The organism is Aestuariibius violaceus, assembly GCF_040779325.2.
Lineage (GTDB): Bacteria > Pseudomonadota > Alphaproteobacteria > Rhodobacterales > Rhodobacteraceae > Aestuariibius > Aestuariibius violaceus.
This window is the reverse complement of sequence record NZ_JBFONT020000001.1, coordinates 1323316-1380274: the sequence shown is the minus strand read 5'-3', so window position 1 is coordinate 1380274 and position 56959 is coordinate 1323316. Positions and strand designations below refer to the sequence as shown.

57 protein-coding genes (2 of these 57 running past the window's edge) are annotated in these 56959 nt (G+C 63.9%); 39 read left to right on the top strand and 18 right to left on the bottom strand.

All coding sequences use genetic code 11. From position 1 onward, the window contains the following. From AADZ90_RS06985 to AADZ90_RS06970, 4 genes are all read right to left on the bottom strand, one after another. Nucleotides 1-507, bottom strand: the 5' portion of a protein-coding gene (locus AADZ90_RS06985) for a UDP-2,3-diacylglucosamine diphosphatase (RefSeq protein ID WP_367308456.1). 294 nt of this gene lie to the left of the window's left edge; only the first 507 of its 801 coding nucleotides appear in the window; it begins with the start codon at nt 505-507; its stop codon lies beyond the left edge, outside the window. Nucleotides 508-822: 315 nt separating this feature from the next. Then, nucleotides 823-2265: a GntP family permease gene (locus AADZ90_RS06980; RefSeq protein ID WP_367308457.1), complete on the bottom strand. Its 1443-nt coding sequence runs from the start codon at nt 2263-2265 to the stop codon at nt 823-825. After that, a complete protein-coding gene (locus AADZ90_RS06975; protein WP_367308458.1) occupies nt 2262-3320 on the bottom strand; it encodes a patatin-like phospholipase family protein in 1059 nt (352 codons plus the stop codon). The genes AADZ90_RS06980 and AADZ90_RS06975 overlap by 4 nt, the downstream gene beginning before the upstream one ends. A gap of 152 nt (nt 3321-3472) precedes the next feature. After that, nucleotides 3473-4375, bottom strand: coding sequence for a LysR family transcriptional regulator (locus tag AADZ90_RS06970; protein ID WP_367308459.1), 903 nt, complete (start codon nt 4373-4375; stop codon nt 3473-3475). Between the two features lie 430 nt (nt 4376-4805). Between AADZ90_RS06970 and AADZ90_RS06965 the strand changes: the two genes are divergently transcribed. Genes AADZ90_RS06965 through AADZ90_RS06955 form a run of 3 tightly spaced genes read left to right on the top strand, consistent with a single transcriptional unit; the run spans nt 4806 to nt 5948 of the window. Then, on the top strand, nt 4806-4943 hold the full coding sequence (locus tag AADZ90_RS06965) for a hypothetical protein (RefSeq protein ID WP_367308460.1): 138 nt from the start codon (nt 4806-4808) through the stop codon (nt 4941-4943). Continuing rightward, nucleotides 4940-5236, top strand: a complete 297-nt coding sequence (locus tag AADZ90_RS06960; protein WP_367308461.1) for an efflux RND transporter permease subunit — start codon at nt 4940-4942, stop codon at nt 5234-5236. The genes AADZ90_RS06965 and AADZ90_RS06960 overlap by 4 nt, the downstream gene beginning before the upstream one ends. A 37-nt stretch (nt 5237-5273) precedes the next feature. Next, on the top strand, nt 5274-5948 hold the full coding sequence (locus AADZ90_RS06955; protein ID WP_367308462.1) for an OsmC-related (seleno)protein: 675 nt from the start codon (nt 5274-5276) through the stop codon (nt 5946-5948). A gap of 42 nt (nt 5949-5990) precedes the next feature. Here the strand turns inward: AADZ90_RS06955 and AADZ90_RS06950 are convergent, their stop codons facing one another. Continuing rightward, nucleotides 5991-7706, bottom strand: coding sequence for a cation:proton antiporter (locus AADZ90_RS06950; RefSeq protein WP_367308463.1), 1716 nt, complete (start codon nt 7704-7706; stop codon nt 5991-5993). Nucleotides 7707-8344: 638 nt separating this feature from the next. Next, complete coding sequence (locus tag AADZ90_RS06945; RefSeq protein ID WP_367308464.1) at nt 8345-9268, bottom strand: AraC family transcriptional regulator; 924 nt, start codon at nt 9266-9268, stop codon at nt 8345-8347. 183 nt (nt 9269-9451) lie between these two features. On the opposite strand from AADZ90_RS06945, the gene AADZ90_RS06940 reads away from it, so the two are divergent. Genes AADZ90_RS06940 through AADZ90_RS06930 form a run of 3 tightly spaced genes read left to right on the top strand, consistent with a single transcriptional unit; the run spans nt 9452 to nt 13313 of the window. Next, entirely contained in the window at nt 9452-9955 is a 504-nt protein-coding gene (locus tag AADZ90_RS06940) for a 2Fe-2S iron-sulfur cluster-binding protein (RefSeq protein ID WP_367308465.1), read from the top strand. Further along, on the top strand, nt 9952-10938 hold the full coding sequence (locus AADZ90_RS06935) for an FAD binding domain-containing protein (protein WP_367308466.1): 987 nt from the start codon (nt 9952-9954) through the stop codon (nt 10936-10938). The genes AADZ90_RS06940 and AADZ90_RS06935 overlap by 4 nt, the downstream gene beginning before the upstream one ends. Next, complete coding sequence (locus AADZ90_RS06930) at nt 10935-13313, top strand: xanthine dehydrogenase family protein molybdopterin-binding subunit (RefSeq protein WP_367308467.1); 2379 nt, start codon at nt 10935-10937, stop codon at nt 13311-13313. The genes AADZ90_RS06935 and AADZ90_RS06930 overlap by 4 nt, the downstream gene beginning before the upstream one ends. A gap of 302 nt (nt 13314-13615) precedes the next feature. On the opposite strand, the gene ubiG is transcribed toward AADZ90_RS06930, so the two are convergent. Together ubiG and AADZ90_RS06920 are read right to left on the bottom strand one after the other, a co-directional pair. Next, a complete protein-coding gene (gene ubiG / locus AADZ90_RS06925) occupies nt 13616-14359 on the bottom strand; it encodes a bifunctional 2-polyprenyl-6-hydroxyphenol methylase/3-demethylubiquinol 3-O-methyltransferase UbiG (protein WP_367308468.1) in 744 nt (247 codons plus the stop codon). Next, entirely contained in the window at nt 14337-15095 is a 759-nt protein-coding gene (locus tag AADZ90_RS06920; protein ID WP_367308469.1) for a methyltransferase family protein, read from the bottom strand. The genes ubiG and AADZ90_RS06920 overlap by 23 nt, the downstream gene beginning before the upstream one ends. A gap of 166 nt (nt 15096-15261) precedes the next feature. On the opposite strand from AADZ90_RS06920, the gene AADZ90_RS06915 reads away from it, so the two are divergent. Then, entirely contained in the window at nt 15262-16302 is a 1041-nt protein-coding gene (locus tag AADZ90_RS06915; protein WP_367308470.1) for an aldo/keto reductase, read from the top strand. Between the two features lie 334 nt (nt 16303-16636). Further along, entirely contained in the window at nt 16637-18880 is a 2244-nt protein-coding gene (locus tag AADZ90_RS06910) for an ankyrin repeat domain-containing protein (RefSeq protein WP_367308471.1), read from the top strand. Between the two features lie 75 nt (nt 18881-18955). Here AADZ90_RS06910 and AADZ90_RS06905 read toward each other — a convergent pair whose 3' ends face one another. The 3 genes from AADZ90_RS06905 to AADZ90_RS06895 all read right to left on the bottom strand — a co-directional run bounded on the left by AADZ90_RS06905 (nt 18956) and on the right by AADZ90_RS06895 (nt 22491). Further along, a complete protein-coding gene (locus AADZ90_RS06905) occupies nt 18956-19957 on the bottom strand; it encodes a GNAT family N-acetyltransferase (protein WP_367308472.1) in 1002 nt (333 codons plus the stop codon). 14 nt (nt 19958-19971) lie between these two features. Then, nucleotides 19972-21981 carry a M3 family metallopeptidase gene (locus tag AADZ90_RS06900; RefSeq protein ID WP_367308473.1) on the bottom strand — a complete coding sequence of 670 codons (2010 nt, stop codon included), beginning with the start codon at nt 21979-21981 and terminating at the stop codon, nt 19972-19974. Nucleotides 21982-22065: 84 nt separating this feature from the next. Then, nucleotides 22066-22491, bottom strand: coding sequence for a cupin domain-containing protein (locus AADZ90_RS06895; protein WP_367308474.1), 426 nt, complete (start codon nt 22489-22491; stop codon nt 22066-22068). 71 nt (nt 22492-22562) lie between these two features. Between AADZ90_RS06895 and AADZ90_RS06890 the strand changes: the two genes are divergently transcribed. The 25 genes from AADZ90_RS06890 (at nt 22563) to lpdA (ending at nt 45555) form a co-directional block, all read left to right on the top strand. Beyond that, nucleotides 22563-23168: a TetR/AcrR family transcriptional regulator gene (locus tag AADZ90_RS06890; RefSeq protein ID WP_367308475.1), complete on the top strand. Its 606-nt coding sequence runs from the start codon at nt 22563-22565 to the stop codon at nt 23166-23168. 80 nt (nt 23169-23248) lie between these two features. Beyond that, complete coding sequence (gene rpoZ / locus AADZ90_RS06885; RefSeq protein ID WP_367308476.1) at nt 23249-23602, top strand: DNA-directed RNA polymerase subunit omega; 354 nt, start codon at nt 23249-23251, stop codon at nt 23600-23602. An 18-nt stretch (nt 23603-23620) separates the two neighbouring features. Beyond that, a complete protein-coding gene (locus AADZ90_RS06880; RefSeq protein ID WP_367308477.1) occupies nt 23621-25813 on the top strand; it encodes a RelA/SpoT family protein in 2193 nt (730 codons plus the stop codon). Nucleotides 25814-25890: 77 nt separating this feature from the next. Next, nucleotides 25891-26547, top strand: a complete 657-nt coding sequence (locus AADZ90_RS06875) for a DUF2062 domain-containing protein (RefSeq protein WP_367308478.1) — start codon at nt 25891-25893, stop codon at nt 26545-26547. 106 nt (nt 26548-26653) lie between these two features. Continuing rightward, entirely contained in the window at nt 26654-27397 is a 744-nt protein-coding gene (locus AADZ90_RS06870) for a pyridoxine 5'-phosphate synthase (protein ID WP_367308479.1), read from the top strand. 86 nt (nt 27398-27483) lie between these two features. Then, nucleotides 27484-28446 carry a malate dehydrogenase gene (mdh, locus tag AADZ90_RS06865; protein ID WP_367308480.1) on the top strand — a complete coding sequence of 321 codons (963 nt, stop codon included), beginning with the start codon at nt 27484-27486 and terminating at the stop codon, nt 28444-28446. Nucleotides 28447-28470: 24 nt separating this feature from the next. After that, nucleotides 28471-29625, top strand: coding sequence for a hypothetical protein (locus AADZ90_RS06860; protein ID WP_367308481.1), 1155 nt, complete (start codon nt 28471-28473; stop codon nt 29623-29625). Nucleotides 29626-29769: 144 nt separating this feature from the next. Then, complete coding sequence (locus tag AADZ90_RS06855) at nt 29770-30594, top strand: putative nucleotide-diphospho-sugar transferase (protein WP_367308482.1); 825 nt, start codon at nt 29770-29772, stop codon at nt 30592-30594. A 238-nt stretch (nt 30595-30832) separates the two neighbouring features. Further along, entirely contained in the window at nt 30833-32026 is a 1194-nt protein-coding gene (gene sucC / locus AADZ90_RS06850) for an ADP-forming succinate--CoA ligase subunit beta (protein WP_367308483.1), read from the top strand. A 388-nt stretch (nt 32027-32414) separates the two neighbouring features. After that, entirely contained in the window at nt 32415-32843 is a 429-nt protein-coding gene (locus AADZ90_RS06845; RefSeq protein WP_367308484.1) for a hypothetical protein, read from the top strand. Beyond that, nucleotides 32840-33316: a hypothetical protein gene (locus AADZ90_RS06840; protein WP_367308485.1), complete on the top strand. Its 477-nt coding sequence runs from the start codon at nt 32840-32842 to the stop codon at nt 33314-33316. The genes AADZ90_RS06845 and AADZ90_RS06840 overlap by 4 nt, the downstream gene beginning before the upstream one ends. A 136-nt stretch (nt 33317-33452) precedes the next feature. Then, nucleotides 33453-33914, top strand: a complete 462-nt coding sequence (locus AADZ90_RS06835; RefSeq protein ID WP_367308486.1) for a hypothetical protein — start codon at nt 33453-33455, stop codon at nt 33912-33914. 55 nt (nt 33915-33969) lie between these two features. After that, a complete protein-coding gene (sucD, locus tag AADZ90_RS06830) occupies nt 33970-34851 on the top strand; it encodes a succinate--CoA ligase subunit alpha (RefSeq protein WP_367308487.1) in 882 nt (293 codons plus the stop codon). Between the two features lie 52 nt (nt 34852-34903). Further along, nucleotides 34904-35557 carry a hypothetical protein gene (locus tag AADZ90_RS06825; RefSeq protein ID WP_367308488.1) on the top strand — a complete coding sequence of 218 codons (654 nt, stop codon included), beginning with the start codon at nt 34904-34906 and terminating at the stop codon, nt 35555-35557. 99 nt (nt 35558-35656) lie between these two features. Next, entirely contained in the window at nt 35657-36133 is a 477-nt protein-coding gene (locus tag AADZ90_RS06820; protein ID WP_367308489.1) for a DUF805 domain-containing protein, read from the top strand. Next, a complete protein-coding gene (locus tag AADZ90_RS06815) occupies nt 36130-36771 on the top strand; it encodes a hypothetical protein (protein WP_367308490.1) in 642 nt (213 codons plus the stop codon). The genes AADZ90_RS06820 and AADZ90_RS06815 overlap by 4 nt, the downstream gene beginning before the upstream one ends. Then, complete coding sequence (locus AADZ90_RS06810) at nt 36768-39737, top strand: 2-oxoglutarate dehydrogenase E1 component (protein WP_367308491.1); 2970 nt, start codon at nt 36768-36770, stop codon at nt 39735-39737. The genes AADZ90_RS06815 and AADZ90_RS06810 overlap by 4 nt, the downstream gene beginning before the upstream one ends. Nucleotides 39738-39741: 4 nt before the next feature. Then, nucleotides 39742-41313, top strand: a complete 1572-nt coding sequence (gene odhB, locus AADZ90_RS06805) for a 2-oxoglutarate dehydrogenase complex dihydrolipoyllysine-residue succinyltransferase (protein ID WP_367308492.1) — start codon at nt 39742-39744, stop codon at nt 41311-41313. A gap of 1 nt (nt 41314) precedes the next feature. Continuing rightward, nucleotides 41315-41575 (top strand): hypothetical protein, encoded by a 261-nt coding sequence (locus AADZ90_RS06800; RefSeq protein ID WP_367308493.1) that lies wholly within the window; start codon nt 41315-41317, stop codon nt 41573-41575. A gap of 50 nt (nt 41576-41625) precedes the next feature. Then, on the top strand, nt 41626-42039 hold the full coding sequence (locus tag AADZ90_RS06795; protein ID WP_367308494.1) for a hypothetical protein: 414 nt from the start codon (nt 41626-41628) through the stop codon (nt 42037-42039). A gap of 318 nt (nt 42040-42357) precedes the next feature. Then, nucleotides 42358-42747 carry a nuclear transport factor 2 family protein gene (locus tag AADZ90_RS06790; protein ID WP_367308495.1) on the top strand — a complete coding sequence of 130 codons (390 nt, stop codon included), beginning with the start codon at nt 42358-42360 and terminating at the stop codon, nt 42745-42747. A 59-nt stretch (nt 42748-42806) separates the two neighbouring features. Then, nucleotides 42807-43190, top strand: coding sequence for an MAPEG family protein (locus AADZ90_RS06785; protein ID WP_367308496.1), 384 nt, complete (start codon nt 42807-42809; stop codon nt 43188-43190). A 5-nt stretch (nt 43191-43195) separates the two neighbouring features. Beyond that, nucleotides 43196-43735, top strand: a complete 540-nt coding sequence (locus AADZ90_RS06780; RefSeq protein WP_367308497.1) for a L,D-transpeptidase family protein — start codon at nt 43196-43198, stop codon at nt 43733-43735. Beyond that, nucleotides 43732-44133 carry an MAPEG family protein gene (locus AADZ90_RS06775; protein WP_367308498.1) on the top strand — a complete coding sequence of 134 codons (402 nt, stop codon included), beginning with the start codon at nt 43732-43734 and terminating at the stop codon, nt 44131-44133. Before AADZ90_RS06780 ends, AADZ90_RS06775 begins: the two co-directional genes overlap by 4 nt. 30 nt (nt 44134-44163) lie before the next feature. Continuing rightward, nucleotides 44164-45555 (top strand): dihydrolipoyl dehydrogenase, encoded by a 1392-nt coding sequence (gene lpdA / locus AADZ90_RS06770; RefSeq protein ID WP_367308499.1) that lies wholly within the window; start codon nt 44164-44166, stop codon nt 45553-45555. 75 nt (nt 45556-45630) lie between these two features. Here the strand turns inward: lpdA and AADZ90_RS06765 are convergent, their stop codons facing one another. From AADZ90_RS06765 to paaZ, 7 genes are all read right to left on the bottom strand, one after another. Then, nucleotides 45631-46701 (bottom strand): 2Fe-2S iron-sulfur cluster-binding protein, encoded by a 1071-nt coding sequence (locus AADZ90_RS06765; protein ID WP_367308500.1) that lies wholly within the window; start codon nt 46699-46701, stop codon nt 45631-45633. A 10-nt stretch (nt 46702-46711) separates the two neighbouring features. Further along, a complete protein-coding gene (gene paaD, locus AADZ90_RS06760) occupies nt 46712-47176 on the bottom strand; it encodes a 1,2-phenylacetyl-CoA epoxidase subunit PaaD (RefSeq protein WP_367308501.1) in 465 nt (154 codons plus the stop codon). A 9-nt stretch (nt 47177-47185) separates the two neighbouring features. Beyond that, entirely contained in the window at nt 47186-47938 is a 753-nt protein-coding gene (paaC, locus tag AADZ90_RS06755; protein WP_367308502.1) for a 1,2-phenylacetyl-CoA epoxidase subunit PaaC, read from the bottom strand. Next, nucleotides 47938-48222 carry a 1,2-phenylacetyl-CoA epoxidase subunit PaaB gene (gene paaB / locus AADZ90_RS06750; RefSeq protein WP_367308503.1) on the bottom strand — a complete coding sequence of 95 codons (285 nt, stop codon included), beginning with the start codon at nt 48220-48222 and terminating at the stop codon, nt 47938-47940. Before paaB ends, paaC begins: the two co-directional genes overlap by 1 nt. A gap of 4 nt (nt 48223-48226) precedes the next feature. Next, nucleotides 48227-49219: a 1,2-phenylacetyl-CoA epoxidase subunit PaaA gene (gene paaA, locus AADZ90_RS06745; protein ID WP_367308504.1), complete on the bottom strand. Its 993-nt coding sequence runs from the start codon at nt 49217-49219 to the stop codon at nt 48227-48229. A 152-nt stretch (nt 49220-49371) separates the two neighbouring features. Then, nucleotides 49372-50151 (bottom strand): hypothetical protein, encoded by a 780-nt coding sequence (locus tag AADZ90_RS06740; protein WP_411996957.1) that lies wholly within the window; start codon nt 50149-50151, stop codon nt 49372-49374. Continuing rightward, nucleotides 50138-52210, bottom strand: a complete 2073-nt coding sequence (paaZ, locus tag AADZ90_RS06735) for a phenylacetic acid degradation bifunctional protein PaaZ (RefSeq protein ID WP_367308506.1) — start codon at nt 52208-52210, stop codon at nt 50138-50140. Before paaZ ends, AADZ90_RS06740 begins: the two co-directional genes overlap by 14 nt. A 155-nt stretch (nt 52211-52365) precedes the next feature. On the opposite strand from paaZ, the gene paaG reads away from it, so the two are divergent. The 6 genes from paaG to AADZ90_RS06705 form a co-directional block, all read left to right on the top strand. Beyond that, complete coding sequence (gene paaG / locus AADZ90_RS06730; RefSeq protein WP_367308507.1) at nt 52366-53151, top strand: 2-(1,2-epoxy-1,2-dihydrophenyl)acetyl-CoA isomerase PaaG; 786 nt, start codon at nt 52366-52368, stop codon at nt 53149-53151. A gap of 2 nt (nt 53152-53153) precedes the next feature. After that, nucleotides 53154-53573, top strand: a complete 420-nt coding sequence (paaI, locus tag AADZ90_RS06725; RefSeq protein ID WP_367309552.1) for a hydroxyphenylacetyl-CoA thioesterase PaaI — start codon at nt 53154-53156, stop codon at nt 53571-53573. A gap of 13 nt (nt 53574-53586) precedes the next feature. Continuing rightward, nucleotides 53587-54897 (top strand): phenylacetate--CoA ligase PaaK, encoded by a 1311-nt coding sequence (gene paaK / locus AADZ90_RS06720; protein WP_367308508.1) that lies wholly within the window; start codon nt 53587-53589, stop codon nt 54895-54897. 5 nt (nt 54898-54902) lie between these two features. Beyond that, complete coding sequence (locus tag AADZ90_RS06715) at nt 54903-55502, top strand: TetR/AcrR family transcriptional regulator (protein ID WP_367308509.1); 600 nt, start codon at nt 54903-54905, stop codon at nt 55500-55502. A 120-nt stretch (nt 55503-55622) separates the two neighbouring features. Beyond that, on the top strand, nt 55623-56633 hold the full coding sequence (locus AADZ90_RS06710) for a TRAP transporter substrate-binding protein (protein WP_367308510.1): 1011 nt from the start codon (nt 55623-55625) through the stop codon (nt 56631-56633). Between the two features lie 3 nt (nt 56634-56636). Further along, nucleotides 56637-56959 carry the 5' portion of a TRAP transporter small permease gene (locus AADZ90_RS06705; protein WP_367308511.1) on the top strand. 169 nt of this gene lie beyond the right edge of the window, so 323 of the gene's 492 nt are visible here — the first part of the coding sequence; its start codon is at nt 56637-56639; its stop codon lies off the right edge, out of view.

The following is a 56959-nucleotide window of genomic DNA, read 5'->3' as shown; positions in this document are numbered from 1 at the left end:
CTGCCCCTTTGCCCACTTGGACAGGGACCAATAGCGCCGTGTCCACAACCTGCGAACCGCGTTGATCTTGGGATTAAGCCACAGCAGCAGCGCATAGAAGCGATCCCCCAGATGGGCGACCCATCGCGCATTTACAACGACCGTGTCGAACTCATCGCCGTGGGTTACCAGAAAGCGCTTGCCATCGGCGGCGACGAACTCGGCCCGTGGAACCACCTCAATCCCGCCGAAATGAGTTCCGAAGTAGTTCCGAGCGACCTCGTCATGATTGCCGGGGATGAAGATGACGCGAGTTCCCTGCCGCGCCTTGTCGAGAAGGGCAAAAATGACGTCGTTATGACTTTGCGGCCAGTGCCAGCCGCGCCGCAGCTTCCAGCCATCGAAGACATCGCCGACGAGGTAAATGGTCTGTGCATCGTGTTGGGCAAGAAAGCCCAACAGGAGCTCAGCTTGGCACCCTCGGGTGCCCAAGTGAACGTCAGAGAGGAATATGGTCCGATAACTCAAGGGCTGCCCTGGCCATTTTGAGCCGTCTACGACGTTGCTGTGACAGTAGGGTGACGCCCCGACACGAACGACAATCGGACAGTTTGGGACGATTCAACGAGAACGGCCATTTGCTCATTCTCTTGGCTGAAGACCGGGGGCGAGCTGGCGAACCAGGCACTTGAGGACCGAAGAGAAAACCTGGATCGCGCTCAAAGGCCCCAAGAGGCGGTCACAGCATTACGCAGCTGTGCCGCCGCGCAAGCTAGCCCAAGAGCTGGATTGTGCGCGGCGGATGCTTTCCTTGGATCCCAAGACGAGAACGGGAGGGCTTCTTCAAAAGGATCCGAAGAGCGTTCCAAGCACGATGACTACGACGAGAGCAACAATAGGGGCAGCGACGGCCACGATGGCGATATCGCGGTAACTCTCCCGATGTGTGAGACCGCAGATCGCCAGAAGAGTGATGACGGCGCCATTATGCGGCAGGCTATCGAGCCCGCCTGTGGCGATCGACGTCACTCGGTGCAGCAGCTCGGGCGAGATCCCCTGATCCCTCGCAAGCGCCAGATAGTCTGCGCCGAGCGCCTCAAGCGCGATGCTCATCCCGCCTGAGGCCGATCCGGTGAGACCGGCCAGGATATTTGTGGACAGCGCAAGTGACACCAGAACGCCACCACCCAGCCCCTCTACGGCGCCGCGAACCAATGCAAAGGCGGGAAGCGCTGCGACGACGGCGCCAAAGCCGACAAGGCTTGCGGTGTTGAAGATCGGCAAGACCGACGCGTTCGCACCGTCACCCAGGGATCCGGGAATATCGGCAAGGCGGGACCGGTTCAGCGCGAGGATGGCCAGGATCGCGACGGTCAGTGAGACGATGATCGCCCAGATGCCCCGCACGTCTGCGATGGTCGCCGCACCGAACTCGGGATGGGCAAGGTAGCTGGTGTCGAGCGCGGGGAGGACGTGAACGCTAAGCGTGTAGTTCAGAGCGATCACGATCACGATGGGCAAAACCCCGATCCAAACGGGCGGGCGGCCCGCCCGTGCTGCCCCTTCGATCTCGCGCAGGTCATAGCCACGCTCGGTAGCCAGCGCATGACCACCGTTGTCGAGTTGAGGCATTCCACCTGCCTCGGCGCCGTAACCTTCGCCCGCTGCGCGAGCACGGCGCTGCTGCAGGACAAGCCAACCGAGGCCAAGGCTTGCCATGGTGAATGCCGCGATGATGCCAAGACCCGGGGCGGCAAAGGGCGTCGTGCCGAAATAGGGCATCGGGATAGCATTCTGAATCGCTGGCGTCCCAGGCAAAGCGGTCATCGTGAAGGTGAATGCACCAAGTGCGATGGTCCCGGGAATCAGACGCTTGGGAATGTCAGCAAGCCGGAAGAGAGCCGCAGCCACGGGATAGATCGCAAAGGCCACGACAAAGAGCGACACACCGCCGTAAGTCAGCACCGCGCAGGATAGCACGATGGCTGGGATCGCCTGCGCCGCGCCAAGCCGGTCGACGATACCGTCTGCGATGGCGCGGGCCGAGCCGCTATCGTCCATCAGTCGGCCGAAAATTGCGCCAAGAAGGAACAGTGGAAAGAAATTGATGATGAAGCCGCCGGCCGCAGGCATGAAGACCTGGGTGTAGGTCGCAAGCCCCGGCTGCATCGAAAATGCCGCCGCCAGCAAAGCCATTACCGGACCGAGTATCAGCACGCTGATGCCGCGAAAGGCGAGCCAGATCAGTAGAGTTAGCGCTAGAAGAATACCGAGAAGGCCAATCATCCCGCCACCTCCTCCATATCCATGGGCCCGTCCATGATCCCCTCGAGCATCGGCGAGGGATCAAAGGTGGCGCGCTGCCCGATATCGGCGCCGTGACGGCGCAGGAATGCCTCCCCATGGGCCAGGCCACGGTCATGCAGATGGCTGAGATAGGCCCACTCGACGTTCAGCTTTGACGACGGTGAAAACTGCGCAAGCTCGTCATCTGCATGAACACGATGCAGACGGATATCCGGCACGTCAGGCATTGCTCTACGTGCCATCATCGCGGCTCTGAGCTCTTTCAACAGAGCACTGTTAAAAGTGATTTCATTGAGGCGGTTGTTGATGTCACGCGAAGTCGTCGGGACGTCAGGGCGCGAGAACGGATTGGTCTGGATCAGTATCAGGTCACAGGCGCGGCGCGACCGGATCAGCGGAAAGAGGGCAGGGTTACCAACGTATCCGCCATCCCAATAGGCTTCACCGTCGATCTCGACGGCCTTGAACATCGACGGCAGCGCGGCCGAGGCAAGCAGACCTTCGGCGGTCAGGTTCGGCTGGCTGAAAACGCGCGGCAGGCCCGTGCGGACATTGGTTGCGGTGATGTAGACGCGCGGGGCGGCATCGGAGTTCAGCGCAGCGAAATCGACATGCTCGGCAAGGATCGACCGCAGCGGGTGCAGATCACCGGGAGTCATCTGGTATGGCGAGACCAACCGCGACATGAGGTCGAACCATTGGTAGGCCGGACTGTCATCAAGGCTCCAGCTGCCGGTCCATCGGGAGAACGGCGTACGCCGAAGGGGCGACATCATGCCGGACCGGCTGACCGCACGCCAATAGGCGGCCAGTGCCTCGCGCGCCCGCCCCGGGCCACCTGCCGCCCAGCCTGCCGCCAGAACCGCCGCGTTCATCGCTCCAGCGCTCGTGCCGCTGATCGCAGTAATCTCAAGCTTGGGCTCATCGAGCAGGGCGTCGAGTGCGCCCCATCCGATCGCGCCATGTGAGCCGCCACCCTGCAGCGCCAACATGATCTTGCGCTTCATTTGATGGGTCTTGTCCTGGTCGGTCATGGCAACCTCTCTCTTCGGCGGCACTTACGCTGTTACTGCCGTTGCGTTGGTCGGCACAGAGATGGGTGGCGGACCGTTCGGGCGGAACTGTCGCATCGGAAATGCGACGTTCCTGTTTCGAAACGCCGCAGGAAGGGGGTTCCCCGACGCGGCTAGACGGTTCCGGTCATACGGACCAAGAGGTCGATAAAGGCGCGCACAGCAGGCACGCTGGCGCGTTTCGGAGGAAACGATGCATAGACCTCGATCGGCGGCCCCTCGTGATCGGGCAGCGCGCGACGAAAGTCGCCCGCCGCGACCCGTGGTTCGCCGAAGATCGCCGGCAGGAAGGCAACCCCTCGACCCGCGCGTAGGATGCCGAGCGCGACTGTCGGATCTTCCACCAAACAAATGGGCGGCCCGTCAAGCACGAGAGGCGCGTCGTCCGGGCCGGTCAGGATCCAATCCCGAGGGGCACCTGGCACATCGATAACGATGCGGCCAAGCGACGCCACCGCCTCGGGATCGGCAAGATCGGTAATGCGGGCGTCCGTCGCGCTGGCATAGAGCCGGAAATGCGAACCAAGGATACGGCGAGCGATCAGATAGGGTTCTTCCGGCCGCCCGAGCCTCAGCACGAGGTCGAGATCCTCGGCCAGCGGATCGGGGCCAAGGGCCGAGATCTGGACCATCGGAGTGACCTCGGGAAACTCGACGCTCATCTGAGCAAGAACGGGGCCGAGGATCTGCTGCGCCGAAAGAGCGCTTGCTGCGATGCGCAGATGGCCCTGCGGCGTCGCCTGCGCCCGGCGCAACAGGTCTTCGGCCCGGCTGCCAGCCCGTGTCGCCTCCTCGGCGGCGGGCAGCAGCAGTTCACCGGTCTGCGTGATCTTGAGCCCGGTGCTCATCCGGTCAAAGAGCGGCATCCCAACCTCATCTTCCAGCCGGGCGAGCGATCGCGACAGGCGGGCTTTCGACGTCCCGAAACGGCGCGCTGCCGCGCTGATGCTGCCAGCCTCGTGAATCATCCAGAACAGCCGGAGATCGTCGAGACTTGCGATACCGTTCAGCGGCATCGAGCTCGGAGCGGATAAAGACGCCCCTTCCATTCCCGGATGGAGATGGGCGTGAATCCCGACGGCCCCATCGCGACAAGATCGGAAAGTCTGGTGACATCAGACATATCGGTAAAAGGTCTCCTCCACGCAGTCGATAGAGTTACCAGATCGGGAGAAGGTCGCCTCTGGCACTTTCAAAGACAAGTCGGGATCGCGTCTCAACTTCCTATCCGCGGAATGCCCATCTCTTCCTAGCTGCGCGGGCAGGTCCTCCCAGACAAAGGCAGGCGTCGCCATCCTCACCTCCGCGCCTGACGCAACGAAGTACGTCGGCTCGTTTCACTTGCGGAACGAGGCTTCTCGGTTCCAGCCGTTTCCATACCAGCATGTCTGACCCAGCTTTGGAAGCACGCCATTGAGTATGTCGGAAACCGGAAGGAGCTTTGACATGATCGACGATGTCGCCTCGATCTCTCGTGCCATGCTAGTCACCCCTCTGGCCATGCGGGGCGGCCTGATCGCCGCCATCGTGATGCTGTCGACGCTCGCCGTCATGGGCTCGTCGGGCTCCCGCCGGACCGGATGAACCTCGCCACGCTCGTTATCGCGCTTGGCCTACTGGTCGATGCAGCCATCGTCGAAGCCGCCAAGCGCCGCCTGCGCCCCATTATACTGACGGCCGTCACGACGATCCTCGGCCTTCTGCCGCTCATCCTGTCGAACGACCCACTGTTCTACGGCATGGCTGTGGTCATGGCCGGCGGCCTCGTCGTCGGAACGGTCCTGACGCTTGGCTTCGTACCGGTGCTTTACTCGGTTTTCTTCAGCAGGCCCCGTCGCGCGGCCCAGACGGAAGAGGTGAAAATGGCGACCGCCTAGACAGGTAGTGAAAGCCACCTCGCGCGGGAACCGCACGATGCGCGATCAGACAAAGATCAACCCAACCAAGAAAGGAAACCTCAAGATGAACGATCTGTCCTGGACCATGAGCCCTGAAACCATCGTCCGCAGAGTCGATTCACAACCCGTGCAGGAAACGCTGCCCGACCCAAGCTTTGAGAAGGTGAAGCAGGGTGATCAGATGCGCTTCGATGCGCATGTCAATGTGGAGGCCATGCCGCAAGGCAAGCATCTGAAGAAGGTCACGATCTTCTCCAACGTGCCTAACGGCGGCACTTGGGAAGTCATCAGTGACGAGGGCACCGCCGTCGGCGGGCGGGGTACCGCACCATCGCCGCTGATGTACTTTGCCGCGGGGCTGGGCCTGTGCCTCATGAGCCACGTAGAGATGCTGGCCAAGGGCCGCGGCTTCACGATCGACAGCGCCCGGCTTGAGCAGCGCTCCACCTGGAAAACGACGCTCGACCTCGGCGCGGTGAAGCCCGAGGACGTCTCCGGCATCGCCGAGGGGATGGAGATGAACCTGATCATCGAAAGCCCGGAAAGCCCGCAGAAGATCGCTGAATTCGTGCAATATTGCCGCCGCGCCTGCATGGCGCTGCAGGCAGTAGCCAGCGCCACCCCGGTTGTGACGTCTCTCTATCTCAACGGCGAAGAAATCGGCGAGGTCGGCGGTCAAGATCCGGCGTAAGCACTTGGTGCAAAGAGACGCCCCAGTAGGTCTATCGGGGCGTCACGCGATAAGCTCCTTCTGCCCATCGGGATCTTCGGCCAGGGGCGCGGGCCGATCTGCTGTCGTCGTGATCATCCGGGCCGCAGCGAATGCGGCATCGCGATACGGCATCAGAACAAGATCGGCATGGGCCGCTGCAAGCGCCTCGGCTGTGCTGTCACGGTGGGCGGCAACCGCGACCTTGCCGGAAAAACCGAGATCTCGGACAGCCCGCAGAAGTGAAAAACGCGGATCGTCGTGGGTGAGCCCGGTGTCATGTTCCGGCACGGCCATCACCAGCCAGCGGGCCTGGCCGAGCGGCAGATGCGCCAGAAACTCCGGATCTGTGGCATCGCCGAACAGCACGTCATAGCCCTTCGCGCGGGCCGCGCGCACGGCCTCGGGGCTGAAATCGACGCCAAGCACGTTGAAGCCGCTCTCACGCAGAGCAGACGCGATCCCCAGACCGTAGCGGCCAAGGCCAAACAGAAGCACATCATGCGGCCTGATGGCTGCGGGCGCATCCTCGCGCGGGGTGTCGGTACGCCGTTCGAAGACGCCGAGGACCGGTTCGAAGACGGTGTAGAGCTGATGGGAGTAGGTGATCATGTAGGTCGAGACGGCGATGGTCACGAGACCGACCAGTGTGACGAGGCCAAGCGCCTCTTCCGTCACGTGGCCGATGGTGAGGCCCATCGCCATGAAAATAAGGGAGAACTCGCTGATCTGTGCCACGGTAAGCCCGGCAAGGAACCCGGTGCGCTTGCGGTAACCCATCGCCCCCATGATGGCGAGCACGATCAACGGGTTACCGATCAGCACGAAGAGCGACAGCAGGATCGCGGGGCCGATGCTTGCCCCCAGAACCGACAGATCGAGCGACGCGCCAAGGGCGATGAAGAAGAACAGCAGCAGGAAGTCCCGCAGGCTGGCAAGCCGTGCTGCAATCGCCTCGCGGAACGGTGTGGAGGCGAGGGAGACGCCTGCCAGAAGCCCGCCCAGTTCCTTGCCGAAACCAAGGTAGTGGCCGAGTGCAGCCAGAAGGGCGGCCCAGCCGATGGCAAAGGACACGAGAAGCTCGGGCGCGCGGGAGAGGCGTTCGACCAATGGGTTGGCGGCGTAGCGGATGAAGACGGCGACGGCGGCTAGCATTGCAAGCCCGTAGCCCAGGACGAGCAGGACGTCGGTGAGGGCTGCGTCCTCTCCTCCGCCCACGCCGATGGCCGACAGGACGATCATCGCGACGACCACCACGATGTCCTGCACGATCAGAAAACCGAGCGCGATCCGGCCGTGCAGCGCGTCGATCTCGCGCTTGTCCGACAGGAGCTTGACGATGATGATGGTGGACGAAAATGTGAGTGCCACAGCGACGTAGAAAGCCGTGCGCGGGTCGAGCCCCAGCGCTAACCCTATGAAAAACCCGAAGATTGTGGTGAACGCCACCTGCCCCAGCCCGGTGACGAGCGCGACGGGGCCGAGGGTACGCACGAGCTTGAAATCAAGCTTCAGGCCCACGAGGAAGAGCAGGACGGCGATGCCGAGTTCGGCGAGGAGGTCGATCTGTTCGTCGGAGCGGGCGATGTTCAGGACGGAGGGACCGGCGAGGATGCCGACGGCGATGAAGCTGACGATCAGGGGCTGGCGCAGCATCAGGCCGACAAACCCGGCCCCCGCGGCGAGGACCAGAAGGGCCGCGATCTCGTAGAAGAGGTAGCCTTCGATGGCTGCCGTCACGTGGGGCACCTGTGATTTGGCGTTATGGTCTGTTCGGCGTTTGGCCCTTCCGAAAGGGCTTGTTTTTATAGAGCTTTTTCGGGGCTTCGTTCGCTTTGACGAAGATCAAATACGGCCGAAGAAATTGCTGGGCGATGAGGACGGGGCGAGAGACCCGCAGGACCGCACTTCCCCGAGTGCCCCATCTCTGAACGGAAAATGAGCGGCGCGGCCGGTGGGCCGAAGGCCCGCAACCCCGAATCGGGGCGGATTGGCCCGTTAATGCAGGGAAACAAGGCACGCCTTTCGTGTCGGCATCCGGTCGGCATCCTGTCGGACATTCTGGCGACGGATGGTCCGGTAACAGACCGTTCTGCTGCAGCGCAGCGCAACGGTTTGGACAATGGACGGAAGGGCCGGGATTGTTTCCGCCGGGGATGGCGGGCGAAATCGCCCCACTTCACGCGCTGCGGTATCAACTCGGGTCTGCTTCGGAGCCCAGTGCGGACGCGTCATACTCTGTACTCTTTTCAATGATGCACGCGCCACACTCTCAAAGAAGACTTCACTCAACCTGACGTCTCCCTTCATCGTGGAAGCTGCATTCCGCAGCGCTCACGTGTCCCGCTTTTGTGCAACCAATCGGTGCGGAGAGCGGCTCAGCGGTTGTCTCCATGCGCATCTCGGGCGCGAACGAAGGCGCGCGGCGCTTGTCCCATGACCCGCTTGAAAGCAACGCCGAAAGCACTTTCGGAAGCATAGCCGACCTCTGCTGCAGCATTTGCGACCGAGACCTGGGTGCGGCTTAGGCGATCAGCTGCCATCAGCATTCGCCATTCCGTCAGGTATTCGATCGGCGTCTGGCCTGTGACCTTCCGGAAACGGACGGCGAACGACGTCCGTGATTGCGCCGCGATGGTCGCGAGTTCCTGTACCGTCCAGGATCGGCTTGGACAGTCGTGCATGGCGGCTACGGCAGGTGCAATCCGCGGATCGGACAATGCTGCGAGCCAGCCCACGCCCGCTGCTGCGCCGCTGGCGAGATGACTGCGCATAACCTGCAGCAGAAGAACATGTGACAGATGCGTGATCGACAGCGCGCTGCCGGGGCGCGGATTGCGCAGTTCGTTGGCAAGTTGATCCAGCGTCCATCGGACGGTCTCCTGTTCCGGCCCGGGCCGGACGATGATGAGAGATGGAAGGCTGCCCAGCAGGGTATCCGCCGGAGGGCCGGAGAGCAGGAACCGCGCACCGGTCATGTAAAAGTCGCCGCCGCCGCCGTAGATCGCTGTCCCGCCATGGCGAACGGGCGCATAGAGGATCTGAGCGTCCTGGCCAGAGCGCATAGGCCGGGACGACAACAGGAACGGGCGGCCCCGCGGCAGGATCGCACAATCCCCCGCGGCCAGCTGAATGGGTGCTTCGTCCTCAACGGCGATCCAGCACATGCCCTTGAGCAACGCATTGCACTTCATGCCCGCATGCGCCGCGAACTGGATCGACCAGTCGCCTGCCGCGTCGAACCCCGCTGCAACGCAGTCATGCGGACGGAGCAGCGCGATAATGTTTGAGAGCGGGTCCATGGGAAACTTTCGAACGATGGCAAGAGAATTCTGAACTCTGACACATACCTCGTTCAATCAAAGCCCATACCTTGGGCCCGAGCAAGTCAGAGCCTCAGTCGTTGTCGTCGTTACCAAGTGGGCCGGGAATACTGGATCGTTTGGGCTGACCTGCAATCAGAGCAGACCTATCAGGAGGCCTCGATGCCGATTACCGTCAATGATCAATCCCATGACCTTCCAGACGATGTCCGCGTATCGTTGCTGGATTTCCTGCGTGAGCATCTTGGCCTTACTGGAACCAAGAAAGGATGCAATCAGGGTGCCTGCGGAGCCTGCACCGTTCTGGTGGACGGCGAACGTGTGCTTGGATGTCTCGCTCTCGCCGTTCAGTACGAGGGACGCTCCGTGGCGACGATAGAGGGCCTGGCCGAAGGCGACGACCTGCATCCGTTGCAGGCGCTTTTTATCGAGAATGACGGCTTCCAGTGCGGGTATTGCACGCCGGGCCAAATCATGAGCGCCGTCGCCTTGCGGGAAGAGTTCGCGCGAGGATCACCGAGCGCCGTCTCGTCGGATATGGCCACTACGCCCGAACGAAGCCTCCTCGAGATCCGCGAACGGATGAGCGGCAATCTATGCCGCTGTGGCGCGCACAACGGCATCATCGATGCGATCACCACCTATGTCGCGGAGGATGGACGATGAGGCCTTTTATCTACGAAAAGGCAACCTCGGAGACTGACGCGATCGTCCGGCGCTCGGGTTCCAACGCGCAGTTCCTTGGCGCAGGAACCAACCTCATTGACCTCATGCGAGAACGGGTCGAGGCACCTGATGCTCTTGTGGATGTGACCGGCCTGTCTCGACAGATCGAAGAAACGCCAGACGGCGGCATCCTCATTGGCGCCGCGGCAAGCAATACCGCGCTTGCGGAAAACGCCATTGTGCGCCAACGCTATTCCGCCCTTGCCCGTGCGCTCCTGGCGGGCGCCTCGGTGCAGATCCGCAATATGGCCACCGTCGGCGGCAATATCCTGCAGCGAACGCGTTGTACCTATTTCTACGATGTCGAGGGGTCCCGATGTAACAAGCGGAATCCCGGGTCAGGGTGTGACGCGCTTGACGGGCTCAATCGGGCCCACGGCATTCTCGGTGTGTCGCAGAGCTGCATTGCGACACATCCGTCCGACATGTGCGTTGCGCTGGCCGCTTTCGATGCACGGATACATCTCGTCGGCGACACCGGACGGCGGATCGTACCCCTGACAGAGTTCCATCGCCTGCCGGGCGATACGCCCGAGATCGAGACCAATCTGGAACCTGGTGAACTGATCACCGCTGTCGACTTGCCTGCTCTGCCGCCCGGCGCAAGATCGATGTACCGCAAGGTCCGGGACCGGGCGAGCTACGCCTTCGCGTTGGTGTCGGTCGCTGGCGTCTTGCAGATCGTGGAAGGACGCATCGTTGAAGCCCGCATCGCTCTTGGCGGCGTCGCGCCCAAACCCTGGCGGATAAAGGAAGCCGAAGCCGGCCTGATCGGTGCCGCACCGGGAGAGGCGGTCTTCTCCGAAGCGGCCGACATCATCCTTTCTGGTGCCATCACCCGAACAGGCAATGCCTTCAAGCCGGAACTCGCACGTCGGACGATTGTCGCCGTCCTGCAGAACCTGTCGGGAGAAACAAGATGACCCAGCGATCCGACGACACGCACGACCGGACTGCCAAAGACACGATGAGATTTGATCGCCGCACGGTGCTTGCAGGCTCTGCCGCGACGTTAGCCAGTGCTGCCTTCGGCGGCGGTGTCATCGCGCAACCGGTTGTTTCGTTCGATGCCGAGGGCCGTCCGGTCCGTGTGCCGGGCGGTCTGGGCACCCCCCGGACCCGGCGGGACGGGCCGCTGAAAGTGCGGGGTGCGGCAAGATTTGCCGCTGAACACAGCTTTCCGGGAATGGTCTATGGCGCGCTCGCCTACTCGACGATCCCGAAGGGCAGCATCCGCACCCTGGATACGACAGCAGCAGAGGCGGTGTCGGGCGTGCTCCTTGTCATGACGCACGCGAACGCGCCAGCGATGGAGCCTCCCGAGCCGTTCTATTCCTCGCCCACCGGAATGGCGGGCAGCTCTATCCCGGTGATGCAAAGTGCCGACGTTCATTGGAATGGCCAGCCGATTGCGCTCGTGCTCGCGGACACCCAAGAGAACGCCGAACATGCTGCCGGGCTGATCAGCGCCGAATACGATGCCGCCCCGGCCGTGACGAGCTTCGATACCGCCGCGGCGAATACTGAACTCGGCTTTCACGCGGGGCGCGACCTGCGGGTCATCTTGGGGGATGCCGAGGCGGCGCTTGCCGAAGCTGCAGTGTCCGTCGATGTCGAGTTCAACACCCCCCAGCATAACCACAATCAGATCGAACCTCATGCTGTGACGGTCGCCTGGCAAGACGGCATGCTGAGGATGCATGACTGCACGCAGGGCGTTGATCTTTCGGCCATCACGATCGCGAAGGTTTTCGGCATCTCTCCTGCGAACGTTCACCTGACGGCGGAACATGTCGGTGGCGGCTTCGGCGGCAAGACGCTGTGGCAATATCATATCCTCGCCGCAGCGGCCTCGCAGCTTGCGGAAAGGCCGGTGCGCATGACCCTGTCGCGTGAGGGGGTGTATCGCGTCTGTGGAGGTCGGGCGCCGACGCGGCAGCGCGTCGCCCTCGGCGCCGATCGCGACGGGCGTTTGAGATCGCTGATCCACACCGGCACCACGATGAAGATTGCCAACAACGCGATGACAGAGTCCTTCATGGAGGCCAGCGAGCACATGTATCGGGCCGATGCGATGCATCTGGAGGTACGCTCCGGCATCCTGGACATGCTTGGCAACACGTTCATGCGGGCGCCCGGCTCGGCCACCGGGACCTTTGCGCTGGAGACCGCACTCGATGAACTTGCCGAGAGGCTCGAGATCGACCCGGTGGATCTGCGTATCCGCAACGAGCCGGAGACGAACCCCACAACCGGCATCGCGTTCTCTCAACGTGCGCTGGTCGATGCCTACCGCGACGGCGCCCGAAGGTTCGGCTGGCAGACCCGGTCGGGCCGAAGGCTGGGGCGGAGTGAGGGCGAATGGCTCGTCGGGACCGGGATGGCGGCGGCTTACTACCCTTACAAACGGTTTCCAGGCGGCGCTGCCAGGATCACGCTCCACGGCGAGGGCAAGGCGCTGGTGGAGGTCGCCGCGGCGGATATGGGAATGGGCACCTCGACGGCAACGGCGATGGTCGCCGCTGACCTGCTTGGGTTGCCTTATGAAGGCATCGAAGTCCGGCACGGCGACAACACGCTACCCGGTGCCTTGATCGCCGCCGCGTCCCAGCAGACCGCCGCAATCGGTGCATCCCTCAGGGCGGCGCGGATCGTCCTTGTGGCAGAGCTTGCCGCGCTCGTCCCGATCAATTCACCCTTGCACGGCCTGCCTGCGAACGCCCTTACCATGGCCGATGGCGCCCTCGTCGCTTTGGACGACCCAAACCGACGCACAGATCTCGCCGATGTCCTCGCACGGTCTGAACGCGGCGTGGTCTCTGCTGAAGCGGAAGCACCACCGCCCACCGAATGGACGACGGACTGGTCCATGCATTCGACCGGCGCCGTCTTCTGCGAGGTGCGGGTCAACGCGATCACCGGCGAGCTGCGCGTCTCCAGGATCACCGCGGTCTACGATTGCGGGCGGATCCTCAACGAGAAACTCGCGGCAAGCCAGTTCCGCGGCGGAATCATCATGTCGCTTGGCATGGCGATGATGGAGAATACCTATCTGGACGAGCGGAACGGCCGGATCATGAACCCAAGCCTTGCGGCGTACTACATGCCAGCCCATCTCGACGTCCCGGAGATCGACGTCGCCTGGACGGGCGTCCCCGACCCTCAGGCCCCGACAGGCGCGCGCGGGGTGGGTGAGATCGGCATGAACGGACCGGCAGCGGCCGTTGCAAATGCGATCTACGATGCCACAGGCAAACGTATCCGCGACCTGCCGATTACGCTGGATAAACTGCTTTGACCCTTGAGGTTACGCCGTTGACCAAACAGACTTGGGGAAACCTCCATCATGTCTGTTCTGCATCTAGTCCGCGACCGACCTGTTGAGCCGACGCGCAGCGAATGCCTCGTTTGGGATCGTCCGACTTTGAAACTCCGAATGGCTGCTCGGGTGAAATCCGCAGCATCGCAAGACCCGTGTCGCGGCACATGCGCATGAATGCTGCGTGAGCAATGGCCGCGACTACACAAGGCGGCTTTGTCCCGCGCTCCCGCCAGTTCACCTCGACCACGAACGGGACCTCGCGCAGCGTTTCCCTCAGGTTAATCCAACGCGTCGCTTTGCGTTCGGGGCTGCCCTCGCCCCTTCCGCGCAATGCCCATGTAGATGATCGTCTTGAGCGGCAGGCGCCCGAAGGTGGGGTCGCCTCGGCGGGTGAGGCCGCGGGGGCCAAGGCCGGTGGTCTCTCCGGGGATGAGGCCCGCCCTTTCCAGCCCGGCGCGAAGCTCGTCCGGCGTGATGAACATGTCCGGATCGTGAGTGCCCTTGGGCAGGAGGCGCAGGACATCCTCGGCTATCGTGATGACCGCAAGGCGGGAGAGCGGGTTGCGGTTGATCGTGTCGTAGAGGAAGAGGCCGCCTGGTTTGAGGGTCCGGGCGACCTCGTTCAGGACCTGCTGAAGGTCGGAGACGTGTTCGAGGACGTCGACGCAGGCGATGGCGTCGAAGGTGGCGTCGTCGTAGGGGAGCGCCTCACCGATGCCAGTGTCGTAGGTGATGGTGCGCCCGGTCTCGGCGGCGTGGGCGCGGGCGGCGGCGATGGCGTCTGCCGCCGGGTCGATGCCGGTGACATGGGCGCCGCGGTCATCCAGGGCCTCGGCCAGGAACCCGCCGGCACAGCCGAGGTCGAGGACGTGCTTGTCCTGCCAATCGATGAAGGTGTCGAAATAGGAGAGCCGCCCGGGGACCATGTTCTTGAGCGTGCGGACCCAGCGAATGTCGTCGGACCACCATTTGTCCGCCACATCGTCGTAGATCGTCAGGTCATTGCGCTGGGGTTTCGCCATCGTGCGGGGCCTTTCGCGGAAGGGGGAGCCAGTAGGGCACGCGCTTTTGGTAGGCGCGGAAGCGGTCGCCGTGGATCTTGGCGAACCGCTTCTCCTTGTGGAGGGGGGCGAGGACGCAATAGGCCGTCCAGAAGATGGCGAGGGCCAGCTGGTCGGGCGTGTAGGTCGGCATCGTCCAGAGGGTGAGCGCGAAGCCGAGGTAGATCGGCTGGCGGGTGAGGCGGTAGAGGCCGTGGGTCGGCATGTCGGGAAATTGCGGCGTGCGGCCCCGGGCCATGGCGAGCCAGCCGAGCATGCCGGATTGCAGCTGGAGGCCGCCTTGGAGGATGGCGAGGCCGAGATAGCCCCAAGCGGCGGCATAGGCGGTACACATGACCCAGAAGAGCGTGCCTTGCGCCTGCCAGAGGAGGATGCCGGAGGGGGTCCAGAACGCGAAGAGGAGGGCCAGTTGGAGCGAGGCGATGAGGGCGTAGTTGGTGGTGGCAAGACGCTCGTCCGGGCCGAGGAGGGCAAGGATCTTGCGGCCCTTGCCCGTCAGCAGCAGCGAGTGGGCCAGCGGGAACTGGGCGAGGAGCGCGAGATTGGCGAGCGCGGCCCAGGGCCAGGGGACGGCGCCCCAGCTGCGGGAAAGGCCGAAGAACAGGTGGTAGATCATCAGCCCCACGCCGATGGCGAAGGCGCCATGGCAGGCAGCACCCCAGGCGAGTGCGATGGTGATGCGGCGGCTGTCAGTCATGGGAGCGGAGATAGGGCGGGGTCGGCCGCGGTCATGGGGCGGGGTGTCTCAGGCGCTGGCAGCGCGCCTTTACGAAGCGTAAACACGTTGCACGCAACCCAAGGTATCTGCGAGACTTCAATGGGTCGTCCGGGGGACTGCCCTCTCTCAATCACGGATAATGTGCATGCGCTATAATCGCCTCGGCCATAGCGGCCTTTTCGTTTCCGAACTGTGCCTCGGCACCATGACGTTCGGCGGATCCGACGACATGTGGGGCCAGATCGGCCAGCTCCAGCAGGAGGAGGCGGACGGGCTGGTCCGCGCCGCCCTCGATGCCGGGATCAACTTCATCGACACTGCGAATGTCTATGCCTCGGGCAAGAGCGAGGAGATCCTTGGTCAGTCGCTCAGGAACCTTGGGGTCAAGCGCGAGGATGTGATCATCGCGACCAAGGTTTACGGGCAGATGGGTGACGGGCCGAACGGGCGGGGGGCGTCGCGGGTCCATATTCTGGATCAGGCGAAGGCGAGCCTCGCGCGGCTGCAACTCGACCATATCGACCTTTATCAGATCCACAGCTTCGACCCGGCGACGCCGATTGTCGAGACGATGGAGGCGCTGAATACGCTCGTGCAGCATGGGCATGTCCGCTATATCGGCCTGTCGAACTGGGCGGCGTGGCAGGTCATGAAGGCGGTCGGGATCGTGGAGGCGCGGCAGCTGGCGCCGGTGGTTTCGCTGCAGGCCTATTACACGCTGGCGGGGCGCGATCTGGAGCGGGAGATCGCTCCGATGCTGCTCTCCGAAGAGATCGGTCTGATGGTGTGGAGCCCGCTGGCGGGCGGGTTCCTGTCCGGCAAGTTCGACCGCGAGGGGAAGACCGCCGAAGGGCGCCGGGTGAATTTCGACTTCCCGCCGGTGGACAAGGAACGCGCCTATGACGTGATCGAGGTGATGCGGAGGCTCGCCGCCGAGAAGGGATGCACGGTGCCGCAGGTGGCGGTGGCGTGGCTGTTGCACCAGAAGGTGGTGACCAGCGTGATCCTGGGCGCGAAGCGGATCGATCAGCTGACCGACACGATGGGTGCGGTCGACGTTGAACTGACCGACGAGGACCGTGCGGCGCTTGATGCGGTGACCCAGCTGCCGGAGGAATACCCCGGCTGGATGCTGGAACGCCAGACGGAGCACCGGGCCAACCTGCTAGAAGCCCAGCGGCGCTGACAGCGCGCCTTTGGGGGCGCCTCGGCCCCGGCCAGGCGGCGCGCAGACGCCGCCGATGCAGAGTTCTTCGGCGCCGCCGGTGTTGTCCTCAAGTGCCAAGCGTGAGGCTTGAGGACCCGGCATTCTTGTCTTTGCCGGATGTGCAGAGATACGTTGTGCAGATTGATTGGCGGATACGGGCCTTCGGGCGCGGTATTTGAATAGGACCACGATGTATTTGACCGGCTTTTCGCCTAGGCCCTGCGGGCTTTTTCTCTCACTTCTTCTGGGCCTTGGATTTGGCGGTGGAGCCTTGGCCAACCCTTGCTCGATTGTCATTGTCAGAGACGGCGAGTTGGATTTGCTGGACCCGGGGGCGGCCATCACTCTGGCAGACCAGTGCCATGCGGCAGGGGCGGCGGTGCCGGACGATCCCTGTGATGTGCGTCTGTTCTATCGGGCGGGCGGAGCCATCGAGAACCTTACGATGACACCCGCGAGCATAGCGGCGGATCGGGAGAGGCTGCGGGCCTGCGTCCAGACGCGGCGCGCGGCGATCGAGGCGCTGGAGCAGAACCGACGCGATCTGGCGACGCCTTTACACGACGTCATCAGCAGCGGCGGAGGGGCGGACGCGGTTGCGGCGATCCTTGAGGAGACGGGTGACACCTATGTGAATGTCACCGATACCGAAGGGGTGACACCGCTCCATTCGGCGATGACGCACGGAGCGGATCCGGAAATCGTCAGTCTGCTGCTTGAGGCCGGGGCGGATCCGAATGCGGAGGCCGAGGAGTTCTGGCCCGTCTATCACTACGCCATCATAAACGATGTGCCGCGGGAGGTGCTGTCGCTGCTGATCGAAGGGGGGGCCGACCCGACGCGGGTGCTTATCAACGAAGATGCCTTCCCGAGCTATTACCAGAGGTCGGATGCGTTTTCCCTTGCGCTTGATGCCGGTTATGGCCTTGCGGATCTGAAGTGGATTTACGCGCAGGGCGACCTGGGGCGGCTCGCCTACCGGCGCCCGGTCTATTTCGACGCGATCCATTACGATAATCCAAGCGTCCTGGAATATGTGACCCAGGTTTCCGATCCGCCGGAAGACAGCATCGAAGCGACGGAGCTTCTGTTTGAGGCTGCGTATATGAATGCCCACCCGGAGGTGATCGCAAAAATCTTCGAGCTGGGAGCGGATGGGGTGCGCAGCACGCATCACTCCAACGGGCGGTCGGTTCTGCACTATGTGATCCATCATCCCCAGGATCTGCGGACGATCCGGGCGTTGATCGAGAACGGGGCCACGATGGGCGAGGGGGTTTCCATGGACAGCGCCCTTCTGGTGGCCGCGGCGCGCCACCCGGACCCTGAGCTGCTGCGGTATCTCGTCTCACTCGGGATCGACACGACGGTGCATCAGAACTTCCGGACGGCGATCTCCTTTGCCCGGCGCTCGGGGGAGAACGCGGAGGAAAAGGTCGCCGTTTTGCAGGAGCTTGGCTTTGTCGAGGAGTTCACCTGCCGGGATCGGTGCCCGGGCCTGCTGAGCGCTATCACGCGGGATCGTCCCGTCAAGGATATTCGGGCGATCCTGGAGGGCGGAGGCAACATCGGGGAGGTGAACCGCCAGGGCAATGGCGTCCTTCACCTTGCCGCCCTCAACCACGACATGCCCGAGGTGGTGATCCCGTTTCTGATCGAGGCGGGCGCGGATCCGGATCTGAAGAATGCTGCGGGCGAGACGCCTCTGGTCCGGGCGCTTGGGCTGGATGACGGTAACCCAGAAGCGGCCACGCTTCTTCTGAGATACGGGGCAGATCCCGACATCTTGGCGCCGGATGGCACCGCGCCGATCTTCATGGCGCTTGAGACGAGCGGGGATCTGGGTCTGCTCCGGGCGTTCGACGTCGCCGGTGTCGATATGGAGGTGAGGAACGCGGCGGGAGAGACGCCTGTCTTCGCCCTTCTGTCGTCGATGGCCGCGGACCAGCAGCTGTCCTTGCGGGTGCTGGTGAGCATCCCCCATGACGTCGGGTTGACGGATGCGAATGGCGACACGGCGCTGCACGTGGCGCTGAAAACGATCGAGCCGGATGTTCTGGATCCATCGGTCATCCGGTATGTCATGGACGCCGGATACGACGCTAATGCGCCAGGCGGCGACGGGGTGGTGCCGCTGCACCGCGCCATCGAGCGCGGCCACCACAGCGGGCCTGTGCTGAGCGCGCTTCTTGCAGGCAACGCGGATCCGAACCAGCCGAATGCCGGCGGGCTGACCGCCTTGCATCTGGCCGCGATGGGAGGATTTGAAGCGCCCGTCTTCGCCACCTTGCTGGAGCATGGCGCAGACCCTCAGGCGCGGACGCCGGAGGGGGTGTTGCCCGTGACGCTGTTGAAGGCGAACCGGCAGATGCGGCGGACCAGCGGCGCCGAGTACAAGGCGGCGCTTGCCGAACTGCGCCGGGGCGGTGGCGGGACCAACGTCTTCCGCGAGTGGCATCTGGCGGGTTGGACGCCCTGGATCGGTGGGGGTCTTGCGCTGATGCTGGTGCTGGGCGCTGCGCTTTGGCGCCTGACGCGGCCGGTGCGGATCATCTAGAATGGCGCGATCTGTGGCCGCCGGCCGTCGGTTTGACGATCTGCGCCAGAGGTTCTGCGGGCTTCCGGATCCCCTTCAAACCTGCCGTTTCTTGAACCAGGTGATGGCGTTTTCGTAGCCAGCGTCCTTGAGGATTGCGATCTTTGAGAGCCAGGCGGCGGGGCAAACGACCAGCGCGGCGGTGTTTCCCCGCGCCTGAAGCGCGGCTTCGGCCGGTTGTAAGAGCGAGGCCGCTGCACCGCCGTCGTTCTGGAGCCTTTCGGGGTCTGCCAGGTCACTGTGGTAGTAGTCGTCGATCACGCCGATGGCGCTGATGTCGTGCGGCGGCGGGAAGTGCAGCGGCGTGGCCGGTTGTGAGATGGCGTAGCCGGTGACGGTATCGCCTACCTCTGAGACGAACATGTCGCGATCGGGGAGGGTCAGGCTTTTCTCCATCCACGCACCGAACCGCGCATCTGCGTCGGGATGCGGTTTCCAGAATGCGTTGAGGTCGAAGAGGATCTGCCGGTTCTCCGCGCTGGACGCCACGATGGCCGGGACGTCGGCGGCATTGGCGGGGCGGACGTCCTGGAGCTCTTGCGGGGAGCGGAGCCCTGTCTTCGCGAAGTACAGGGTCAGCGGGTCGTAATCCGGCGCCGCGTAGGCCTGCTCCCAGACGCCGCCCGGCACGGAGGAGCCAAGGAGGATCCTTGCACCAGCCTCGATCAGATCTGCCTCGGCGGCCTCGAAGAGCGTTTGCAGCGTCCCGTCGGGCGCATCGTCGCGGAGGAAGCAATCCTCCATGATGAGGCCGGGGCGCCCGAACGCGCCGGCATAGATGGGGGGAACCGGCAGCAGGATCGTGTGTGTGATGCCGATGGCCTCACCGTCGGCCTCGGCCAGGAGCCACTTCTGGCGGAACGGCGGATTGTCCTGCCCCAGCGCGGCGCTGATCGTGGCTGTGATCTTGTCACGGGCTTTGGCGGCGAGTGTCCACAGGGTCGGGTTCGCCGCTTGCCTTTGCCGGGCGTCTTCGAGAAGCAGCCCGGCGGCGACATCAAGGTCGGCCGGTTCGAGATCACGGATGGTGAGCGGCACAGGATGCGCCCCCGTCATGCTGCCTTGTCGAGGCCCCTGCCCTTCAGGAGCGCGTCGACCCCCGGCAGGCGGCCACGAAAGTCGGTGTAGAGGTCTTCGGCCTCTTCGGTACCGCCTTTGGAGAGGATGTTGTCCTCCAGCGCCTTGGCCATCCCGTCGTCGAACGGGTCGCCGGTTTCCTCGAAGGCGGCGAAGGCGTCGGCATCCATCACCTCGGACCACATGTAGCTGTAGTAGCCCGAGGAATAGCCGTCGCCCGCGAAGACATGGGCGAAGTGGGGCGTGGCGTGGCGCATGGGGATGGCGTGGGGCAGGCCGATTTCCTCGAGGATCTCGGCCTGGCGCTGCATCGGGTCAGCGGGCGGCTCCCGGTCGTGGAAGCCCAAGTCGACGAGGGCCGAGGCGAGGTATTCGACGGTCTGGAAGCCCATGTCGAAGGTCGCGGCGTTGAGCAGCCGCTGGAGGAGGTCCTCGGGCATCGGCTCGTCCGTCGTCGCGTGGCGGGCGTGCTTTTGCAGGACCTCGGGCACTTCGAGCCAGTGTTCGTAGAGCTGGGAGGGAAGCTCGACGAAGTCGCGGGCGACGGAAGTGCCCGAGAGGCTTTCATAGGTCACGTCGGACAGGATGTGGTGCAGGGCGTGGCCGAATTCGTGGAACAGCGTGCGTGCATCGTCGAAGGACAGAAGCGCGGGGTCGGATTTCGCGAAATTGCAGACGTTGAGGACGATCGGGCGGATCTCCCCCTCAAAGCTCTGCTGGTCGCGGAAGGTGGTGCACCAGGCGCCGGAGCGCTTGGAGGGCCGGGCGAAGTAGTCCCCGATGAAAAGCGCCATATGGCGGCCGTCGCGGGTGATGTCCCAGGCGCGGCAATCCTCATGGTAGAGGGGCAGGTCGACGGGTTTGAACTCGAGCCCGAAGAGGCGGTTGGCGGTGTCGAACGCCGCGTCGATCATGTTGTCGAGCTTGAGATAGGGCTTGAGCGCAGCCTCATCGAGGTCGTGTTCCTTCGCGCGGCGCTTCTCGGTGTAGTAGCGCCAGTCCCAGGGTTCGAGCGGGCCGTCGAACCCGTCGGAATGGAGGAGGAGTGTCAGATGCTCCTGATCGGCGAGGGCCTGGGCCTTGGCCGGTTCCCAGACCTGCATCAACAGGTCGCGGACGGCGGCGGGGGTGCCGGCCATCTCGGTCTCCAGCTTGTAATCGGCGAAGGTGTCGTAGCCCAGAAGCTGCGCGCGTTCGTGGCGAAGCTGCAGGATTTCGGCGGCGATGGCGCGGTTATCGGTGTCGCCGCCATTGGCGCCGCGGGATGTCCAGGCGCGCCAGGCGGTTTCGCGCAGGTCACGACGATCGGAGAATTGCAGGAAGGGCACGATGAGCGACCGGGAGAGGGTGATGACGGGGCCGTCCTCCCCGCCTGCGGCGCGGGCCGCGTCGCGGACGAAGTCGGGGAGGCCCTGCATCTGGTCCTCTTTGAGCGGCAGGGTCCAGCTGCGTTCGTCGGCGAGGAGGTTCTGGGTGAACTGGGTGCCGAGGGTGGCCAACCGGCTCTTGATCTCTTTCAGGCGGTCGGCCTCGGCGCCTTCCAGCTTGGCGCCCGAGCGGACGAAGTTGCGGCGGGTGAGGTAGAGAAGGCGGTGCTGTTCTTCGGTGAGGTCGAGGGTGTCGCGCGCCTGCCAGACCGCCTCGATCCGGTCGAAGAGCGGGCGGTTGGCGGTGATATCGGAGGAATAGGCGGAAAGCTTCGGGGAAAAGTCCCGCTGCAGCGCCTCGCGGGTATCGGTGCTGTCGGCGGAAGCGATGCCGTAGAAGGTGGAGGCCGTCTTGCTGAGCGCATCGCCCGCGACTTCCATTGCTTCAATCGTGTTCGCGAAGGTCGGCGCCTCGTCGTTTTCGGCGATCCGCGCGATCTCGGCCCTGCCCTGCTCGAGCGCCTTGTCCATGGCGGGCGCGAAGGCGTCATCGGTGATGCGGTCGAAGGGCGGCAGGCCGAACGGCGTATCCCAGGTGTCGAGCAGGGGGTTGGTCATGGCGCGGATCTCCTTTCCACCAGAGCTAGGGTGGACGGGGGGAAGAATCCACTCCTGAACGGCCCCTGCGAGGGGACCCGCCGATTAGCCCGGGAAGGCGGTGCCGGACGGGCCTGAGCCGATTTCGAGGATGCGCACATCGCCTTCGCGGGCGATCATGTAATGGACGGTGCCTGCCGGGGTCAGAACGAGGCTTCCGGCCTCGATCCGGATTTCGGTTGCGGGATCGATCGTCTCGCCCGTGCCGAGGAACATCACGCCGTCGACCACGAGCGAAAGGCGCTCATCGGGGTGGCTGTGGGGCGGGAAGACGGCGCCCTCTTGCATCACCGAATTGGCGGCATAGAGGCCATCGGCGTCGAAAGCGCCGGTGACGAACGCGGCCGAGACGCCGTCGAAGGACGGGTGGGCGTTCAGCGCCATCGCGTCGAGGGTTCGGGTTTCCACCCCCTGGGCCATGGCGCCCCCTGCCAGAAGACCGGCCAGAATTGCAGCGCGTAACACGATCATGAGTTGCTCCTTCTTCATCACGGGTCGTATATGAACTGGCTAGTCTATAATCGGACGGAAATAATAGACCGATGAGTTCACAATTCCGCGAAGAGCGTCCGCGGGGTCGCCCCCGGAGCTTTGACGAGGCCGCGTTGATCGACACGGTGACGGATCTGTTCTGGCGGAAGGGGTTCGCCGGTACGTCTTTAAGCGACCTGACGGATGCAACGGGAGCGGCGCGCGCGTCGTTCTACAAGCTCTATGGGGATAAGGAGGCGTTGCTGGCCCGGGCGCTGGGCACTTATGCGGATCGCTTCCACGCCCGTGTGGACGCAACACTGGCCAAGGGCCTTTCCCCCCGCGAGGCGGTTGCGGAGACGCTGACGGCCAGTGCCGACCGGCTGGCCGATCCCGACGCACCGAATGGCTGCCTGCGCTGCCGGACGACCCTTGAACAACCGGAGCCGCGCGCAGACGTGGCCGCGGCGCTTGATCGGGCGAATGGGGGCTTCGTCATGCAGATGGAACGGCTGCTGACCGGTGATGGCAATCCGACGCCCCGGGACCGGCAAAGGGCACTGGCCTTGACGGCGGCGGTAAACGGCATGGTGGTGCTGGCGGAAGCGGGGGCGGATCGGGGCGCGCTTCAGGCGGTGATTGACGCCACGCTCGACGCTGTTTTCCCGCCCGCATAAGGCGAAACAGGCCTTGTCAATCCCCTTTCAACGCCTTATGTCGCTGATTTCCGCCTTACGCAAACCAGCCGGAGTACCCTATGGCCCGCGTCACCGTCGAAGACTGCGTCGATAAAGTTCCGAACCGGTTCGAGCTTGTGATGCTCGCCTCGCACCGGGCGCGGGAGCTCGCCACCGGCTCTCCGCTGACGGTCGACCGCGACAACGACAAGAACCCGGTCGTCGCCCTGCGCGAGATCGCCGAGGAGACGCAGCAGGCCGACGATCTGCGCGAGCGGATGATCGAGGCCCATCAGACCCAGATCGAGGTCGACGAGCCGGAAGAAGACGCCATGGCGCTGCTGATGGGACAGGAGACCGACAGGCCCCAGCAGGACGACATGGACGAGGAAAAGCTCTTGCGCGCGCTGATGGAAGCGCAAGGCCAGAGCTGACCCGGATATGGGGGTGGCATGATCGACGCTGACGATCTCGTCACCCTTGTCCGCAATTATAACCCGCACACGAACGAGGCGCTGATCCGCGACGCATTCGCCTATGGCGAGGCGGCGCATGAGGGCCAGTTCCGCCGATCCGGCGAGCCCTACTTTACCCATCCGGTTGCGGTTGCCGCGATCCTGACAGAACAGCAGATGGACGATGCCTCGATCGTCACCGCGCTTCTCCATGACACGATCGAGGATACCCGCGCCTCTTACCGCGATATCGAGACGCGCTTCGGCACCGAGATTGCCGAGCTGGTCGATGGCGTCACCAAGCTGACCAACCTTCAGCTGTCGTCGTCGGAAAGCAAGCAGGCCGAAAACTTCCGCAAGCTCTTCATGGCGACGTCGAAGGATCTGCGGGTCACGCTGGTCAAGCTGGCGGACCGGCTGCACAACATGCGCACCATCAAGGCAATGAAGCCGGAGAAACAGGCCCAGAAAGCCCGCGAGACGATGGAGATCTATGCGCCGCTCGCCGGCCGGATGGGGATGCAGTGGATGCGGGAGGAGCTGGAGGATCTGGCGTTCCGCGTGCTGAACCCGGAAGGCCGGTCGTCGATCATCCGCCGCTTCATCACGCTGCAGAAGGAAAGCGGCGACGTGATCACCAAGATCACGATGGATATCCGCGTGCTGCTTGCCGCCGAGGGGATCGAGGCCGAGGTCTATGGCCGCGCGAAGAAGCCCTATTCGATCTGGCGCAAGATGCAGGAGAAGGAACAGTCATTCTCGCGCCTGTCCGACATCTACGGCTTTCGCATCATCTGCCGGCAAGAGGCGGATTGTTACCGTGTTCTCGGCGCGATCCACCAGCGCTGGCGCGCGGTGCCGGGGCGGTTCAAGGATTATATCAGCCAGCCCAAGTCGAACGGCTATCGCTCGATCCACACGACGGTCTCGGGGCGCGACGGCAAGCGGGTGGAGGTGCAGATCCGCACCCGCCAGATGAACGAGGTCGCCGAAAGCGGGGTTGCCGCGCACTGGTCCTATCGCGACGGGGAACGGGTGGAGAACCCCTTTGCCGTCGATCCGCAGAAGTGGATCTCGGCCCTGACCGAACGGCTGGATGCGGAAGGCGACCATGACGAATTCCTCGAGGCGGTGAAGCTCGAGATGTATCAGGACCAGGTCTTCTGCTTCACGCCGAAGGGCGATGTGATCAAGCTGCCCCGGGGCGCCACCCCGATCGACTTTGCCTATGCGATCCACACGCGGATCGGCCATGCCTGCGTCGGCGCCAAGGTGGACAGTATCCGCGTGCCGCTCTGGACCCGGCTGAAGAACGGGCAGTCGGTGGAGATCATCACGGCGGAAGGCCAGCGCCCGCAGGTCAGCTGGATCGATATCGCGGTGACGGGCCGCGCCAAGTCGGCGATCCGCAAGGCCCTGCGCGAGGAGGACCGCGAGCGGTTCGTCCGGCTGGGCCGCGAGCTCGCCCGCGTGGCGTTCGAACATGTGGGCAAGCGCGCCACCGACAAGGCGCTCAGGACGGCGGCGAAGACGCTGGGCCTGCCCTCGATGCCCGAGATGCTGGCCCGCCTCGGTTCGGCCGAGATTACCGCGCGGGAGGTCGTGGCGGCGATCTATCCCGAGCTTGCCGAACACGAGGGCGACGAGATCGACGGGACCCGGGCCGTCGTTGGCCTGATCGCCGATCAGAGCTTTGGTCGCGCCGCCTGCTGCCAGCCGGTGCCGGGCGAGCGGATCGTGGGCATCACCTTCCGCGGTCAGGGCGTCGTCGTTCATGCCATCGATTGCGAGGCGCTCGCCCAGTACGAGGAACAGGCCGATCGCTGGGTCGACCTGCAGTGGCACGAGGGCAAGCACCCGGCGGTCAATACGGTGACACTGGACCTCACCATCTCCAACGCGACAGGCGTTCTGGGACGTATTTGCACATTGATCGCCGAGCAATCGGCGAATATCTCCGACCTCAAATTTCTGGATCGCAAGCCGGATTATTACCGGATCACCATTGATGTGGACCTGCGCGACGCGGCGCATCTGCACACGGTGATGACCGCGCTCGAGGCCGATAGCGACGTGGCCGCCATCGCCCGCCTGCGCGACCCGACGCGGGTCAGCCCGGCCGAGGCGGTGCAGACGCATCCCGAGACCGGCACGCGCCGCAAGGAAACCGAGCTCGCGACGCAGAATTGACATTCTGGCCCCGTAGGCACCGGGGCACTAAGTGGTTACATGCGGCGTAGGGGCGCCGCAGAGAGAGGAACGGGCAGTTGGTCTTCAAACGCCGGGACAGGCGAGGTGTCGTGCAGATCGTGGCCGAGGCGCTTTGGCCGCGCGGCGGCTGGGCACGGGCGTTCGAATACATCAAGCTGCGCCTGCGCCGCCTGCCCGACACGCCCGAGAAGATCAGCCGCGGCATCTGGGCGGGGGTGTTTGTCACCTTTACGCCGTTCTACGGCCTGCATTTCATCGTGGCCGCGATCATCGCCAAGGTGATGCGCGGCAATATTCTGGCCGCTCTGCTCGCGACGTTCTTCGGCAACCCGCTGACCTATGTGCCGATCGGCGTCATCTCTTTGAATACCGGTCATTTCCTGCTGGGGACGCGCCCGGACCCCGAGGTGAGCGTGTCGCTGATGCGCAAATTCGCCGATGCGGGCGCCGACCTGTGGGACAATTTCCTGGCGATTTTCACCGCCGACACGATGGAATGGGCACGCCTGGCACGCTTCAATGACGAGGTCTTCGTGCCGTATCTGGTCGGCGGGATCCTTCCGGGGATCGTCACCGCGACGGTCATCTATTACCTGTCCCTGCCGGTGATCCGGGCGCATCAGAACCGCCGCCGCCAGCGGCTGCGCGCCAAGCTCGACGCGCTGAAGAAGGCGGCGATGCCGGGGATGAAGGCCGGATCGCAAACCAACTGACCCTCTGACAGCCCCGGGGTCTTGCGCGATCAGGGGATTGCCCCGGCCGCCGCGGCCCGGCAAAGCTCGACCCGGAAACAGAGCCCGGACAGAGAGGATGCCCACCATGCCCGATCATCTTCGCCTCGGCGTCAATATCGACCATGTCGCCACCGTCCGGAATGCCCGCGGCGGGGCGGTGCCCGACCCGGTGCGCGCCGCCAAGCTGGCGGAAGAGGCCGGGGCGGACGGGATCACCGCCCATCTGCGGGAGGACCGGCGGCATATCTCCGACACCGATATCGAGGCCTTGATGGAGACGCTCTCGACACCCTTGAACTTCGAGATGGCGGCGACGGACGAGATGCAGGCGATTGCCCTGCGCCATGTCCCCCATGCGGTGTGCCTCGTGCCCGAGCGGCGTGAGGAGCGGACGACCGAAGGCGGGCTGGAAGTCGCCAAGGACGAGAACCGGCTGGCCCATTTCATCGCCCCCCTGCGCGATGCGGGCTGCCGGGTGTCGATCTTCATCGCCGCCGACAAGCGCCAAATCGAGGCCGCCCACCGGATCGGGGCTGAGGTGATCGAGCTGCATACCGGCGCCTATTGCGACGCTCATGCGGAAGAGCGTTTTTCCGAGCGAGATCAGGAGCTTGGCAAGCTGACCGAGATGGCCGCTTTTGCCGATGATCTGGGGCTGGAGGTCCATGCGGGCCACGGTCTGACCTACGACACGGTGGCCCCGGTCGCCGCCCTGCCGCAGGTGCGGGAGCTGAATATCGGGCACTTTCTGATCGGCGAGGCGATCTTCCGCGGGCTCGATCCCGCCATCAAGGAGATGCGCCGGATCATGGACGACGCCCGCGCCTGAGCCATTTCCGGACGGTTCCCGCCTTGCGCGCACCGGGGCGAGGCGGTAGGCCTCCCCGCGACTTCAAGCCAAGTGGAGACCCTTCGATGGCACGTCCCAAAATCGCTCTCATCGGTGCCGGCCAGATCGGCGGCACGCTGGCCCATCTCGCCGCGATCAAGGAGTTGGGGGATGTCATCCTCTTCGACATCCAGGACGGCACACCGCAGGGCAAGTCGCTCGATATCGCCGAGTCGGGCCCGGTGGAGGGGTTCGACGCATCCCTGAAGGGCACGACCGACTACGCCGATATCGCAGGCGCCGATGTCTGCATCGTCACGGCCGGTGTCCCCCGCAAGCCGGGGATGAGCCGTGACGACCTGCTGGGCATCAACCTCAAGGTCATGAAAGCCGTGGGCGAGGGGATCCGGGCGAACGCGCCCGATGCCTTCGTGATCTGCATCACCAATCCTCTGGATGCGATGGTCTGGGCCCTGCGGGAGTTCTCGGGCCTGCCGCACGCCAAGGTCTGCGGGATGGCCGGCGTGCTCGACAGCGCACGGTTCCGGCACTTCCTGGCCGATGAATTCGGCGTGTCGATGAAGGACGTCACCGCCTTCGTCCTTGGCGGCCACGGCGACACGATGGTGCCGCTGACGCGCTATTCGACGGTTGCGGGCATTCCCCTGCCCGATCTGGTCAAGATGGGCTGGACGACGCAGGAAAAGCTGGACGCGATCGTCCAGCGCACCCGCGACGGCGGGGCAGAGATCGTGGGCCTGCTTGGCAACGGCTCGGCCTATTACGCGCCCGCCACGAGCGCGATCCAGATGGCCGAAAGCTATCTGAAGGACCAGAAGCGGGTCCTGCCCTGCGCGGCCTATGTCGACGGCGCCTACGGGCTGAACGGGTTCTACGTCGGCGTGCCGACGGTCATCGGCGCAGGCGGCATCGAGCGGATCGTGGAGATCTCGCTGTCGAAGGACGAACAGGCGATGTTCGACAAGTCGGTCGGCGCCGTGAAGGGCCTTGTGGAGGCCTGCAAGGGGATCGACGAGTCGCTGGGGTGACGCCGTGACGGGCGACCATTCCGCGTGATCCCGCCTCTCGGGCTTCGCCCGCTGCCCCGACAACTGGATGGAAGTGCCGTCCTGACGTCAAGCTGGGCGGGCGGACGCCCGAGCCTCGGTGGCGCTCGGATCGACCCCGACCTCGCTTTCATCGCGCAGATCGATTTGGCCGACGTCGCCCGGTTTCGACCGGGCAACGGTCTTCCTGACCATGGCCATCTGGCGATCTTTCTGGATCGCGATCGGGATGGCGGAGCGATCATTCACGTCGTCGCCCCGTCCGATGCGGACAATGCTGCGCAGGAGGAGGATCTGCGCCAGGGAAGACGGTGCGCCCTCATCATTGGCGAACTGGAAGATCAGGCCGTGGGTGCTCCTCGAACCGGCGAGGATCTGGTAAACCTTCTGCCCTATGGCGACCGGCCGTGGCTGTGGAGCACGGTTTTCGATGTCGTCACCTTGATCGAGGGGCTCTGCGGCAATGAACGCAATCGGGTGCAAGCCTTGCGTGGCAGCGCCTTGTCATCCGCGATGTGGCGGCGCCATGAGCTGGAATTCTCGCCTCGCGCCCTGTTTCGACGTTGGTTCATCGGCAGGACCGAGCGGGAAGACTGGGTCATCCGCCGCACCCTCGAAGAAGAAGCCGAAACCCACGCCAAGATAAGAGCGATCCGCGCTGGATCGGCCGACGCCGCAGCCTTGGCCGGCAGGCTTCGCGCTTGGGCGGAGGGCCAGCGTTCGGATGCTTTGTCCCCGTCAGACGCCGCTGCATTCGAAGAGCTTACGGCACCGCTCAGGGCGGGCGGTGCGCTGTCGGACTACGCCAAGGCACACCACCTCAACCTGGCCATACCGGTGATGGCCCAGCTTCACAGCATGCTGCGCGCTGATGCTGAGACCTATGCCAGCTTGCCGCTGGCCGTAAGAGAGGGGATGGTTGCCAAAGGCAGCGACCCTGGTCCGGTTCATCGGCTGTTCGGTGCCTTTCCCGACGAGTTGAAAGCCTGGGGGCGGGAGGATGACGTCCTGCCCATCTTCTGTTTCTGGCCGGATCTTCTGACAGGTTTGAATTGGGGGTATGGTTACTGCTGTGTCGTAACTCTCGATCAGGACGACTTTCCTCCGAGTGACCTGAGCAAGGCGGATGTGGTGGGCGTAACGGATCCAAATATGCTCTGACAGCGGCCCGGTGGCTGATTGCACTCTCATCGGAAAAAACACTGGTGGGCGAACCTGGATTGAGCGCATTTCACGCCTTCGATCTGCAATTCCGGACCAGCAATCTTCTTTTCACTCAGCCCGAAAACCGGCATGAGGCAGGTGATGACCGAGCGAACCGAACCCCGCGGCTTTGTCCTTGCTTCCAGCGGCGAGGGGTTTGCGCCCATCGCCTTCCATGCCGGGCGATACCTGCGGGAGGTGCATCCGGACGCGCTGATCGATTTCTACACCGATGAAGAGGGGCTCGACCCCGGGCCGTTCGACCGGATCGTCCCGCTTGAGCGGTCGTGGCACCGGCCCAAGTTCGAGGCGCTGCGCAGGACGCGGTTCGAGCGGACGATCTATGTCGACACCGACGTCATCACCTTGGCCGATCTGACCGACGTCTTCGACGTGCTCGACCGGTTCGACATCGCGGGCGCCCATGGGGACCGGCGGGGGAATGAGTTCAACTCCCGGTCTTGGCGGTCGAGCGTCCCGCCCGCCTTTCCGCAGATGAATTCCGGCGTGATGGGCGTGAAGACGAGCCCGGCGATCCTGAAGCTCTGGGAAGAGACCGAAGCCGCACTGGCCGAGCCAGAGCAGAAGAAGGACCAGATCCCGCTGCGCGAGCTGCTCTATGACAGCGACCTGCGGATCGCGACGCTTCCGGTGGAATACAACCTCGTCAGCCTGAGGCAGGTCGATGCGATGAAGGTGGGCTATGCCGCCGCCCCGCGCGTGCTGCACCTGCACCGGCTGCACAAGCATCTTCGGCGGGACATGCCGCAGGAGACGGATCTGGCGACGCTGGTCGGTCACGGGCGGCTGGCGCGGATCGCGAAGCTGCTGGAAAGCGATGTGACGCTGAAGGGCAGGAATGTCGCCGATCTGTCGCGCTGGCGGCGGGGCTGGCGCGCGCGGCTGGCCGATCTGACCGTGCGCTGACGGATACCGGCATCCGCGGCGGGCGAGTCGCCGCGCAGGTTATCGAAACCATGTCTTGACGGGCCAGCCGCGCCACGAGATCCCATTTTGTGATCACACGCTGATTTCATGTGATCACAAATGTCGGTTTTCCTTGCGGCAAGACGCCTTTACACATGACGCGCCGGGGCGGGTTATGCTTATCGGGGCGCGTTGCCCCGGGGCGGCGCCGGACGGGAATCAGAGCGAGGTCTTATCCATGAATATCCACGAGTATCAGGCCAAGGCCCTTCTGCGCAGCTACGGCGCTCCGGTCTCTGACGGGCGGGCGGTTCTGCGTGCGGAAGAGGCCAAGACGGCGGCCGGCGGGTTGGACGGGCCGCTTTGGGTCGTCAAGGCGCAGATCCATGCGGGCGGCCGCGGCAAAGGCTCGTTCAAGGAGGCCGATGCGGGCGAGAAGGGCGGCGTGCGGCTGGCCAAGTCGGTCGAGGAGGCCGCCGAAGAGGCCAAGCGGATGCTGGGCCGGACATTGGTGACCCATCAGACCGGCCCGGACGGCAAGCAGGTCAACCGGATCTATATCGAGGACGGATCGGAGATCGAGCGCGAGATGTATCTTGCGCTGCTCGTCGACCGCCAGACCTCGCGCGTCGGTTTCGTCTGCTCGACCGAAGGCGGCGTGGATATCGAGGAGGTCGCGGCCAGCACGCCCGAGAAGATCCTGTCGTTCAGCGTCGATCCCGTGATGGGGTACCAGCCCTATCACGGCCGCCGGATTGCCTTCGCGCTTGGCCTCGAAGGCCAGCAGGTCAAGCAATGCGTGGCGCTGATGGGCACGCTCTACAAGCTCTTCATCGAGAAAGACATGGAGATGCTGGAGATCAACCCGCTGATCGTGACCGACAAGGGCGACCTCAAGTGCCTCGATGCCAAGATGGGCTTCGACGGCAACGCGCTCTACCGGCACGATGACATCCTGGCGCTGCGCGACGAGACCGAGGAGGATCCCAAGGAGCTTGCCGCGTCGAAATACGATCTGAACTACATCGCTTTGGATGGTGAGATCGGCTGCATGGTGAACGGCGCCGGCCTGGCCATGGCGACGATGGACATCATCAAGCTTTACGGGGCGGAACCTGCGAACTTCCTCGACGTGGGCGGCGGCGCCACGAAAGAGAAGGTGACGGAAGCCTTCAAGATCATCACGTCGGACCCGAACGTGAAGGGGATCCTCGTCAACATCTTCGGCGGCATCATGCGCTGCGACGTGATCGCCGAGGGCGTGGTCGCTGCGGTCAAGGAGGTCGGGCTTCAGGTCCCGCTGGTGGTGCGGCTCGAAGGGACAAATGTCGAGAAGGGGAAAGAGATCCTCAACGGCTCGGACGTGGACGTGATCGCGGCGGACGACCTGAAGGACGGCGCGCAGAAGATCGTGAAGGCGGTGAAGGGGTGAACGCCGGTCCGCGACAGTGTCGCGGACGAAAAGGTCCTGTGGACCTTTTCGAGGCGCGAACGGGCGATCCGCAAGGATCGGTCATGGTCGCGGCATCCGGCGTCGTCGGAGCCGCCTACGCCATCGCCAAAGGCCGGACGACCTTGCCAGATCGAACGGTGGCCCTGCACGCCTGGCCACTGCCGGGCGGCATGGTGAGGAATTGCACCCATGTCCGGAAACCCGGACTCGCCAGAATCACTAATCTATTCAATACTCTGCCCCGGCGGGTGCGGTCTTTGTTTGTGGGGACAGGCTGTGCGCCGTCGTCGTATCCTCGAACGCGCCCTACCGATGGGCCATTTCGGGAACGGTTTTGTTCATACCAGTCCCCCGAAGGAATAGTCTCATGACCTTTCACAAATCCATCGCATTGTCCGTTCTTGCCTTGGCCACGGCCTGTGCCCCGGCCGGGCCGACCATGACCACCTCGGCGACATTTCAAGGCGGCGACCGGCCCATTTCGGCCGTCAGCGCAGCGCGATTGTTCCAGAGCGTCTGCGTTGCCAATCGCAACAACCTGAGTGCCATTCCGGCAGCGCTCGCGCAGTCGACCTTCATTCTGAACACGTCAGAGAACGTCTACTACCACGTGGACTACGACCTTTCGTTCGCGCTGGTTGCCAGTTCTCCGAACCCGATCTGCTCGTTCGTCTGGGCGTCACCCGAACCCGTTTCGGTGAACCAGGCGGCCCTGGCCTCGGTCGCACCGGGCGGCCAGTTCCGCGACGTGCGGGAGATCAGCAAGTTCAACTACTCGATCAGAGGACTTCCGTGAGATCGCTTCTCCTTCCCCTTGCGCCCGCCCTGCTTGCGGCGGGCGCCACCCTTGCCTCTGCCGGTGATCCGCTTGCCGAGATGGGCGAGGCCTGCGTAACGCCCGATCCGGCGGGACTTCTCGCCTCGGGCAAGATCTTCGTCGACCGCTTCGGCTATGACACCAAACCGGGGATCGGCGGGATGAAGACCTATGTGTCGCCCGACGAGGCCCGAACGGTCTTTCTGATGGGCGACGGACGAACCGCCTCCTGCACGATGATCGTCACGCTTGAGGACGAGGCCGAGGCCCAACGTATCACCGACATGCTGCAGAGCTATGCCGACACCATGCCCGGGATGACCCCGGTCGAAGGCGCCAAGGGCAAGACCTGGCGCTGGGAAGAGGGCGGCACGACCTTCGCCATGGGCCATCAGCGGGCCGCAGGCGGCGACGACCTGATCCTGACCTACGAGATCGGGACGGGGTCGTAAGGGAACGCTTTTCTGTATCTGAAAGGAAGACTGCGAAGATGGGGAAAGAAATCCTCGACAGGTCCAATGTCGACGTGATCGCGACGGAGAGCCTGACACAGAGATCGGAAGACGTTACGCGAACCGAGAGGATGTGATGCCTCTTCTCGGAAAACAGATCGTCGCGGCAGCCCTATTCCTGATTGCCGGATGCAGCACCTATGATGCCGAAGGAAACGTGGCCACCGGCCCTTTCGGGCAGCAGCCGCTCTTTACGGAAGATGTGCAGATGGCATTTCGCTCTGGCGTCATTGCCTGTGCAGAATTCAAGACGTCGAACGCACCGCTGGCGAACTTGGCCAGCCAAGGCTTCTCCCCAGTTCGAAACGGATATCTGATCCGGGTGGACAACCCGCGGATCGCGCTTGGTGGGTCAAGGGTCAGAGTTACCGTCCGGCGGGATGAATGCCGGGTCGATGCCGAACCTCTATTCCCCGCAGAGATAACCACCGCCAGCAGGCTGACACGTGAAACTCTGGCGCAGAGAGGCCTTGAGTTGGACGTCACTCTTCGCGGCGGCACCAGATCCAATGTGGGTTTCGCGCAAGCGATCTTTTGAACGAAGAACAGCAACTCGGCTAGCAGCCGCAGACGAAAGCAAACAGGAGATTCCATTGGCCATTCTCGTCGACAAGGACACCAAGGTGATCTGCCAGGGCCTCACCGGCTCGCAAGGCACGTTCCATACCGAACAGGCGATCGCCTATGGCACGCGGATGGTGGGCGGCGTGACGCCCGGCAAGGGCGGGATCGAGCATCTGGGCCTGCCGGTCTTCGACTCGTGTCACGAAGCGGTGGAGAAGACAGGCGCGACGGCCTCGGTCATCTACGTGCCGCCGCCGTTTGCCGCGGATTCGATCCTCGAGGCGATCGATGCGGAGATCCCGCTGGTCTGCTGCATCACCGAGGGCATCCCGGTGCTCGACATGATGACGGTGAAACGGGCGCTCGAGGGATCGAAGACAACGCTGATCGGGCCGAACTGCCCGGGCGTCATCACGCCCGATGCCTGCAAGATCGGGATCATGCCCGGCCACATCCACAAGCGCGGCAAGGTCGGCGTCGTCTCACGCTCCGGCACGCTGACCTACGAGGCGGTCAAGCAGACGACCGATGTGGGCCTTGGCCAGTCGACCTGCGTCGGCATCGGCGGCGACCCGATCAAGGGGACGGAGCATATCGATGTGCTGGAATGGTTCCTCGCCGATGACGAGACCGAGGCGATCATCATGATCGGCGAGATCGGCGGCTCGGCCGAGGAGGAAGCCGCGCAGTTCCTCGCCGACGAGGCGAAGGCGGGCCGCGGCAAGCCGACGGCAGGCTTCATCGCGGGCCGCACGGCGCCTCCGGGCCGCCGCATGGGCCATGCGGGCGCCATCGTCGCGGGCGGCAAGGGCGACGCGGAGAGCAAGATCGAAGCGATGAAGGCCGCCGGGATCACCGTGGCCGAAAGCCCGGCGACCCTGGGCGAGGCTGTGGTGGAGGCGATTGGGTAAAGTGACGGGCCGTGCGTCCATCTTACTGGTCGCACTCCTGAGCGGAGGTGCCGTGGCTGCTGCCAGTCTTCCCCATCCGGAGGCGCCCGCATTCGAGGCGTGCGCCACCGACATGGACGTCGCCGCGGCCGTCGTCGCGGAACGGATTGCCCGTATGGGATGGGCCGAGACCGATCTTTCGGAAGAGCTTCAGGAGATGGGTCACGTCTACGGCGCCCTGCGATACTTCGGGGCGTCAGCCTACCTGGGCAAAACCTCGGTAGAGGACTGGACCGCAAGTCTGCAAGACTATCGCAATGAGACGGGTGGTTTGCCCGCATTCGGGCTCGAGGGCTTGGATCAGACATATCGAACCCGCGCCTTCCGTGATCCTGCCGGATCAGGAGTTCTGGTCCTGACATCGGATGATGACAACACATGGTCGTGCGAGATTCTGCTGAACGAGGCGCCGCCAAACGCTTCTGATTTCATGTCGACCGCTGATGAAACCGATGAGGTCGCAACCGCAGAGGGGTTCGCCTTCCGCTCGGTCGATCAGCATCCCGGTACGTTCGCAGAGATGCTGGCGCTGCTTCCGTTTGTTCCCATGCCAAAGGTCTACTACGCCGAGTATCTGAGTGCTGACCCCGAAATCCTGCGGGAACGTTACGGATTGAAAACGTCGATCACCTTCGCTGCCCAAGTCAGCGTCATCAACGCCTTCTGACGGGACGCGAACCATGGCATATCAAAGCGACAGCGACTTCATTCACAGCTCCAGCAACGTGCGGGGCATGGGTCACAGCGATCGGAAGATACTGGAAAGATGACCCCCCTCGCCGCCCTCCAAGCCTCTCTTGCCCGCTGGCGGACCTTCTCGGGCCGCTCCCGGCGGTCGGAGTTCTGGTGGACGATGCTGGCGGCGCTTTGTGTGGTCGTGCTGGCGCTGGGGGTGGATCAGGTGGTGTTCGGGGGCGGAACGGTCGCGGTCGATGCCAGCCCGCGGTTTCCCGTGACGGGGCTGGCGCTGCTGGCCATGGCGTGTCCGCTGATGGCGCTGGGCTGGCGGCGGATGCAGGATACCGGGCGGCCGGGATGGCTCACGCTGGTGCCCTTGGCGGTGGTCGTGCCGGTTAACGCCGCTTTAGCAGCCGGATGGCTACAGACGGGGCGCAACCTTGCCTATATCGTGCTGACCGTGATCGAACTTGCCGCCCTCGCCCTGACCCTCCTCCTCCTCGCCCGCCCGTCGGAGCCGGGGGCAAACCGCTATGGCGCCAATCCGAAGGGGGTGGAGGCGTGAGAAAAGCACTCGCATCGCTGTTCGTCTTCATGGCGACATCAGCTCACGCAGACTCGAACTTTTTGGGAGCGACCCTGGGAATTTGCGCACAAAGTGCGAATTCGATCGCCGCGGTCCAGGCTCCGCTGGAGGCGGCAGGTTGGACTGTTTTAGAGCGGACTGCCCTTCCCGATGCTTTCGTCGACGCAATGATATGGACTAACGCTGCCGAGAGCTTCTTTGGCGATGCACCGGTAGCCAGACTCCCTTCGATGCTTGAACTCAATGAGTCTGCAATCCGGGGACTACGACACAAAGTCGATTTACCCGAAAGCGCGATGCGGATCTTTCTCCGCGAGACAGAAGGTGGGCCTGAAGCACTTGTCGTTTACCTCAGCAACAATCCTGCGTTCTCGGTCGTCAGATGCGAAGGTGTCCTAGCCGAGCCGATCTTCCCGGCAACCGCCGACTTCACTCATTCAGATCGGGTCCAGCTTCGCGGGGAGCCTTCCTCAGACGGCACAATGCCCGATGCAGCATCTGCTTTTGTTATCTCTCTCGACCGTATGTCTCTCATGGAAAAGAGCAGCCGTTCATACGTCCCGCAGACGGTGTTCAACACTTACAATAGTTTCCCGCCCAACGAGGTCCCCCAATGACCGAACAATCCCCCAACGACGTCTTCCATGCCTCCTCCTTCCTGCAGGGGGCGAATGCCGATTACATCGAGCAGCTCTATGCCCGCTACGCCGACAACCCGGACGCGGTCGATGACGAGTGGCAGCGGTTCTTCAAGGAGCTTGGCGACAGCGACGCGGCCAAGGCCGAGGCGGAGGGGCCGTCCTGGGCGCGCGCCGACTGGCCGCCGCAGCCCGCCGACGATCTGACCGCGGCGCTTGACGGGCAGTGGCCCGCCGACCCGGCGGCCGCGAAAGAGGCCAAGGTGGCGGGCGAGAAGATCCAGGCCAAGGCCGAGGAAAAGGGCGTGTCGATCACCGATGCGCAGGTGCGGTCCGCCGTGCTCGACTCGATCCGCGCGCTGATGATCATCCGCGCCTACCGGATCCGGGGGCACCTTGTCGCCGACCTCGATCCGCTGGGGATGCGCGAGGAAGAGCCGCATCCCGAGCTCGACCCGAAAAGCTACGGCTTCACCGCCGCCGACATGGACCGGCCGATCTTCATCGACAACGTGCTGGGCCTCGAAATCGCGACGATGAACGAGATCCTGGCCCTGGTGAAGCGCACCTATTGCGGCACCTTCGCGCTGCAATACATGCACATCTCGGATCCAGAACAATCTGGCTGGCTGAAGGAACGGATCGAGGGGCTGGGCAAGGAGATCCAGTTCACCAAGGAAGGCCGCAAGGCGATCCTCAACAAGATGGTCGAGGCCGAGGGCTTCGAAAAGTTCCTGCACGTCAAATACATGGGCACCAAACGCTTCGGCCTGGATGGGGGCGAGGCGCTGATCCCGGCGATGGAGCAGATCATCAAGCGCGGCGGTGCGCTGGGCATCGACGAGATCGTGATCGGCATGCCCCACCGCGGGCGGCTGAGCGTGCTGGCCAATGTGATGGGCAAGCCCTATCGCGCCATCTTCAACGAATTCCAGGGCGGGTCCTTCAAACCCGAAGACGTGGATGGCTCTGGCGACGTGAAGTATCACCTCGGCGCCTCGTCCGACCGGGAATTCGACGGCAACTCCGTCCACCTGTCACTGACCGCGAACCCCTCGCACCTCGAAGCGGTGAACCCGGTCGTCCTCGGCAAGGCGCGCGCCAAGCAGGACCAGCTGAACGACCCCGAGCGGACCAAGGTGCTGCCGGTGCTGCTGCATGGCGATGCGGCCTTCGCAGGCCAGGGCGTGGTCGCCGAATGCTTCGGCCTTTCGGGCCTGCGCGGGCACCGCACGGGCGGCACGATGCATATCGTCGTCAACAACCAGATCGGGTTCACGACGGCGCCGCATTTCAGCCGTTCCAGCCCCTACCCCACCGACATCGCGCTGATGGTCGAGGCACCGATCTTCCACGTGAACGGCGACGACCCCGAGGCGGTCGTCCACGCCGCCAAGGTCGCGACCGAGTTCCGGCAGAAGTTCCACAAGGACGTTGTGATCGATATCTTCTGCTACCGCCGCTTCGGCCACAACGAGGGGGACGAACCGATGTTCACCAACCCCCTGATGTACAAGAAGATCAAGAAGCAGAAGACGACGCTGACGCTCTACACGGAACGGCTGGTCGCCGACGGGCTGATCCCCGAAGGCGAGATCGAGGATATGAAGGCGTCCTTCCAATCCCACCTCAACGAGGAGTTCGAGGCCGGCAAGGACTATCGCCCGAACAAGGCCGATTGGCTCGACGGGCGCTGGAGCCACCTCGACAAGCGCGAGGCGGGCAAGTACCAGCGCGGCAAGACCGCCATCAAGGAAGAGACCTTCGATCAGGTCGGCAAGGCACTGACCAAGGCACCCGACGATTTTCCGTTGCACCGGACCGTCGGTCGGCTGTTAGAGGCCAAGGCCAAGATGTTCGACAGCGGCGAAGGCTTCGACTGGGCCACGGCCGAGGCGCTGGCCTTCGGATCCCTCCTGACCGAGGGCTACCCGGTGCGCCTCTCGGGCCAGGATTCCACCCGCGGCACCTTCTCCCAGCGCCATTCGGCCTTCGTCAATCAGGAGGACGAAAGCCGCTACTACCCACTCAACAACATCCGCGAGGGGCAGGGCCGGTACGAGGTCATCGACTCGATGCTCTCGGAATACGCGGTGCTGGGCTTCGAATACGGCTACTCGCTGTCCGAACCCAACGCGCTGACCATGTGGGAGGCGCAGTTCGGCGATTTCGCCAACGGCGCGCAGATCATGTTCGACCAGTTCATCTCCTCGGGCGAAAGCAAGTGGCTCAGGATGTCCGGCCTCGTCTGCCTGCTGCCCCACGGCTACGAAGGACAAGGGCCCGAGCATTCCTCGGCCCGGCTGGAACGCTTCCTGCAGATGTGCGGCCAGGACAACTGGATCATCGCCAATTGCACGACGCCCGCGAACTACTTCCACATCCTGCGGCGCCAGCTGCACCGGACGTTCCGCAAACCGCTGATCATCATGACGCCGAAGTCGCTGCTGCGGCACAAGATGGCGGTGTCGAAGAAAGAGGAGTTCCTGACCGGATCCTCCTTCCACCGCGTCCTCTGGGACGATGCGGAATACGGCAACTCCGACACCAAGCTGGCCGCCGACGACAAGGTCAAACGCGTCGTGATGTGTTCGGGCAAGGTCTATTACGACCTTCTGGAAAAGCGCGACGCCGAAGGGCTCGACGATGTCTACCTCCTCCGGTTCGAGCAGTTCTATCCCTTCCCCGCCCAGTCGGCGGTCAAGGAGCTGGAGCGCTTCAAGGGGGCCGAGATGATCTGGTGCCAGGAAGAACCCCGCAACCAGGGCGGCTGGTCCTTCATGGAGCCCAACCTCGAATGGGTGCTGACCCGCATCGACGCCCAGCACAAACGGCCCGTCTATGCGGGCCGCGCCGCCGCCGCGTCGCCCGCGACCGGCCTCGCATCGCAACACAAGGCACAGCAGGACGCGCTCGTGAACGAAGCGCTTGGAATCGAAGGATAATCAGATGAGTACCGAAGTGCGTGTTCCCACCCTCGGGGAATCGGTAACCGAAGCCACCGTCGCGACCTGGTTCAAGCAGCCCGGCGACGCGGTGGAAGTGGACGAGATGCTCTGCGAGCTCGAGACCGACAAGGTCACGGTCGAGGTTCCCTCTCCCGCCGCTGGCAAGCTGGAAGAGATCGTGGCCAAGGAGGGCGAGACGGTGGGCGTCGACGCCCTGCTCGCCCAGATCGCGGAAGGCGCCGGAAACGGCGCGGCTCCTGCGGATGACGCGCCGAAGGCGGAGGCCGCTCCGAAAGCGGCCGAGGCTGAGGCCGAGGAAAGCAAGCCCGCCCCCAAGACCGAGGATGACGGCGAGGGAGAGCCGGTCGACATCATGGTCCCCGCCCTTGGCGAAAGCGTGACCGAGGCGACCGTCTCCACCTGGTTCAAACAGGCGGGCGACAGCGTTGCGGCGGATGAGATGCTGTGCGAGCTGGAAACCGACAAGGTGTCGGTCGAGGTGCCCGCCCCCACCGCCGGGACGCTGACCGAGATCCTCGCAAAGGAAGGCGAAACCGTCGCTGCCGGCGGCAAGCTGGCCGTGATGACCCGCGGCGCGGGCCATTCCGAAAGCGTCGGCACGCCCAAGACGACGATGGAGGCGAACACGCCTGCCCAGACCCAGACGCCCGACAAGGGGCGCAGTGATGTGGAAGATGCCCCCTCGGCGCAAAAGCTGATGGCGGAAAAGAACCTCTCCCGCGATGCGGTCACCGCCACCGGCCGCGACGGCCGGGTGATGAAGGGCGACGTGCTCAAGGCGCTGTCCGAACCGCCGAAGCAGGCCGAGGCCCCCGCGCCCGCCCCGCGCGCGCCCGTCGCGGCAGAGGACGAGGCGCAGGAGGAACGGGTCAAGATGACCCGCCTGCGCCAGACCATCGCCCGCCGCCTGAAAGAGGCGCAGAACACAGCGGCCATGCTGACCACCTATAACGAGGTGGACATGACCGGCGTCATGGAATTGCGCAATGAATACAAAGACCTGTTCCTGAAGAAGCATGGCGTCAAGCTGGGCTTCATGTCGTTCTTCACCAAGGCGTGCTGCCACGCCCTGAAAGAGGTGCCGGACGTCAATGCCGAGATCGACGGCGACCACGTCGTCTACAAGAACTACGTCCATATGGGCATCGCCGTCGGCACGCCGAACGGCCTTGTCGTGCCCGTCGTGCGCAACGCCGACGACATGAGCTTCGCGACGATCGAAAAGACCATCGCCGAACTGGGCGTGAAGGCCCGCGACGGCAAGCTCTCCATGGCCGACATGCAGGGCGGCTCGTTCACCATCTCGAACGGCGGCGTCTACGGCTCGCTGATGAGCTCGCCGATCCTGAACCCGCCGCAATCGGGCATCCTCGGCATGCACAAGATCCAGGAGCGTCCCATGGTCGTGAACGGAGAAATCGTGATCCGCCCGATGATGTACCTCGCCCTCAGCTACGACCACCGCATCGTCGACGGCAAGGGGGCGGTGACGTTCCTTGTGCGGGTGAAGGAAGCGCTGGAGGATCCGCGGCGGCTGCTGATGGATTTGTGAGATGGGAGACTTCGACGAAGCCAACGCTCGATCGACAGCGCTCCTCAAGGGGCAGAAGGTGAAGTTCGTCAGACAGGACAGCCGCCATCACATCATGGTTCAGTTCGAGAATGGTCCTGAACTGTCGATTGGAATTCCACGGCAACGTCGGAAAGAGCTGGATATCTCGATCTGCGCGACGCTTGAGACATCCGCAGAATGGATGGAAATGGCAGAGAGTTCTGACCTGCCACCCCCGCCTCGGAGGAGAGCGAAGGCATGATGCTCATGAACTCTCTCTTCCAATTTCATATGGTTTCCTGAACTACCCTGATGCGGATCACCGGCCTCGAACTTCCCTTCAAGCTCAGCCTGATCACAGGCGCCGTGTGGGTGGCCTTTGCGATCAAGATGTTTGTCTTCCCGACCACCACTGCGGAGCCGAGCCTGATCAACTGTTTCAGCTATATCGGCCCGATTGAGGCAAGCGTCATGTTCATCGGCGCCCTCGGCATTTCGGGCGCGGCTGCCGTCTTTTCCTTCTTCCGCAGCAGGCTGGTCATCCCGTTGATCGAGGCGATGGGCCTTTGGACCGTTACCTATCTCATCCTCGTGGTTGCCTCGTCCTCGCCACACGCGATCTCCGTCGCTGGGCTCGCACAATCCATCGCCGGGATAGGATTTCTGGCGCTCCTGTGGCTCCTCTTCGTCCGCACGACCCTGCTGGAACATATCCGGCAAGGATGAAGTGAATGTCGGAGACGGAACAGTCGAATAGGCTGGGCAAGACGCGCATATCCCGCACTAAAACAAAACAGCAAGCGTAGGGTGGGCAATTCTGCCCACCATCTCATACCGCGGAGCAAACGGCGGGCGGAGGGCCGATGCCCACTCTATGCTCGGAGGGCCTCTGACCCGCTTCACCATCTTGGCCACCGGCCGAATTTTCCCGGAAGTTTGACATCGCGCAAGGAGAGGCCGTCCGCCGTTTCGTCTATGCGAACCGATGTAACGTTTCCCGTGCCTGCCCCGTTCAACACCACTCCCCTCAAGAAGGCCGTTACCATGACCGCCCAAAAGAACCTCGAAACGCTGGAACGCTTCGACATCCGGACCCCCGAAACCTGCAAGGGACTCGTGACGGAGGATTTCGTCTGGCACTTCTTCAATCCCCTCCGTGCCGACCTTCAAGGCGATTACCACGGGATCGACGGGCTCAGCCGGTTCTTCCGGCAGCTCGCCGAGATGTCAGATGCCACGTTCAAAGTCGTGCCGCAGGATGCCTGGCCCTTGGGGGACGAGCTTGTCGTCGCCCATACGAAAAACAGCTTTGGCGAAGGCGCCGGGCGCCACGAATTCGACGTCGCCGTGATCTGGCGGTTCCGGGACGGCAAGGTCGCCGAGGTCTGGGATATCCCATCGGTCTATGTCGGGCACCCGCCGGAGACGGCGTAAAACCAAACAGCACGCATGTGCGCTTTGACCTTTGCCGCGCTGCCACTTACGACGTTGACATGACCCTCTCTACCATACTCGCCCTCTACGGGCTTCTCACCGCCATCACCCTCGTCCTGCAGGCAACCGGCGCCATGCAGGCGCTCGGGATGGGCTATCTGCTGTCCTCGCGCGACGAGGAACGGACCGTCGCGGGGATGACCGGGCGGCTGGCCCGCGCGCTTGATAACTCGGTTGTCGCCATGGCGCTGTTCGCGCCGGCTGTGATCCTTCTGATCGTCCTCGACCGCGAGATGAACCAGACACTGCTGGCCGCGCAGATCTTCCTCGTCGCCCGGGTGATCTATGTACCCGCCTATATCTTCGGCATCATCGGCCTGCGCACCGCCGTCTGGACGGCTGGGTTCATCGCGACCTGCATCCTCTATTTCCTCGCCCTCTGACGCCGATGCGCCGCGCCCTGATCATCGCCGCCCTTGCCCTGCCGCTCGCCATCATCGGCTATACGCAGGTCATGGCCCGCACCGGTTCCGGCACGCCCCCGCCGCTTGCGCCCGAGGTCCAGCGCGCCGACATGGTCCGCGTCGACAAGTCCGACCGCCGCCTCGACCTGCTGCGCGAGGGCACCGTGATCCGCAGCTACAAAGTCTCGCTCGGCGCCGCGCCCGAGGGCCACAAGGGACAGGAAGGCGACGAGCGCACCCCGACCGGCAGCTACGTCATCGACTGGCGCAACCCGAATTCCATCGCCCATCTCAGCCTCCATATCTCCTACCCCAATGCCGATGACACCGCGCGGGCCAAGGCGCAGGGCGTCTCTCCCGGCGGGAACATCATGATCCACGGCCTGCCCAATGGCTGGGGCTTCGTGAGTGGCCTGCACCGCGTGTGGGACTGGACCAACGGCTGCATCGCCGTCACCAACGCCGAGATGCGCGAGATCTGGGCGCTTGTCCCCGACGGCACGCCGATCGAGATCGCCGAATGACCCCCGAACTCACCGTCCTCGCCCTCGCGGCGCTTCTGCAGGCGCTGCAATTCGTCGTCTACGCGGTGCCCGCGAACCTCGAACTGGGGCCAGACAAGACGATGGGCCCGCGCGACGATCAGCAGGCGCTGGCGGCCGGCCTGTCGGAGCGGACGAAACGGCTGAAACGGGCGCTGGAGAACCATTTCGAAGGGCTGATCCTCTTCACCATCGCGGCGGTCATCGTGACCCTGGGCGACCAGTCGACCTGGTTCACCGCGACCTGCGCGTGGATCTACCTGATCGCGCGGATCGCCTATATCCCGGCCTATGCGATGGGCCTTTCGCCACACCGCTCGATCATCTGGGTCGTGGGCTTCACCGCGACCTTCCTGATGATCCTCGCAGCCCTTATCTGAACAGCACAGACGCCCCGAAGGAGACCTCCCATGGCCAGTTACGACGTGATCATCATCGGCTCCGGACCCGGCGGCTATGTCTGCGCGATCCGCTGCGCACAGCTGGGGCTCAAGACCGCGTGTGTCGAGGGGCGCGAGACGCTGGGCGGGACCTGCCTCAACATCGGCTGCATCCCCTCGAAGGCGCTCCTGCACTCGACCGAGCTGCTGCACGAGGCCGAACACAACTTCACCAAGATGGGCCTCAAGGGCAAAAGCCCGTCCGTCGACTGGCCGCAGATGCTGGCCTACAAGGACGACGTGATCGGCCAGAACACCAAGGGCGTGGAGTTCCTGTTCAAGAAGAACAAGATTGACTGGCTCAAGGGCTGGGGCTCGATCCCCGAGGCGGGCAAGGTCAAGGTGGGCGACGAGGTCCATGAGGCCAAGCACATCATCGTCGCCACCGGGTCAGAGCCGTCCTCGCTGCCTGGCGTCGAGATCGACGAGAAGGTCGTCGTGACCTCCGAAGGGGCGCTGTCGCTGGGCAAGATCCCCAAGAAGATGGTCGTGATCGGCGCGGGCGTGATCGGGCTGGAGCTTGGATCGGTCTATGCAAGGCTCGGGTCCGAGGTGACGGTGGTCGAATACATGGACACGATCACGCCGGGCATGGATGCCGACGTGCAACGGCAGTTCCAGAGGATCCTCGGCAAGCAGGGGCTGACCTTCATCCTCGGCGCCGCGGTGCAGGGGGTCGAGGCGACCAAGACGAAGGCCAAGGTCAGCTACAAGCTCAAGAAGGACGACAGCGAGGCAACGCTGGATGCCGATGTCGTGCTCGTCTCGACCGGGCGGAAGCCTTATACCGACGGGCTCGGCCTGGATGCGCTGGGGGTCAAGGTCAGCGACCGCGGCCAGATCGAGGTCGACGACCATTACCGGACGAATATCGACGGCATCTACGCGATCGGCGACTGCATCGCAGGCCCCATGCTCGCCCACAAGGCCGAGGATGAGGGGATGGCTGTGGCCGAAGGCGTCGCGGGCCAGCACCCCCACGTGAATTACGGCGTGATCCCGTCGGTCATCTACACCCATCCCGAGGTCGCAAGCGTCGGCCAGACCGAGGCACAGCTGAAAGAGGCGGGGCACGCCTACCGCGCGGGGACGTTCCAGTTCATGGGCAACGGGCGGGCGCGCGCGAACTTCGCGGCGGAGGGCTTCGTCAAGATCCTCGCCGACCAGGCGACCGACCGCATCCTCGGCGCCCACATCATCGGCCCGATGGCGGGCGACCTGATCCACGAGATCTGCGTCGCCATGGAGTTCGGCGCCGCGGCCGAAGACCTCGCCCGCACCTGCCACGCCCACCCGACCTATTCAGAAGCGGTCCGCGAAGCGGCGCTGGCGGCCAGCGGCATGGGCGCCATTCACGCGTGACCCGCGGGCTGGGCGGCGTCACCCGTCGGGCTCACGGCGCCACGCCGTCGTCTTGAAAGACGCCCTCTGCCCCGTTCAGTGCCGGGACAGATCGTAATCCCACACCACCTTCTCTGACGACACTGGATAGCTCTGGCAGGTCAGGACGAAGCCCGCATCCACCTCGTAATCCTCCAGGGCGTGGTTTGCGACCATTTCGACCTGTCCCTCAAGGACCTTGGCCTTGCATGTCGAACACACCCCGCCCTTGCAGGCGAAAGGGGCATCGATGTTTTCCGCCAGGGCGGCCTCCAGGAGACTGGTATTCTGCGGGATCATCAGCGATCGCGTCTCGCCACCGATTGTCACCTGACCTGCAACCCCCGCCTCTCCGGCCGCATGATCAACTGCACGCTTGGGGGCGAGGCCCGGCTGGTTGCTGGCGAACAACTCGAACCGGATCCGGTCTTTGGCCAGACCGTGCTCCTCAAGGCTTGCCGAGACGGTCTTCATCATCTCTTCGGGGCCGCAGATATAGGCTCGGGTGACCGAGGCCAGATCGATCCAATGGGTGAAAAGGCTCCGGCATTTCTTTGCGTCGATGCGCCCGCGGAACAGGTCGATCTCCTGGCTCTCGTCGGACAGGATATGCACGACATTCAGCCGCCCCATATAGACGTTCTTGAGGTCTTCCAGCTCGTCCCGGAACATCACCGTATTGGGGTTGCGGTTGCCGTATACAAGCGTGACGCGAGAGGTCTCGCTGTCCTCCAGGGTGGTCTTGATGATTGACAGGATCGGCGTGATCCCGGACCCGGCCGCAAAGGCCAGGATGTGCGTCACCTCCGCATCGTCACCGGCATAGAAACTGCCCATCGGCAGCATCGCCTCGACGACGTCCCCGGGCGCGAGATCGGTATTGGCCCAGGTCGAGAAGGCGCCACCGGCGACGCGCTTGATGCCGACCTGCAGAACCCCCTCCGACGTGCCCGCGCAGATCGAGTAGGACCGGCGCAGTTCCTCGCCGTCGAAGGTGCGCCGGAAAGTCAGGTACTGGCCTTGGGTGAAGGAAAAGTCACCGCCATTAACCGGCTTGAGCGTGACGACCACCGCATCGCGGGTGGTCTTGCGAATGTCGGTCACGGTGAGGGGATGAAACTGCGCCATAGCAGACCTCTCAGATGCACTTGAAATAGTCGAAGGGCTCAAGGCAGTCCGTGCAGCGCCACTGCGCCTTGCAGGGGGTGGAGCCGAACTGGCTGACCTTCTCGACCGCCGCGGAACCGCAACGCGGGCACCGCTCGGGACCACCCGCCGCCTGCGGGGGCGCGATGCCGAACTCTTCCAGGCGCGCACGGCCCTTTTCCGACAGCCAGTCGGTGGTCCAGGGCGGGGCGATACGGGTTTCGAGGTTCAGGCGGGTGACCCCCTGTCTGGCCAGCGCGGTTTCGATATCCATCGCGATCACCGCCATGGCGGGACAACCGGAATAGGTCGGGGTGATCGTGACTTTCACGTCGTCGCCCGACACCTCGACGCCGCGGATGACGCCCAGATCGACAACCGAGATCACCGGGATCTCGGGGTCCGGCACGGCCTCAAGCCACGCCCAGATCTGGTCCTCCGTAATGCGCGCCGCCACCGGCATGTCCTACCACGCCGCCCCGGGGTGAGAACGCTGGAGCACCTGCATCGTGGCCAGCATGTGGCCAAGGTGTTCCGTATGACGGACCCCCGTACGCCCACCCTTATGGGCGAACTGGCTTTCGGGCCGGGCCAGGCAGGCGGCCATCATCGTGTCGGACACGACGTTCTCCCACTGCGTGCGGAGGTCGGATGGCAAGGGAGCCACGCCGCTGCCAGCCATCGCCCGATCGGTCGCATCATCCTCAAAGACTTCGCCGGTATAGGGCCAGAGGTAATCGACCGCGGCCTGCAGACGCCGGTTGCTGTCTTCGGTTCCGTCACCAAGGGCGATCACCGTCGCCGACGACCGCTCAAGGTGATAGCGCGCCTCTTTCAGGGACTTCGCCGCGATCTCGGCCACGCGGGTGTCGGTCGAGGCCTGCAAGGCGTCCAGCCACGGCACCTGGAAGGCGTCGAAGAAGAACTGGCGTGCCAGTGTACGGCCAAAATCCGCGTTCGGTACCTCCAGCATCAGAAGGTTCTTGAAATCATAGGCATCGCGCAGGAAGGCCAGATCGTTCGTGCTGCGCCCCTTGCCTTCGACCTCGGCCGCATAGCCCAGCCAAAGCTGGGTCTGGCCGATCAGGTCCAGCGCGGTGTTGGTCAGCGCGATGTCCTCTTCCAGCGCCGGCGCGATGCCGCACCATTCCGAGGTCCGGTGACCCAGAACAAGCGCATTGTCCCCCTGGCGCAGCAGAAACTCGAACAGATGGTCCATCACATTTTCCCCACGTCTTCAGGGATCTCGTAGAAGGTCGGGTGGCGATAGACCTTGTCGCGGGCCGGATCGTAGAGCGGGCCCTTGTCCGAGGGGCTGGACGCCGCGATATGCGCCGCCTCGACCACCCAGATACTGACGCCTTCATTGCGGCGGGTATAGACATCGCGGGCATTCTTGATCGCGTGTTCCGCGTCCGCGGCATGAAGCGAGCCGACATGGCGGTGGCTCATCCCGTGTTGTCCACGGATGAAGACTTCCCACAGGGGCCATTCTTTGCTCATGGATCTACTCCGCTGCCAGTTTGCGCGCGCGTTTCTTTTCGGCATGGGCGACCATCGCCTCACGCACCCATGCGCCCTCGTCCCAGGCCTTTTGCCGCACGTTCAGACGGTCGGTGTTGCAGGGGCCGTTGCCTGCGATCACGTCAAAGAATTCCGACCAGTCGGGTTCGGTGAAGTCGTAATGCCCGGTCTCTTCGTTCCACGATAGCGCCTCGTCGGGGATCGTCAGCCCGAGGTATTCGGCCTGCGGCACCGTCTCGTCCACGAATTTCTGACGCAGTTCGTCGTTGGTGTTGATCTTGATCTTCCACGCCATGGATTGCGCGGAATGGACGCTGTCCTTGTCGGACGGGCCGAACATCATCAGGGCGGGATACCAGAACCGGTTCAGGGCGTCCTGCGCCATGCGCTTCTGCTCGGCCGTGCCGTTGACCATGGCCATCATGATGTGAAAGCCCTGGCGCTGGTGAAAGCTTTCTTCCTTGCAGATCCGCACCATCGCGCGGGCGTAAGGCCCGTAGGACGTGCGCTGCAACGGCACCTGGTTCATGATCGCAGCGCCATCCACCAGCCAGCCGACCGCGCCCATATCGGCCCAGGTGAGCGTCGGATAGTTGAAGATCGAGGAATACTTCATCTTCCCCGACAACAGCTGCTCGGTCAGGTCATCGCGGCTGACGCCCAGCGTTTCGGCGGCGCAGTAAAGATACAGGCCATGACCCGCCTCGTCCTGCACCTTGGCCAGCAGGTTCGCCTTCCGCTCCAGCGTGGGCGCCCGGGTGATCCAGTTGCCCTCGGGAAGCTGGCCTACGATTTCGGAATGGGCGTGCTGGCCGATCTGGCGGATCAGGGTCTTGCGATAGCCCTCGGGCATGTAGTCCTTGGGTTCGATCTTTTCGCCCGCGTCGATCCGGTCCTGAAAGGCGCGGTCTTCCGGCGACATCTCCTCTCGCGACAGGACACCCTCGCCGGTCGATTTCACGATCTGCGCGTACATCTCTGATCCTCCCCCGGCGTCGGGACAATGCCAACGCCGATTCCTCCTCCACTTGCCCACCAGCCTAACATGTTACTAAAACATACAGCAATACGTATCTTGTAACGTTTTGGCCAATTCCCGGCCCAGCGATCTCAACTCCAAGGCTATTCTCAAGTAATCTTCGTGCGAGAGGTCTGTTCGAAAACCTCGGTCACCGCGGCATGACAGTTTGCCATCGTGCCCTCCGGCACGAGCCCGATATGCGCCCACGTGCCGGTTCGGAGAGCCATCTTGCGCCAGTAGTGAAGGAACATCAGCCGCGCACTGATCTGTCCCAAGCGGGGTCCGGCCAGGAACTGCTCGGCAAGGTCTGTCAATCGGCCCGCTTGAGCCCACACATGCGGTGGGGCCAAACGGCTTTCGAACCAATCCGGTATCGGCTCCACAAGCGACAGTTCCAAAGCGTCGGCAGGCAGTGCGCCCGCACCTTTGGGGACCAGAAGGAGGCCCCTGTCGATCGCGATATGAGGCCCATTATACGGCCGTGCGGCCTCTCCCGGCAGCATGATCAGCCGCCACCCTTCGGCGAACTTCACATCGCGGCGATAGACATCCTTCTGCGCGGCAAAGGTCTCCTGCCGCCCGTGATCGGACAAGGCATAGACCACCTCGCGCCCGTTCTTCTCAGATATGATCCAGCCGTCTTTCTTCAGCCGGTGGAGCGCGACGCGCATCGCCTCGGGCTTCACGCCCAGGGGCGCCAGAAGTGTCCCAAGCTCCTTGCCGGACAGGCGGTCACCGTCGAGATCCCCGAAAATCGTGGCGATCAGCGACCAGGTCTTGGTGGTCTCAAGCCCAAGCAGCTGATCAAGGATCGGGTCAGGGCGCGTCGTTTCCATCGGGCCGGAGACTATCCGCCCCGGTCCCGGCTGCAAGTCAGCGTGCGGCATAGGCACTCATGGTCAGCAGGTCATACTCCGCCACCAGATCCTCGTCCTGGTTGGTGAGCGTGACATGCCAGCGCACCTCGCCGTACTCATCGTTGCGCGGGGTCTTGTGCTTGACGGTCAGGCGCACCTTGATGCTGTCACCCGGCTCCACCGGCTTCATGAAGCGCAGGTTGTCCAGTCCGGTATTGGCCAGAACCGGCCCCTCGTCAGGCTGCACGAACAGACCCGCGGCAAAGCTGAGCAGCAGATAGCCATGGGCCACGCGGCCGGGGAAGAACGGGTTCCGCCGGGCGGCTGCGTCATCCATATGCGCGTAGAAGGTATCGCCGGTGAACTCGGCAAAATGCGCGACGTCGTCGCTGGTGATCTGCCGCGGTCTGGTCCGAAACGTCTCCCCGATCTCAAGATCGTGGAACGTTCGCGTGAACGGGTGATCGTCATGGGTGATCTCGGTCGCGTCCGGCACCCACTTGCCGCCGATGGCCGTCAGGATGTCGGGGCTGCCCTGGATGGCGGTGCGCTGCATGTAGTGCATCACACCGCGCACGCCGCCCATCTCCTCGCCCCCGCCCGCGCGGCCCGGACCGCCATGCACCATATGGGGCAGGGGAGAGCCGTGGCCCGTGCTTTCGCCCATCGAGTCGCGGTCGTTGAAGTAAAGCCGTCCGTGGAACGCCCCCGCGCCCATGGCAACCTGCCGGGCCACGTCAGGGTCATGGGTGATGACCGAGGCGACCAGGCTGCCTTGCCCCCGATTGGCCAGGGCAATCGCGTGGTCGAGGTCGCCATAGGGCATCACGGTCGAGACGGGACCGAAGGCTTCGACCTCGTGCACGTTCGTGGCGGCGTCCGGGTTGGCGCAGTGGAACAGCATCGGGGGAAGGAAGGCGCCGTCTTCGGCGCTGGCTCCGTGCACGTCGAAATTCTCGGGATCGCCAAAGACCCGGTCCGCCTCGGCCCCGATCATCGCTGCCTTTTCCAGAACGTCCGCCTTTTGGCTGCCCGACACCAAGGCCCCCATGCGGGTCGCCGCGTCCTTCGGGTCGCCGATGGTCGTCTTGGACAGCTTTGCCTGAAGCGCTTCGATCACATCGGCAACGTGGGCGTCCGGCGCAAGGATGCGGCGGATCGCGGTGCATTTCTGCCCCGCCTTCGCGGTCATCTCTCGCGTGACTTCCTTGATGAACAGGTCGAATTCCGGCGTGCCGGGCGCGGCGTCCGGCCCAAGGATCGAGGCGTTCAGGCTGTCCTGTTCGGCAATGAACCGGATCGAGTTGCCAAGGATATGCGGGGCCGAGCGCAGCTTCAGCGCGGTCTCGGCAGAGCCTGTGAAGCTGACCACATCCTGGCTGGTCAGCCGATCCAGCATGTCGCCCAACCCACCGGAGACCAGCTGCAGCGCGCCCGCGGGCAGCAGACCGCTCTCCAGCAGGATCTCAACCGCCAGTTCCGTGACATAGCAGCTGGCCGTGGCCGGCTTCACGATGGCCGGTACCCCGGCCAGAAGCGTGGGCGCGAGTTTTTCCAGCATCCCCCAGACGGGGAAGTTGAAGGCGTTGATATGGACCGCGACGCCCTGCAGCGGCGTGCAGATGTGCTGCCCCAGAAACGTGCCGTTCCGCGACAGCTGCTCGACATCGCCGTCGAGGTAGACATGCGCATCCGGCATCTCGCGCCGCCCTTTCGAGGCGAAGACGAACATCGTGCCAATGCCGCCGTCGATATCGATCAGGTGGTCCTTCTGCGTGGCCCCGGTGGCGAAGGAGATCTCGTAAAGGCGGTCCTTGTGCTGCCCCAGATGCAGCGCCAGGGCCTTGAGCATCTTGGCCCGCTGGTGGAACGTCATGGCCCGCAGGTTCGGCCCGCCGACCTTGCGCGCATGGTCCAGCATCGCCTCCACATCGAGGGCGGCGCATCCGGCGCGCGCGATCAGCCTGCCGGTCACGGCGGAGTGGATCGCGCGCGCGGTGTCATCCGCCCCGATCCACTGGCCAGCGGCAAAACTTCTGACATCTCGAACGGCCGACGCGCTGTCGTTCTCTCGAAGAACCTCATTCATCGCGACATACTCCTGCGCGGGTCCACGACCCCGGGCTAGCGGTTTCAAGGTGTGTGAAAGCGTTCCGGCACATCGCGCTTTCTATTATTGACCAACCGGTCGGTTTATGAAATCAGGGGTAAACCGAGGCAATTTGAATTGCAAGGGAGAGTTCGGTGTCGGGCACGATATTATGCGAAGACCACGGATCGTGGGTGGAAGTGACGCTGAACCGTCCCGACAAGCTGAACAGCTTCAATGACGAGATGCATGTGGCCCTGCGCGCCGCATTGGAGGGGGCCATCACCGATGGAAAGCGCGCGGTCCTTCTGACAGGGGCGGGGCGCGGTTTCTGCGCGGGTCAGGACCTTGGCGACCGCGACCCGGCCCGGATGGATGGCCCGCCGGATCTCGGCCACACGCTGACGACCTTCTACAACCCGCTCGTCCGCCTGATCCGGGATGCGAAGTTTCCGGTCATCTGCGCCGTCAATGGCGTGGCCGCCGGGGCCGGGGCGAATGTGGCGCTGGCCTGCGACATCGTGCTGGCCGCGGACACCGCCAGGTTCGTGCAGTCCTTCGCCAATGTCGGCCTGGTTCCCGATGGCGGCGGCACGTGGAGCCTGACCCAGATCCTTGGCCCGGCGCGCGCCAAGGCGCTTGCCATGACGGGGACGCCCGTGACCGCCGCCGAGGCCGAAGCCTGGGGACTGATCTGGAAATCCGTCGCCGCCGCAGAGCTGATGGCGGAGGCCCGCGCGCTGACCGGCAAGCTCGCCAACGGGCCGACCCGAGGGTTTGCCCACACCAAGAAGGCGATCCATGCCGCGGCCACCAACACGCTGGATGAGCAGCTTGAACTGGAAGCGCGCTACCAGAAAATCTGCGGCGAAACGGCGGACTATTCGGAAGGCGTCTCCGCCTTTCTGAACAAGCGCGCGCCCCGGTTCAGGGGCCAATGACGATGACACCCAAGGAACGCGCCGAACGATCCGCCGAGGCCATGTGGGCCGGTGACAAGGCCAGCGCCTGGCTGGGCATGCGGATCGACCGCGTGGACGAAGGCACCGCCACGCTCTCGCTGACGGTCGAAAAGCATCACACGAACGGCCACGGGATCTGCCACGGCGGCATCACCTTTTCGCTGGCCGACAGCGCCTTCGCCTGCAACAGCCGCAACCAGAACACCGTCGCCCAGCACAACACCATCACCTACGCGGCCCCGGCCCGGCTGGGTGACCGGTTGACCGCCGTGGCGCGAGAGGTCGGCCTGACCGGGCGCAACGGCATCTACGACGTCACCGTCCGGAATCAGGACGGCGTGACGATCGCCGAATTCAGGGGCTGTTCGCGCACCGTGCAAGGCGCCCTTTTCGAGGAATGACCGGGAGGACAAGATGAAAGACCTGGCCCCATCTCCCACAACGTTGGATCCGATCGAGATCGCGTCCATTGACGAGATCCGCGCCCTCCAGCTTGAACGGATGCAATGGTCGCTCCGGCATGCTTACGACAATGTGCCAATGTACAAACAGCGGTTCGACCAGGCGGGCGTGCATCCGGACGACCTGCATGCGCTGACCGATCTGGCGAAGTTCCCCTTCACCACCAAAAGCGACCTGCGCGACAATTACCCATTCGGGCTGTTCGCCGTCCCGCGCGAACAGATCGTCCGCCTGCACGCCTCCTCGGGCACCACCGGCAAGCCGACGGTCGTCGGCTACACCCGGAACGATATCGACATGTGGGCCGATATGGTGGCCCGGTCGATGCGGGCCTCCGGCACGAAACCGGGGGACATCGCGCATATCGCCTATGGCTATGGCCTCTTCACCGGCGGGCTTGGCGCGCATTACGGGGCCGAACGGCTGGGCTGCTCGGTCGTGCCTGTCTCAGGTGGGATGACCGAACGCCAGGTCACGCTGATCGAAGACTTCAGGCCGACGACCATCATGGTCACGCCGTCCTACATGCTCAACATCCTCGAGCAATACGAAAAGGCGGGGATCGACCCGCGCAAGTGCTCCCTCGAGGTCGGAATCTTCGGTGCCGAACCCTGGACCAACGCCATGCGGGCCGAGGTCGAAGAAGCCTTCGACATGCATGCCGTCGACATCTATGGCCTCTCTGAAATCCTCGGCCCCGGTGTCGCCAACGAATGCGTGGAAACGAAGGATGGCCTGCACATCTGGGAGGATCACTTCTACCCCGAGATCATCGACCCCGAGACCGACGAGGTTCTGCACGACGGCGAAATGGGCGAGCTGGTCTTCACCACGATCACCAAGGAAGGTCTGCCGATGATCCGCTACCGCACGCGCGACCTCACGCGGCTGCTGCCGGGCACCGCGCGGTCCATGCGGCGGATGGAAAAGATCACCGGCCGCTCGGACGACATGATCATCCTGCGGGGGGTCAACATCTTTCCGACGCAGGTGGAGGAACAGGTGCTCTCGATGCCCGAACTGGCGCCGCACTTCCAGATCGAGCTGACCCGCGATGGGCGGATGGACGCGATGGTCGTCCATGTCGAGGCAACGGACAAGGCCGCCTCCGATCAGGCCCGCGCCGTCGCGGCAAAGGCCCTGACCCACAAGATCAAGAGCGTCATCGGCGTCTCGACCACGGTAACCGTCGGCACACCCGGCAGCGTGGAACGCAGCCAGGGCAAAGCCCGCCGCGTCATCGACAAACGGCCCAAGGAGTAGACGATTTGGTTCGCACCATCGCCAAAGACCATGACGACAAGCGCCGCCACATCCTCAAGATCGCGGCCGAAGTCTTTGCCCGTGAAGGGATCGCGCGCGCCTCGATGAACGAGGTCGCACGGGCCTGCGGGATCTCGAAGGCCAACATCTATCACTACTATTCCAGCAAGGACGACATCGTCTTCGACATCCTCGACAGCTACCTGTCCGAACTGCGGGACCGGGTCTGCGGCTTGGATCGCGCCGGGATGGCACCGCAAGACCAGCTGCACACGATCACGAGCGAGTTTCTGTTGGCCTATGACGGGATGGACAACGAACACAAAATCCAAAGCGAAGGTCTGCCGCTGCTCGCCCCGGAAAAGCAGGAGGTTCTGAAGGGCTACCAGCGCGACCTCGTCCGTCTGGTCTCGGGCATCCTCCAGGGCTGCGCCCCCGCCACCCTTGGGCAGGACAAGAAGCGGTGCCACGCCGTGACCATGTCGGTCTTCGGGATGCTGAACTGGTTCTACATGTGGCATCCCCATGCGACGATCGACGCCCGCATCGACTATGCCACGTCGATCGCGGATCTCACATTGAACGGCGTGAACGGATTTAAGTGATCAAAATCAGCAGCTTAAATCTCTTCTCACATTACTGATTTTTTATTGACCAACCGGTCGGTTTATGTAACGGTTTTCGCAGGGAGTCGTCTGGAAATCCAGAACAAAGGGGAGGAAAACATGAAGCTTTCAACATTGGCGGCCGCAGCCGTCACCACATGGGTCACGGCCACCTCGGCGCTTGCCGAGAAAGAGATGGTCATCTCGTCCTGGCTGCCGCCCACCCACATCATGAACGAGATTGTCTGGCCCGAATTCATCAGCCGGATCGAAACCGCGACCGATGGCCGGGTGACAGGCAAGATCGAATATCAACTGGCCTCACCCCCGTCCCAGGCCGACCTGATCGAGGACGGCGGCGCCGATGCCGCCTGGATCTTTCACGGCTACAACCCGGGCCGTTTCGTCACCACGAAGCTGATCGAAATCCCCGGGCTTGAAGGCGACAGCGCCGCCGCCTCTGCCGCCCATTGGCGCGCGCACCAGGAAATCCTGGGGGAAGCGAACGAACACGATGGTGTCGTGCCCGTGGCCATGATGGTGCACGCGCCCGGCATGCTGCATCTGTCGCAGGAAGTGTCGTCGCTGGATGAGGTCGCGGGCCTCAAGATCCGGTCCGGCGGTGGCGTGATGGGCGATGTGCTTGCCGGGCTCGACATGGCGGGCGTGCAGGTCGCCGCCCCCAAGGTCTATGAAACCGTTGCCAACGGCGTCGCCGACGGCACGTTCTTTCCCGGCGACACGATCGCCATCCTGCGCCTGACCGAGGTGCTGCCCTACACCTACCGCGTGCCGGGCGGCTTCTACCGCGGCTCCTTCTCGATCATCATGAGTGAAGAGTTTCTGGACTCCGTCGGCGAAGAAGATGCCGCCGCCATCCAGGCCGCGCTTGGCGAAGACTTCTCGGCCTTTGCCGGCAGCGCCTGGGACGAAGGCAACATGCGCGGCATCGAAGCGCAGCAAAGCACCGGCCAGGTCATCGACCTGACAGGCGATGCCTCGGCCAAGTTCGACGCGCTTGTCCCAAGCATTCAGGACGCGGTGCTGGAAGAGGTCCGTGCCAAGGGCGTCGACGCCGATGCCGCGCTCGAAATCATCCGGTCGACGATGGCCGAATACAGCAGCCAGTAACGCATGGCCGCGATGCTTGGTCGGGCGGGCCCCTGGCTCGCCCGCATCTTTCTCACCCTCAGCGCAATCTGTCTCATCGCGCTCATGTGCCTGACGGTGGCAGAGGTCATCGGGCGCTACGTCTTCAATTCCCCGATCTTCGGGCGTCAGGACATCGCACAAATCCTTCTGGCCTGCTCGATCTTCCTGGCCTTCCCGGTCGTCACGCTGCGCGGTGAACAGATCGACGTCGATCTGCTGGACGGCTTCTTCTCGAAAGGCGCCGCCTTCTGGCGCGACCGGATGATCGGCCTCCTGATGACCGTGGCACTGCTGACCATGGGCTA

Coding starts and splice junctions, on each gene's coding strand:
- AADZ90_RS06980 (WP_367308457.1), bottom strand. CDS start 2,265: ATGATTGGCCTTCTCGGTATTCTTCTAGCGCTAACTCTACTGATCTGG.
- AADZ90_RS06975 (WP_367308458.1), bottom strand. CDS start 3,320: ATGACCGACCAGGACAAGACCCATCAAATGAAGCGCAAGATCATGTTG.
- AADZ90_RS06970 (WP_367308459.1), bottom strand. CDS start 4,375: ATGCCGCTGAACGGTATCGCAAGTCTCGACGATCTCCGGCTGTTCTGG.
- AADZ90_RS06965 (WP_367308460.1), top strand. CDS start 4,806: ATGATCGACGATGTCGCCTCGATCTCTCGTGCCATGCTAGTCACCCCT.
- AADZ90_RS06960 (WP_367308461.1), top strand. CDS start 4,940: ATGAACCTCGCCACGCTCGTTATCGCGCTTGGCCTACTGGTCGATGCA.
- AADZ90_RS06955 (WP_367308462.1), top strand. CDS start 5,274: ATGCGCGATCAGACAAAGATCAACCCAACCAAGAAAGGAAACCTCAAG.
- AADZ90_RS06945 (WP_367308464.1), bottom strand. CDS start 9,268: ATGGACCCGCTCTCAAACATTATCGCGCTGCTCCGTCCGCATGACTGC.
- AADZ90_RS06940 (WP_367308465.1), top strand. CDS start 9,452: ATGCCGATTACCGTCAATGATCAATCCCATGACCTTCCAGACGATGTC.
- AADZ90_RS06935 (WP_367308466.1), top strand. CDS start 9,952: ATGAGGCCTTTTATCTACGAAAAGGCAACCTCGGAGACTGACGCGATC.
- AADZ90_RS06930 (WP_367308467.1), top strand. CDS start 10,935: ATGACCCAGCGATCCGACGACACGCACGACCGGACTGCCAAAGACACG.
- ubiG (WP_367308468.1), bottom strand. CDS start 14,359: ATGGCGAAACCCCAGCGCAATGACCTGACGATCTACGACGATGTGGCG.
- AADZ90_RS06920 (WP_367308469.1), bottom strand. CDS start 15,095: ATGACTGACAGCCGCCGCATCACCATCGCACTCGCCTGGGGTGCTGCC.
- AADZ90_RS06915 (WP_367308470.1), top strand. CDS start 15,262: ATGCGCTATAATCGCCTCGGCCATAGCGGCCTTTTCGTTTCCGAACTG.
- AADZ90_RS06900 (WP_367308473.1), bottom strand. CDS start 21,981: ATGACCAACCCCCTGCTCGACACCTGGGATACGCCGTTCGGCCTGCCG.
- AADZ90_RS06895 (WP_367308474.1), bottom strand. CDS start 22,491: ATGATCGTGTTACGCGCTGCAATTCTGGCCGGTCTTCTGGCAGGGGGC.
- AADZ90_RS06890 (WP_367308475.1), top strand. CDS start 22,563: ATGAGTTCACAATTCCGCGAAGAGCGTCCGCGGGGTCGCCCCCGGAGC.
- rpoZ (WP_367308476.1), top strand. CDS start 23,249: ATGGCCCGCGTCACCGTCGAAGACTGCGTCGATAAAGTTCCGAACCGG.
- AADZ90_RS06880 (WP_367308477.1), top strand. CDS start 23,621: ATGATCGACGCTGACGATCTCGTCACCCTTGTCCGCAATTATAACCCG.
- AADZ90_RS06870 (WP_367308479.1), top strand. CDS start 26,654: ATGCCCGATCATCTTCGCCTCGGCGTCAATATCGACCATGTCGCCACC.
- mdh (WP_367308480.1), top strand. CDS start 27,484: ATGGCACGTCCCAAAATCGCTCTCATCGGTGCCGGCCAGATCGGCGGC.
- AADZ90_RS06855 (WP_367308482.1), top strand. CDS start 29,770: ATGACCGAGCGAACCGAACCCCGCGGCTTTGTCCTTGCTTCCAGCGGC.
- sucC (WP_367308483.1), top strand. CDS start 30,833: ATGAATATCCACGAGTATCAGGCCAAGGCCCTTCTGCGCAGCTACGGC.
- AADZ90_RS06845 (WP_367308484.1), top strand. CDS start 32,415: ATGACCTTTCACAAATCCATCGCATTGTCCGTTCTTGCCTTGGCCACG.
- AADZ90_RS06835 (WP_367308486.1), top strand. CDS start 33,453: ATGCCTCTTCTCGGAAAACAGATCGTCGCGGCAGCCCTATTCCTGATT.
- AADZ90_RS06820 (WP_367308489.1), top strand. CDS start 35,657: ATGACCCCCCTCGCCGCCCTCCAAGCCTCTCTTGCCCGCTGGCGGACC.
- AADZ90_RS06810 (WP_367308491.1), top strand. CDS start 36,768: ATGACCGAACAATCCCCCAACGACGTCTTCCATGCCTCCTCCTTCCTG.
- odhB (WP_367308492.1), top strand. CDS start 39,742: ATGAGTACCGAAGTGCGTGTTCCCACCCTCGGGGAATCGGTAACCGAA.
- AADZ90_RS06800 (WP_367308493.1), top strand. CDS start 41,315: ATGGGAGACTTCGACGAAGCCAACGCTCGATCGACAGCGCTCCTCAAG.
- AADZ90_RS06795 (WP_367308494.1), top strand. CDS start 41,626: ATGCGGATCACCGGCCTCGAACTTCCCTTCAAGCTCAGCCTGATCACA.
- AADZ90_RS06790 (WP_367308495.1), top strand. CDS start 42,358: ATGACCGCCCAAAAGAACCTCGAAACGCTGGAACGCTTCGACATCCGG.
- AADZ90_RS06785 (WP_367308496.1), top strand. CDS start 42,807: ATGACCCTCTCTACCATACTCGCCCTCTACGGGCTTCTCACCGCCATC.
- AADZ90_RS06780 (WP_367308497.1), top strand. CDS start 43,196: ATGCGCCGCGCCCTGATCATCGCCGCCCTTGCCCTGCCGCTCGCCATC.
- AADZ90_RS06775 (WP_367308498.1), top strand. CDS start 43,732: ATGACCCCCGAACTCACCGTCCTCGCCCTCGCGGCGCTTCTGCAGGCG.
- lpdA (WP_367308499.1), top strand. CDS start 44,164: ATGGCCAGTTACGACGTGATCATCATCGGCTCCGGACCCGGCGGCTAT.
- AADZ90_RS06765 (WP_367308500.1), bottom strand. CDS start 46,701: ATGGCGCAGTTTCATCCCCTCACCGTGACCGACATTCGCAAGACCACC.
- paaC (WP_367308502.1), bottom strand. CDS start 47,938: ATGGACCATCTGTTCGAGTTTCTGCTGCGCCAGGGGGACAATGCGCTT.
- paaB (WP_367308503.1), bottom strand. CDS start 48,222: ATGAGCAAAGAATGGCCCCTGTGGGAAGTCTTCATCCGTGGACAACAC.
- paaA (WP_367308504.1), bottom strand. CDS start 49,219: ATGTACGCGCAGATCGTGAAATCGACCGGCGAGGGTGTCCTGTCGCGA.
- AADZ90_RS06740 (WP_411996957.1), bottom strand. CDS start 50,151: ATGCCGCACGCTGACTTGCAGCCGGGACCGGGGCGGATAGTCTCCGGC.
- paaZ (WP_367308506.1), bottom strand. CDS start 52,210: ATGAATGAGGTTCTTCGAGAGAACGACAGCGCGTCGGCCGTTCGAGAT.
- paaI (WP_367309552.1), top strand. CDS start 53,154: ATGACACCCAAGGAACGCGCCGAACGATCCGCCGAGGCCATGTGGGCC.
- paaK (WP_367308508.1), top strand. CDS start 53,587: ATGAAAGACCTGGCCCCATCTCCCACAACGTTGGATCCGATCGAGATC.
- AADZ90_RS06710 (WP_367308510.1), top strand. CDS start 55,623: ATGAAGCTTTCAACATTGGCGGCCGCAGCCGTCACCACATGGGTCACG.